Origin of the sequence: Streptomyces sp. NPDC086787, from assembly GCF_044745865.1 — a bacterium.
GTDB lineage: Bacteria > Actinomycetota > Actinomycetes > Streptomycetales > Streptomycetaceae > Streptomyces.
The window spans coordinates 335,578-393,248 of the sequence record NZ_JBIVBC010000005.1 but is presented as its reverse complement, the minus strand read 5'-3'; the positions used below and the strand labels follow the sequence as shown (position 1 = coordinate 393,248).

46 protein-coding genes, 1 tRNA gene and 1 pseudogene (1 of these 48 running past the window's edge) are annotated in these 57,671 nt (G+C 71.3%); 21 read left to right on the top strand and 27 right to left on the bottom strand.

Annotated elements, in window-relative coordinates; genetic code table 11:
• Together ACIPK3_RS16065 and ACIPK3_RS16060 are read right to left on the bottom strand one after the other, a co-directional pair.
• Window positions 1-308: the 5' portion of a hypothetical protein gene (locus ACIPK3_RS16065; protein WP_402570056.1), read on the bottom strand. It extends 334 nt beyond the left edge of the window; 308 of the gene's 642 nt are visible here — the first part of the coding sequence; its start codon is at window positions 306-308; its stop codon lies off the left edge, out of view.
• Window positions 309-667: 359 nt separating this feature from the next.
• On the bottom strand, window positions 668-2,887 hold the full coding sequence (locus ACIPK3_RS16060) for an N-6 DNA methylase (protein WP_402570055.1): 2,220 nt from the start codon (window positions 2,885-2,887) through the stop codon (window positions 668-670).
• A 212-nt stretch (window positions 2,888-3,099) separates the two neighbouring features.
• Here ACIPK3_RS16060 and ACIPK3_RS16055 point away from each other — a divergent pair, with 212 nt between their 5' ends.
• On the top strand, window positions 3,100-3,849 hold the full coding sequence (locus ACIPK3_RS16055; RefSeq protein ID WP_402570053.1) for a hypothetical protein: 750 nt from the start codon (window positions 3,100-3,102) through the stop codon (window positions 3,847-3,849).
• 73 nt (window positions 3,850-3,922) lie between these two features.
• Complete coding sequence (locus tag ACIPK3_RS16050; RefSeq protein WP_402570052.1) at window positions 3,923-4,858, top strand: aminoglycoside phosphotransferase family protein; 936 nt, start codon at window positions 3,923-3,925, stop codon at window positions 4,856-4,858.
• 24 nt (window positions 4,859-4,882) lie between these two features.
• Here the strand turns inward: ACIPK3_RS16050 and ACIPK3_RS16045 are convergent, their stop codons facing one another.
• The 4 genes from ACIPK3_RS16045 to ACIPK3_RS16030 all read right to left on the bottom strand — a co-directional run bounded on the left by ACIPK3_RS16045 (window position 4,883) and on the right by ACIPK3_RS16030 (window position 13,113).
• Complete coding sequence (locus ACIPK3_RS16045; protein WP_402570050.1) at window positions 4,883-5,632, bottom strand: HNH endonuclease family protein; 750 nt, start codon at window positions 5,630-5,632, stop codon at window positions 4,883-4,885.
• A 291-nt stretch (window positions 5,633-5,923) separates the two neighbouring features.
• On the bottom strand, window positions 5,924-9,457 hold the full coding sequence (mfd, locus tag ACIPK3_RS16040; protein WP_402570048.1) for a transcription-repair coupling factor: 3,534 nt from the start codon (window positions 9,455-9,457) through the stop codon (window positions 5,924-5,926).
• Between the two features lie 303 nt (window positions 9,458-9,760).
• Complete coding sequence (locus tag ACIPK3_RS16035; RefSeq protein ID WP_402570046.1) at window positions 9,761-12,328, bottom strand: ABC transporter permease; 2,568 nt, start codon at window positions 12,326-12,328, stop codon at window positions 9,761-9,763.
• Complete coding sequence (locus tag ACIPK3_RS16030) at window positions 12,325-13,113, bottom strand: ABC transporter ATP-binding protein (RefSeq protein WP_402570044.1); 789 nt, start codon at window positions 13,111-13,113, stop codon at window positions 12,325-12,327. Before ACIPK3_RS16030 ends, ACIPK3_RS16035 begins: the two co-directional genes overlap by 4 nt.
• Window positions 13,114-13,703: 590 nt before the next feature.
• On the opposite strand from ACIPK3_RS16030, the gene ACIPK3_RS16025 reads away from it, so the two are divergent.
• Window positions 13,704-14,174 carry a DUF485 domain-containing protein gene (locus ACIPK3_RS16025; RefSeq protein ID WP_402570042.1) on the top strand — a complete coding sequence of 157 codons (471 nt, stop codon included), beginning with the start codon at window positions 13,704-13,706 and terminating at the stop codon, window positions 14,172-14,174.
• Window positions 14,171-15,790, top strand: a complete 1,620-nt coding sequence (locus tag ACIPK3_RS16020; protein WP_402570041.1) for a cation acetate symporter — start codon at window positions 14,171-14,173, stop codon at window positions 15,788-15,790. Before ACIPK3_RS16025 ends, ACIPK3_RS16020 begins: the two co-directional genes overlap by 4 nt.
• 34 nt (window positions 15,791-15,824) lie before the next feature.
• Here the strand turns inward: ACIPK3_RS16020 and ACIPK3_RS16015 are convergent, their stop codons facing one another.
• The 3 genes from ACIPK3_RS16015 to ACIPK3_RS16005 all read right to left on the bottom strand — a co-directional run bounded on the left by ACIPK3_RS16015 (window position 15,825) and on the right by ACIPK3_RS16005 (window position 20,423).
• Window positions 15,825-16,712 (bottom strand): cellulose-binding protein, encoded by an 888-nt coding sequence (locus ACIPK3_RS16015; protein WP_402570040.1) that lies wholly within the window; start codon window positions 16,710-16,712, stop codon window positions 15,825-15,827.
• 151 nt (window positions 16,713-16,863) lie between these two features.
• Window positions 16,864-19,425: an SUKH-4 family immunity protein gene (locus tag ACIPK3_RS16010; protein ID WP_402570038.1), complete on the bottom strand. Its 2,562-nt coding sequence runs from the start codon at window positions 19,423-19,425 to the stop codon at window positions 16,864-16,866.
• An 8-nt stretch (window positions 19,426-19,433) separates the two neighbouring features.
• Complete coding sequence (locus tag ACIPK3_RS16005; protein WP_402570036.1) at window positions 19,434-20,423, bottom strand: SMI1/KNR4 family protein; 990 nt, start codon at window positions 20,421-20,423, stop codon at window positions 19,434-19,436.
• Window positions 20,424-20,721: 298 nt separating this feature from the next.
• On the opposite strand from ACIPK3_RS16005, the gene ACIPK3_RS16000 reads away from it, so the two are divergent.
• Both ACIPK3_RS16000 and ACIPK3_RS15995 read left to right on the top strand, forming a co-directional pair.
• Complete coding sequence (locus ACIPK3_RS16000) at window positions 20,722-21,252, top strand: YwqJ-related putative deaminase (protein WP_402570034.1); 531 nt, start codon at window positions 20,722-20,724, stop codon at window positions 21,250-21,252.
• 28 nt (window positions 21,253-21,280) lie between these two features.
• Window positions 21,281-21,814: an SUKH-3 domain-containing protein gene (locus tag ACIPK3_RS15995; protein WP_402570032.1), complete on the top strand. Its 534-nt coding sequence runs from the start codon at window positions 21,281-21,283 to the stop codon at window positions 21,812-21,814.
• A gap of 57 nt (window positions 21,815-21,871) precedes the next feature.
• Here the strand turns inward: ACIPK3_RS15995 and ACIPK3_RS15990 are convergent, their stop codons facing one another.
• Window positions 21,872-23,188: a sensor histidine kinase gene (locus tag ACIPK3_RS15990; protein ID WP_402570031.1), complete on the bottom strand. Its 1,317-nt coding sequence runs from the start codon at window positions 23,186-23,188 to the stop codon at window positions 21,872-21,874.
• Window positions 23,189-23,355: 167 nt separating this feature from the next.
• On the opposite strand from ACIPK3_RS15990, the pseudogene ACIPK3_RS15985 reads away from it, so the two are divergent.
• From ACIPK3_RS15985 to ACIPK3_RS15955, 7 genes and pseudogenes are all read left to right on the top strand, one after another.
• Window positions 23,356-24,062: pseudogene (locus tag ACIPK3_RS15985) on the top strand (hypothetical protein).
• A gap of 14 nt (window positions 24,063-24,076) precedes the next feature.
• Window positions 24,077-24,152: transfer RNA gene (locus ACIPK3_RS15980), tRNA-Gln, on the top strand.
• A 130-nt stretch (window positions 24,153-24,282) separates the two neighbouring features.
• The gene (gene glmU / locus ACIPK3_RS15975; RefSeq protein WP_402570029.1) at window positions 24,283-25,728 is read left to right on the top strand and encodes a bifunctional UDP-N-acetylglucosamine diphosphorylase/glucosamine-1-phosphate N-acetyltransferase GlmU; all 1,446 of its coding nucleotides are present in this window, start codon (window positions 24,283-24,285) and stop codon (window positions 25,726-25,728) included.
• A gap of 97 nt (window positions 25,729-25,825) precedes the next feature.
• A complete protein-coding gene (locus ACIPK3_RS15970; protein WP_402570027.1) occupies window positions 25,826-26,806 on the top strand; it encodes a ribose-phosphate diphosphokinase in 981 nt (326 codons plus the stop codon).
• Between the two features lie 189 nt (window positions 26,807-26,995).
• The gene (locus ACIPK3_RS15965; protein WP_402570025.1) at window positions 26,996-27,592 is read left to right on the top strand and encodes a 50S ribosomal protein L25/general stress protein Ctc; all 597 of its coding nucleotides are present in this window, start codon (window positions 26,996-26,998) and stop codon (window positions 27,590-27,592) included.
• A gap of 113 nt (window positions 27,593-27,705) precedes the next feature.
• Window positions 27,706-28,308: an aminoacyl-tRNA hydrolase gene (gene pth / locus ACIPK3_RS15960; RefSeq protein WP_402570023.1), complete on the top strand. Its 603-nt coding sequence runs from the start codon at window positions 27,706-27,708 to the stop codon at window positions 28,306-28,308.
• A 53-nt stretch (window positions 28,309-28,361) separates the two neighbouring features.
• The gene (locus ACIPK3_RS15955) at window positions 28,362-28,868 is read left to right on the top strand and encodes a hypothetical protein (protein ID WP_402570022.1); all 507 of its coding nucleotides are present in this window, start codon (window positions 28,362-28,364) and stop codon (window positions 28,866-28,868) included.
• Window positions 28,869-28,946: 78 nt separating this feature from the next.
• On the opposite strand, the gene ppc is transcribed toward ACIPK3_RS15955, so the two are convergent.
• Window positions 28,947-31,679 (bottom strand): phosphoenolpyruvate carboxylase, encoded by a 2,733-nt coding sequence (gene ppc, locus ACIPK3_RS15950; RefSeq protein ID WP_402570020.1) that lies wholly within the window; start codon window positions 31,677-31,679, stop codon window positions 28,947-28,949.
• A gap of 306 nt (window positions 31,680-31,985) precedes the next feature.
• Here ppc and ACIPK3_RS15945 point away from each other — a divergent pair, with 306 nt between their 5' ends.
• Both ACIPK3_RS15945 and ACIPK3_RS15940 read left to right on the top strand, forming a co-directional pair.
• On the top strand, window positions 31,986-32,987 hold the full coding sequence (locus tag ACIPK3_RS15945; protein ID WP_402570018.1) for an acyl-CoA desaturase: 1,002 nt from the start codon (window positions 31,986-31,988) through the stop codon (window positions 32,985-32,987).
• Entirely contained in the window at window positions 32,984-33,658 is a 675-nt protein-coding gene (locus ACIPK3_RS15940) for a TetR family transcriptional regulator (protein ID WP_402570016.1), read from the top strand. Before ACIPK3_RS15945 ends, ACIPK3_RS15940 begins: the two co-directional genes overlap by 4 nt.
• A gap of 31 nt (window positions 33,659-33,689) precedes the next feature.
• Here ACIPK3_RS15940 and ACIPK3_RS15935 read toward each other — a convergent pair whose 3' ends face one another.
• Both ACIPK3_RS15935 and ACIPK3_RS15930 read right to left on the bottom strand, forming a co-directional pair.
• Window positions 33,690-34,061 (bottom strand): VOC family protein, encoded by a 372-nt coding sequence (locus tag ACIPK3_RS15935; protein ID WP_402570014.1) that lies wholly within the window; start codon window positions 34,059-34,061, stop codon window positions 33,690-33,692.
• 3 nt (window positions 34,062-34,064) lie between these two features.
• The gene (locus tag ACIPK3_RS15930) at window positions 34,065-34,883 is read right to left on the bottom strand and encodes a trans-aconitate 2-methyltransferase (RefSeq protein WP_402570012.1); all 819 of its coding nucleotides are present in this window, start codon (window positions 34,881-34,883) and stop codon (window positions 34,065-34,067) included.
• Between the two features lie 104 nt (window positions 34,884-34,987).
• Here ACIPK3_RS15930 and tamR point away from each other — a divergent pair, with 104 nt between their 5' ends.
• A complete protein-coding gene (gene tamR, locus ACIPK3_RS15925; RefSeq protein WP_402570011.1) occupies window positions 34,988-35,485 on the top strand; it encodes a MarR family transcriptional regulator TamR in 498 nt (165 codons plus the stop codon).
• Here tamR and ACIPK3_RS15920 read toward each other — a convergent pair.
• Window positions 35,444-36,223: a LuxR C-terminal-related transcriptional regulator gene (locus ACIPK3_RS15920; protein WP_402570009.1), complete on the bottom strand. Its 780-nt coding sequence runs from the start codon at window positions 36,221-36,223 to the stop codon at window positions 35,444-35,446. The genes tamR and ACIPK3_RS15920 overlap by 42 nt on opposite strands.
• Before the next feature lie 127 nt (window positions 36,224-36,350).
• Here ACIPK3_RS15920 and ACIPK3_RS15915 point away from each other — a divergent pair, with 127 nt between their 5' ends.
• A complete protein-coding gene (locus ACIPK3_RS15915; protein ID WP_402570007.1) occupies window positions 36,351-36,806 on the top strand; it encodes a GNAT family N-acetyltransferase in 456 nt (151 codons plus the stop codon).
• Here ACIPK3_RS15915 and galK read toward each other — a convergent pair.
• The 3 genes from galK to galT are packed head-to-tail and all read right to left on the bottom strand — an operon-like array spanning window position 36,772 to window position 39,991.
• Window positions 36,772-37,965: a galactokinase gene (gene galK / locus ACIPK3_RS15910; protein ID WP_402570005.1), complete on the bottom strand. Its 1,194-nt coding sequence runs from the start codon at window positions 37,963-37,965 to the stop codon at window positions 36,772-36,774. The two genes, ACIPK3_RS15915 and galK, sit on opposite strands and share 35 nt — an antisense overlap.
• Entirely contained in the window at window positions 37,965-38,933 is a 969-nt protein-coding gene (galE, locus tag ACIPK3_RS15905; protein ID WP_402570003.1) for a UDP-glucose 4-epimerase GalE, read from the bottom strand. Before galE ends, galK begins: the two co-directional genes overlap by 1 nt.
• A complete protein-coding gene (galT, locus tag ACIPK3_RS15900) occupies window positions 38,930-39,991 on the bottom strand; it encodes a galactose-1-phosphate uridylyltransferase (protein WP_402570001.1) in 1,062 nt (353 codons plus the stop codon). The genes galE and galT overlap by 4 nt, the downstream gene beginning before the upstream one ends.
• Before the next feature lie 165 nt (window positions 39,992-40,156).
• Between galT and ACIPK3_RS15895 the strand changes: the two genes are divergently transcribed.
• A complete protein-coding gene (locus ACIPK3_RS15895; protein ID WP_402569999.1) occupies window positions 40,157-41,836 on the top strand; it encodes a sodium:solute symporter family protein in 1,680 nt (559 codons plus the stop codon).
• 21 nt (window positions 41,837-41,857) lie between these two features.
• Window positions 41,858-42,208: a hypothetical protein gene (locus ACIPK3_RS15890; RefSeq protein ID WP_402569997.1), complete on the top strand. Its 351-nt coding sequence runs from the start codon at window positions 41,858-41,860 to the stop codon at window positions 42,206-42,208.
• Here ACIPK3_RS15890 and ACIPK3_RS15885 read toward each other — a convergent pair.
• From ACIPK3_RS15885 to rsmI, 10 genes are all read right to left on the bottom strand, one after another.
• Window positions 42,205-42,903, bottom strand: coding sequence for a LuxR C-terminal-related transcriptional regulator (locus ACIPK3_RS15885; RefSeq protein WP_402569996.1), 699 nt, complete (start codon window positions 42,901-42,903; stop codon window positions 42,205-42,207). The two genes, ACIPK3_RS15890 and ACIPK3_RS15885, sit on opposite strands and share 4 nt — an antisense overlap.
• Before the next feature lie 202 nt (window positions 42,904-43,105).
• Window positions 43,106-44,959 (bottom strand): PQQ-binding-like beta-propeller repeat protein, encoded by a 1,854-nt coding sequence (locus ACIPK3_RS15880; RefSeq protein ID WP_402569994.1) that lies wholly within the window; start codon window positions 44,957-44,959, stop codon window positions 43,106-43,108.
• 70 nt (window positions 44,960-45,029) lie between these two features.
• Window positions 45,030-46,931: a PQQ-binding-like beta-propeller repeat protein gene (locus tag ACIPK3_RS15875; protein ID WP_402569992.1), complete on the bottom strand. Its 1,902-nt coding sequence runs from the start codon at window positions 46,929-46,931 to the stop codon at window positions 45,030-45,032.
• Between the two features lie 201 nt (window positions 46,932-47,132).
• Complete coding sequence (locus ACIPK3_RS15870; protein ID WP_402569991.1) at window positions 47,133-48,941, bottom strand: ABC-F family ATP-binding cassette domain-containing protein; 1,809 nt, start codon at window positions 48,939-48,941, stop codon at window positions 47,133-47,135.
• A 94-nt stretch (window positions 48,942-49,035) separates the two neighbouring features.
• The gene (locus ACIPK3_RS15865) at window positions 49,036-49,929 is read right to left on the bottom strand and encodes a 4-(cytidine 5'-diphospho)-2-C-methyl-D-erythritol kinase (protein WP_402569989.1); all 894 of its coding nucleotides are present in this window, start codon (window positions 49,927-49,929) and stop codon (window positions 49,036-49,038) included.
• Window positions 49,926-50,795, bottom strand: a complete 870-nt coding sequence (rsmA, locus tag ACIPK3_RS15860; protein ID WP_402569988.1) for a 16S rRNA (adenine(1518)-N(6)/adenine(1519)-N(6))-dimethyltransferase RsmA — start codon at window positions 50,793-50,795, stop codon at window positions 49,926-49,928. The genes ACIPK3_RS15865 and rsmA overlap by 4 nt, the downstream gene beginning before the upstream one ends.
• Window positions 50,796-50,874: 79 nt before the next feature.
• Window positions 50,875-52,140, bottom strand: a complete 1,266-nt coding sequence (locus ACIPK3_RS15855) for a ubiquitin-like domain-containing protein (protein ID WP_402569986.1) — start codon at window positions 52,138-52,140, stop codon at window positions 50,875-50,877.
• 87 nt (window positions 52,141-52,227) lie between these two features.
• Complete coding sequence (locus ACIPK3_RS15850) at window positions 52,228-53,106, bottom strand: TatD family hydrolase (RefSeq protein WP_402569984.1); 879 nt, start codon at window positions 53,104-53,106, stop codon at window positions 52,228-52,230.
• A 38-nt stretch (window positions 53,107-53,144) separates the two neighbouring features.
• Window positions 53,145-53,522 (bottom strand): hypothetical protein, encoded by a 378-nt coding sequence (locus ACIPK3_RS15845; protein ID WP_402569983.1) that lies wholly within the window; start codon window positions 53,520-53,522, stop codon window positions 53,145-53,147.
• 264 nt (window positions 53,523-53,786) lie between these two features.
• Window positions 53,787-54,632 (bottom strand): 16S rRNA (cytidine(1402)-2'-O)-methyltransferase, encoded by an 846-nt coding sequence (rsmI, locus tag ACIPK3_RS15840; RefSeq protein ID WP_402569981.1) that lies wholly within the window; start codon window positions 54,630-54,632, stop codon window positions 53,787-53,789.
• Between the two features lie 77 nt (window positions 54,633-54,709).
• On the opposite strand from rsmI, the gene ACIPK3_RS15835 reads away from it, so the two are divergent.
• Together ACIPK3_RS15835 and ACIPK3_RS15830 are read left to right on the top strand one after the other, a co-directional pair.
• Window positions 54,710-56,473: a dolichyl-phosphate-mannose--protein mannosyltransferase gene (locus tag ACIPK3_RS15835; protein WP_402569979.1), complete on the top strand. Its 1,764-nt coding sequence runs from the start codon at window positions 54,710-54,712 to the stop codon at window positions 56,471-56,473.
• A gap of 94 nt (window positions 56,474-56,567) precedes the next feature.
• On the top strand, window positions 56,568-57,671 hold a 1,104-nt coding region (locus ACIPK3_RS15830; protein ID WP_402569977.1), incomplete at its 3' end, for a serine/threonine-protein kinase.

Below are 57,671 nucleotides of genomic sequence, written 5' to 3'. Positions count from 1 at the left end.
TAGTACACCGTCGTCGCCACCAGCCCGCCGAGGAGCAGGGTGATGCCCAGGTAGCCGCCGGCGGTGTGCACTTCGTCGCCGGGTTCGCCCGCCAGCAGCACGATGCTGAGGACGTCGGCCGCCAGCACGGCCACGAGCAGGCCCCAGTCCAGCGATCTGCGGGTCACGATGGCCAGGCGCAGCAGCATCACCCAGGCGGTGAACCCGATGCAGAGCCACCCGATCGCCACGAAGAGCACGCGCAGGAGGACCAGCACCGCGGGATCCGGGGGCTGCTTCACCGGCTGTGCGTAGCCGTGGCCTTGCATGGCTGCTCCTGTTGCCTGAAGAGGGCGTACACGTCCCGCGTCGCCCCTCGCGTGGACGGACGCCGGACATTCGCTTGTCGCTTCGAGCATATGGCCCGGCACGGACAACAGGTCCGGGTTGAACGGACAAGGGGTCGGGGTTGTACCGAACCGTTGTACCGAACCGGACGTTCCGGACGGGCCGGTGGTGCGGGCCGGTGGTGCGGGCCGGAGATGCGGGCCGGAGATGCGGGCCGGAGATGCGGGCCGGAGATGCGGGCCGGAGATGCGGGCCGGAGATGCGGGCCGGAGATGCGGGCCGGTGGTGCGGGCCGGTGGTGCGGGCGGAGGTGCGGGCGGAGGTGCCGCCGCCCGTCAGGTCACTCCGGTGTCACCGTGCCGTCCGTCAGACCGTCGTACATCCCACGCACGAGCTGCTCCCCGAGCCGGCCCGCCTGCCTGAGTGTCCGTTCGAACTCGTCCAGGGCGAGGAAACGCGCACCGTAGCACCGCTGTTCGTGCAGGGCGAGCCGCGGCAGCTGAAGGCGGCGCACGTCGAGCCGGGTGGCGGTGGACGCGTAGCTGCTGGCCTGCCGGTTGTTGGCGGTGCCCCGCAGGAACCCGGCGACGAACCAGGGGTCGAGCGCCCGGGGATCCGGACGCAGCAGGACGAGGTTGCGCCCCAGGACGGCCCCCGCCGTAGCGTCGTCGATCACGCGCGCCACCGAGCCGCCGCCGAGCACCGGGACGACGATGTCACCCCGCTCGGTCAGTACGGCCTCCTCGTCGCTCTCGGGGAGCGATCCCGAGGGCGCGGTTCCGGCAAGTACGTCGTGGTCGGTGAGGACCGGCACGCGCGCGTGGCCGCCGTTTCCGCCGGTGCGCATCGTCAGGGCGCCCCCGCGCGCGAGTTCGCCCACGGTGGTGAGCGGCCAGCGCGCGGGCGACGCGGGGTCGGCGGGCGGCGGGGTGAGGGCGGCGGCCAGGCGCAGGGTCTCACCGAGCCGCTCGCGTACGGCCGTGAGCTGCTCCGCGCCGTCGGCCGTCGCGGGCGGCGGCAGATGGCGGGCCGGGGAGAGGTCGACGTCGTCGTCGAGGAGTTCGATCACGGGCACGGCACGGGCCAGCCCCGGCCGCTCGTCGAGCCCCTCCGCGCGCGCGAAGGCCTGCCAGGTGTCGAGGACGGCCCCCCGCACCGCCTGCCAGTCCGGCCCACCGCGTCCCTCACCGGCGAACCGCCCGGTGTCGACGAGCAGCACCTCGGGCTGCGCGGGCTGCGCAGCCGGGTTGCCGGGCCGGCGCAGCACCCACACGTGGAGAGGGATGTTGTACGGCGGAGCCGCGCCCACCGGCAGCGCGACGACGGCACGCAGCGCACCGCGGCGCAGCAGGTCGGCGCGGATACGGCGGCCGGAGCGGCGCGAGGCGGCGGCGGGCGGCATGAGCAGCACCGCGGTGCCACCGTCGGCCAGCCGGGCGAGCGCGTGCTGGACCCAGGCGAGTTCGGACTCGGTACGGGCCGGGAAGCCGTACTCCCAGCGCGGGTCGTAGGCGAGTTCGTCGTGTCCCCAGTTGCGTTCGTTGAACGGCGGATGGCACAGGACGGCGTCGGCGCGCAGCCCGGGGTGGGCGTCCGCGCGCAGGCTGTCGCCGACGGCGCCGCGCACGGTGGCGCGCGAGTGCAGCGCGAGCCGCAGCGCCGTGAGCGCGGCGAGGCCGGGGGCACTGTCCTGGACGTACAGCTCCTGGTCGGGGCGGCTGTCCACGGCACGGGGCAGGGCGCCGGTGCCGCAGGCCGGGTCGAGCACGGTGCGTGCGGGACCGGCCAGTTCGGCCATGAGCTGGGCCAGCTCGGCGGGGGTGAGGGTGTACTGGCGCGGGTTGGCGTCCAGATACCGCCCCAGCAGGAACTCGAAGGTCCCCCGCGCTCCTCGGTCGGCGGCCAGTTCGGCCACGCCGCGCAGGAGCGGGGTGGAGGGGAGGAGCTGGGGGCCGGACGGGGTGTGAACCGCGGGGGCGGTGTGCGCGGGTGGGGCGGGGTGAACGGGCGCGGCGGCGTGAGCGGCGGCCGGTGGGTTCACAGCGGAGGGAGGGTTCACGTCGGGCGGGGTGTTCACACCGGCCGCGGTGTTCACAGCGTCGGCGGAGTTCACCACGCCCGCGCCGCCCGCGACTCGCCGCCTGTGAACACGGCGGCTGCCGTTCACACCGAAGCGAAGCGCGATCACCTGATCCAGCGCGCCGGGCAGCATCGCGGCCAGTCGTTCGTCGGATCCGGACGCGGCTTCCAGCCAGTCGGTGGGGCGTTCATGGATGAGCAGCAGGGCGCAACCCGCGTGCACCAGGGCGGTGACCGGTCCTTCCGGATGGCCGGTCAGCTGCTGCCAGACCCGCTCGCGCAGCGGCACCTCGGCGAGCTTGCCCTGCTTGCGCAACCAGGCCTCGACCTCGGCCAGGGCGAAGGACGGGCTGGTCTCGGTGCCGCCCACGGGCCTGGGGAAGTCGGCATGCCGACGGCGCCAGTTGCTGACGGCGGCGCGGCCGACGCCGGCGAGCCGTGCGATACCGGCGGCGGTCACTTCTGTCGCGTTGTCCTGCACGCGCCCGCTCCCCTCGTCCCGTGTGTGACGGCAACCATACCGACATATCCATGATCCACCCATTCACGCCCGTGTATCCGAGCCTTCACATTCATCGTGTTGACTCGGTTCACAGCCTCTGGTCTTATTGACTCAGCGAACCAAGGCCCGCCAAGGGTCACCGGGGCCCTTGAGGCCCTTCGCGGTCCACTTCTCTTCACCAAGGAACTGCCATGCGTCGCACCGCACTTGCCGCTCTCTGTCTCGCCGCCGCGGCCACCGCGGGGCTCTCCGGCTGCCTGCCGGGAGCGGACAAGGCCGAGAGCAAGCCGAAGGGCCCGTTCGCCGGGCAGACCGGCGGTGAGATCGCCGACCGGGCGATCAAGGTCTCCACCGGGGCCTCCTCGCTCCGGCTGAAGGGCGATGTCTCCGACGACGAGAGCAGCGGCACCATCCGGCTCGATCTGGCCCTGAACAAGAAGGGCGAGTGCGCGGGCACGATGAGCATGAACGGGCAGGGCAAGGCCGAACTGATCAAGATCGGCAGCACTGTGTACCTGAAGTTCGACGAGACGTTCCTGCGCGCCCAGAGCAAGGGCGAGCCCAAGTCCGACACCGACGCGGCGGTGGACATGCTGGCCGGCAAGTGGACCAAGATGGGCGTCAAGGGCGAGGACGCGAAGGACTTCACGGCCTTCTGCGACCTGAACTCGCTGCTCGACGACGCCACGGACGGCCACTCGAACGCCACCCGCGGGAAGACCACCACGCTCGACGGGGTGCCGGCGATCGCCCTGCACGAGAAGGACGGCAAGGAGAACTACACGCTCCTGGTCGCCACCCAGGGCAAGCCGTATCTGCTGAAGATCGACGGCGGGCCCGCCAAGGACCCGGTGCACCTGTCGTTCAGCGACTTCAACCGGCCGGTCCCCGCGAAGAAGCCCGCCGGGAAGATCATCGACCTGGACGCACTGGGCGGCTGAGCCCGAGCGCTCCGGCCGGCTGGGACCGGCAGGACGGGTCGGCCCGCGGAGTGCCGGCCCGTAGAGTGCCTGGATGATCGCGGTACCGGAGGAGTTCGCGCGTTGCACCGTCGAGCGTGAAGGCGAGCGCGGAGCGGCCTGGCTCGCCGAACTGCCGGGCCTCGTCGCCGGTCTGATGGAGCACTGGGGATGTGTGCCGGACGGCGACATCACGCACGGGGGTGTCGGGCTGATCGTCCCGGTGCGACGGCGGGCCGGGGACAGCGCCGTGCTCAAGGTGTCGTTTCCGCATCCCGGCAACGTCCATGAGCCGGACGCCTTCGCCACCTGGCACGGGCGCGGCGCCGTCCTGCTGTACGAGCGTGCTGACGACCGGTTCGCGATGCTGCTCGAACAGGTACGGACGTCGACACTGGCCGAGGTCGAGGACACCGACGAGGTGATGAGGGTCGCCGGGCGGATCAGCCGCACACTCGCCGTGCCCGCGCCGCACGGCCTGCCCCGGCTGCGGGATCAGGCCGACGGCTGGGCGGAGCGGCTTCGCGAGGACGCCGGAGAGCTGCCGCACGGACTGTCGCGGTACGTACTTGACGCCACCGTGGCGACCATCGACGAACTGGGCCGGGTCCAGCCCGACACCCTCGTCCACGGCGATCTGCACGCCCGCAACATCCTGCGCGCCGACCGCGAGCCATGGCTGGCCGTGGACCCCAAGGGGTACGCGGGTGACCCCGCCTACGACGCCGGCACGCTCCTCAAGGCCCGCGCTCCGGCACTCCTCGAAGCGGACGATCTGGGCAAGGCCGTCGACCGCGCCCTGGACGTGTTCGCCGAGGCCGCGGAACTCGATCGCGAACGGGTCCGGCGCTGGGCGCAGTTCCATGCCGTCCACGCCGCGTTCTGGGGCCGCCGCCACGGATTCCGGGTGGCCCGCAGCGGGGCACGGCTGGACTGGCTCACCGCTTTCGCGGACCGCTTGGCGGAGTTGCTCACGCCCCGCGCTGTCTGACCGGCCGACGGCAGGCAGTCCGCCCTATGCGGCGCACTGCTTCAGCATCGTCTGCTTGTCCGCCGCCGTCACCGGCAGCTCGTACTTCAGCGAGACCTGCGCCCACCGCACGCTGTACGAGCAGCGGATGCTCCTGTTCGGCGGCAGCCACGTCGCGGGACCCGAGTCGCTCTTCGAGCCGTTGGTCGGTCCGTCCACCGGGATCAGGTTGAGCGGGTCGTTGGCGATGTCCTCCCGCTTGCCCTTCGTCCACCGGGAGGCGCCCATCTGCCAGTCGTACGACAGCGGCATGACGTGGTCTATCTGGACCGTCGTCGCACGGGACTTCGTCCACTCGATCGTCTTCCCGGTGTACGGGTCGCGCAGCGTCATGGAGGTGACGACGCAGTTCGAGCCCGCCCGGAAACGGACCTGCTCACCGTCACGTTTCAGGAGGTCGTTGCGCGAGTCGCACCCGTTGTGGGCGAAGGGGACGTCTCCCGGGGCCGAGTCCATCCAGGCGTAGCCGAACTCGTCGCGGGCGTAACCCGTCTTGGGGCCACGTCCCTTCGTCGGGACGCGACCGATCAGCGTCCGCGCCTCGGCCAGGTCCGCGGCCGAGGTGATCGCCGCCAGCCCCGGCCGGGTGCCGTCCGGGTTGTCCAGTGGGTTCGCCACGCGCCCCTGACCGGCGGTTGCGGCGGCGGAACCCGAGGGGGCGTCATCCGCCGGAAGGGCTCCGCTCTTGCAGCCGGTCAGGATCATTCCGGTACCGAGCACCACGGCGGAGGCCATGACGGCACCTCGACTACGACTGCTGCGCATCACGCGCCCCCCTGCCTCCCCCGCGCCGCCCTGGCGCGAACACACTGCTTCAGAGTCCACGGTAGCCGCCGCGGGGAACCGGCCGACAGGGCCCCAAGGGGCGCTGGGCGCACCGATGGTGGCGTGCGGGGTTGTTCAACCGGGCCAATGGTCAGCCGACGCCGGCCATCGCCCCGCCCCCGCCTCCCACCTCCGTCACAACCCAGACGTCATGACCCAGACGTCACGACCCAGACGTCACGAGCGCAGCAACGAACCGCGTCACGACCCCAGCACCGAAGCCAGGAACTCCCCCACCCAGCCCAGCAACTCCCGCCCGATCAGCGGCTTGCCGCCCACCTTCGCGGTCTTCGGGCGGGGGACCAGCACCTGGTGCACGGACGGCTTGATGACCGTCCCCGGGTACAGCCGCTTCAGGCGCAGCTCCTGCGACTCGCGCAACTCCACCGGGGCGAACCGGATGTTGTTGCCCTGGAGCACGATCTCGCCCACGCCGCACGCGCGCGCGAGCATGCGCAGGCCCGCCACCAGCAGGAGGTTCTCCACCGGCTCGGGCAGCTTGCCGTAGCGGTCGACGAGTTCCTCCCGTACCGCCTTGATGTCCTCCTCGGAGTTGGCGGAGGCGATCGAGCGGTATGCCTGGAGGCGCAGCCGCTCGCCGGGCGCGTAGTCGTGCGGGACGTGCGCGTCGACGGGCAGCTCGATCTTGACCTCGAGGGGCGGCTCCTCCTCGATCTCACCGGTCTCCAGCTGCCGCCGGTAGTCCGCGACCGCCTCGCCGACCATGCGCATGTACAGGTCGAAGCCGACGCCCGCGATGTGCCCGGACTGCTCGCCACCGAGCAGGTTTCCGGCGCCGCGGATCTCCAGGTCCTTCATCGCCACGTACATGCCCGCGCCCATCTCGGTGTGCTGGGCGATGGTGGCGAGCCGCTCGTGGGCGGTCTCGGTCAGCGGCTTCTCCGGCGGGTACAGGAAGTAGGCGTAGCCGCGCTCCCGGCCCCGGCCCACACGGCCGCGGAGCTGGTGCAGCTGGGACAGACCGAAGGTGTCGCCGCGCTCCACGATCAGCGTGTTGGCGTTGGAGATGTCGATGCCGGACTCCACGATCGTGGTCGACACCAGGACGTCGAACTTCTTCTCCCAGAAGTCCACGACCACCTGCTCCAGCGAGGACTCCGACATCTGGCCGTGGGCGGTGGCGATGCGTGCCTCGGGGACGATGTCGCGCAGCCGGGCGGCCGCGCGGTCGATGGACTCGACCCGGTTGTGGATGTAGAAGACCTGGCCCTCGCGCAGCAGTTCGCGGCGGATGGCCGCGCCGATCTGCTTCTCCTCGTAGGGCCCGACGAAGGTCAGCACCGGGTGGCGCTCCTCCGGCGGGGTGGTGATCGTGGACATCTCACGGATGCCGGTGACCGCCATCTCCAGCGTTCTGGGGATCGGGGTGGCGGACATGGTCAGCACGTCGACGTTTGCGCGGAGCTGCTTCAGCTGCTCCTTGTGCTCGACGCCGAAGCGCTGCTCCTCGTCCACGATGACCAGGCCGAGGTCCTTGAACTTGGTCTCCGAGGAGAACAGCCGGTGGGTGCCGATGACCACGTCGACCGCGCCCTCCCTGAGACCCTCCAGGACCGCCTTGGCCTCGGTGTCGGTCTGGAACCGGGACAGGGCGCGCACATTGACCGGGAACTGCGCGTACCGCTCGCTGAACGTCCCGAAGTGCTGCTGCACCAGCAGCGTGGTCGGTACGAGGACCGCGACCTGCTTGCCGTCCTGTACGGCCTTGAAGGCGGCGCGCACCGCGATCTCGGTCTTGCCGTACCCGACGTCGCCGCAGATCAGGCGGTCCATCGGGACCGACTTCTCCATGTCCTCCTTGACCTCGGCGATGGTGGTCAGCTGGTCGGGGGTCTCGGCGTACGGGAAGGCGTCCTCCAGCTCCCGCTGCCAGGGGGTGTCCGCGCCGAAGGTGTGGCCGGGGGCCGCCATGCGCGCGCTGTACAACTTGATCAGGTCGGCGGCGATCTCCTTGACGGCCTTCTTGGCGCGCGCCTTGGTCTTCGTCCAGTCGGCGCCGCCGAGGCGGTGCAGGGTGGGTGCCTCGCCGCCGACGTACTTGGTGATCTGCTCCAGCTGGTCGGTGGGGATGTAGAGGCGGTCGCCGGGCTGGCCGCGTTTGGCGGGGGCGTATTCCACGACGAGGTACTCGCGGGTGGCGCCCTGGACGGTGCGCTGCACCATCTCGATGTAGCGGCCGACGCCGTGCTGCTCGTGGACGATGTAGTCGCCCGGCTCCAGCGTGAGCGGGTCGATGGTCTTGCGGCGCCTGGCGGGCATACGGGCGCCGTCGCGGCCGGCCGCCTTCTGGCCGGACAGGTCGGTCTCGGTGAGGACGGCGATCTTCAGCGCCGGGTCGACGAAGCCGTGGTCGATCGAGCCGCAGGAGACATGGACGACCGAGGGGCCGAGTTCGCCGAGGTCGGCGTCGAGGCGGGCGGGGATGCCCTCGCCGCCGAGTACCTCCGCCGTACGGGCCGCGGGGCCGTGACCCTCGGTGACGAAGACGGTGCGCCAGCCGTCTGCGAGCCAGCCCTTGGTGTCGGCGAGGGCCCGCGCGGTGTCTCCCCGGTAGGTCTCGGGCGCGTGCATGCCGAGCTTGAGGGTGTCCACCTCGAGTTCGAGGTCGGCCGAGAACGGCGACACCGACCACCACATCATGTCCAGCTCGCGCGCGCGCTCGCGCACCTCGGCGATGGACCGCAGGGAGGCCGCGCCGACGTCGATGGGGGCCTCGCCGCCGCCCGCGGTGGCGGCCCAGGACGCCTGGAGGAACTCCTGCGAGGTGGCGACGAGGTCGGCGGCACGCGTGCGTACCCGCTCCGGGTCGCACACGACGGCCATGGCGCCCTTGGGCAGCACGTCCAGGAGCAGCTCCATGTCGTCCACCAGGACCGGGGCCAGCGACTCCATCCCCTCGACGGCGATGCCCTCGGCGATCCTGCCGAGCAGCTCGCCCAGCTCGGGGTGCTGTTCGGCGAGGGCCCGCGCGCGGGCGCGGACGTCGTCGGTCAGCAGGAGTTCGCGGCAGGGCGGCGCCCACAGGCCGTGCTCGGCAACCTCGAGGGAGCGCTGGTCGGCGACCTTGAAGTAGCGGATCTCCTCGACGTCGTCGCCCCAGAACTCGACGCGCAGGGGGTGTTCCTCGGTGGGCGGGAACACGTCGAGGATGCCGCCGCGTACGGCGAACTCGCCGCGCTTCTCGACCAGCTCGACACGGGAGTAGGCGGCGGCCGCGAGGGCCTCGACGACGGCGTTGAGGTCGGCGGTCCGGCCGGTTCTCAGGGCCACGGGCTCCAACTCGCCCAGGCCCTTGACCTGCGGCTGGAGCACGGATCGCACCGGCGCGACGACGACGGAGACCGGGCCGGTCTCCGGGTCGTCGGGCCTCGGGTGGGCGAGGCGGCGCAGTACCGCGAGACGGCGGCCGACGGTGTCGCTGCGGGGGCTGAGCCGCTCGTGCGGGAGGGTCTCCCAGGAGGGGTACTCCACGACGCCCTCGGCGGGCAGCAGCGAGCGCAGGGCGGCGGCCAGGTCCTCGGCCTCGCGACCGGTGGCCGTCACGGCGAGCACCGGGTGGCCGGCCTCGCGTGCCAGGGCAGCGACGGCGAAGGGGCGGGCCGCCGAGGGGCCGACCAGGTCGACGTGCATACGGTTGCCGTCCTTCGCCGCGGTGATCGCTTCCGCGAGGGCGGCGTCCTTGACTACGGCGTCGAGCAGACCGTGCAGGCTCATGAAGGAGGCTTCCGTCCGGGTGTGGGCAACACGAGTGACCCGACGCTTGTGACGACGGGGGGCTGTCCAGCGTACGACGCCGCGCTCGCCGGTGCGGGAGGCTGTGGACAACCCCGCTTCCCGGGTGTCCGTCCCGGTCGCCGGAGGGCAGACCGGCGCAAGAAACCCGGTGGGAAAGCCTGGTGAAAAGCCTGGTGAAAGGGCCGGTGGAAAAGCCCGGTGCCGGGGAGTCCCCAAGGACTCCCCGGCACCGGCCTTCCCCCGCAACCCCCGTATGCGGAGGTGGTCACTCGACCGGGTCGGTCAGTCGGTCGCGATCGCGTTCAGTACGTTCATCCGGCCCGCCCGGAACGCCGGGACCAGTGCCGCGAACAGGCCCACGAAGGCCGAGCCGATGAACACACCGGTGATGGTCGGCCACGGGATCTCCAGGACGTTCAGGCCTTCCAGGGCGAGGAGTTTCTGGGCGGTCGCGCCCCAGCCCATGCCCAGTCCGAGGCCCAGCAGGGCACCGAACAGGGCGATGACCACCGACTCCAGGCGGATCATGCGGCGCAGCTGACGGCGGGAGAGGCCGATGGCCCGCATCAGGCCGATCTCCCTGGTCCGCTCGACCACCGACAGGGCCAGCGTGTTCACCACACCGAGGACCGCGACGATGATCGCCAGGGCGAGCAGGCCGTAGACCAGGTTGAGGAGCTGGCCGATCTGGTCCTTCAACTCCTGCTTGTAGTCGGTCTGGTTCCTGACCTGGTACTGCGGGTACTTCTTGAGCGACTTCTTCAGGGCCGCGTACGCCTGCTGCGCCTGGCCGTCCCTGGCCTTGGCGAACATGATCTCGTTCGGCGGGATCCTGTCCTTGGGGACGTACTTCTGCATGGTCGCGATGCTCATGTAGCGCGCGCCCTTGTCGATCGCCGAGTCGTCGTCGGTGACGGCGGCGATCCTCAGCTTCGCGGTGCGTCCGCCGGTGAAGGCGACGGTGAGGGTGTCGCCGACGTGGACGCGGTGCTTCTTGGCGTACTCGCTGCCGACCGACATGGCGTCCGTGCCGTAGGCGTTCCTCAGGGTGCCCTCGGTGGTGGTGCGGCGCAGGTCGTCGGCGTACGACGCGTCGGCGGCCGTGACTCCCGAGTCGTCGGTCTTCCCGTCGGGCGAGGTCAGAACGGCGTTGATGTCCTTGTACCGGGTGACGTGAACCAGACCCGGCGACTTCTCCATGGCCCGCTCCGCCTGGGGGACGATCCGCTGCTTGCCCTGGACGATGAAGTCCGCGCCGACCGACTTGTCCAGCTCGCTCGTCGCGGAGGCGACCATGGACGAGCCGACCACGGACAGGCAGGCGACCAGCGCCAGGCCGATCATCAGGGCGGCGCCGGTGGCACCGGTGCGCCTCGGGTTGCGCAGGGCGTTGCGCTCGGCCATCCGGCCGACCGGGCCGAAGGCCCGCAGCAGCACCACGCTGAGCACCCGGACCAGCCCTCCCGCCAGCAGCGGGCCGATGACGACGAACCCGATCATGGAGAGCACGATGCCCGCGCCGAGGACGAGCGAGCCCTCGCTCGCCTTGTCCGCCGAGGCGGCGGCGAACAGGGCGGCGATTCCGGCGCCGGAGAGAACCAGCCCGATCAGGGCGCGCAGCCGCCCGGCCCGGCCGTCGGCCGGGGTGCCGGCGTCGCGCAGGGCGGCCATCGGAGAGACCTTGCCGGCGCGGCGGGCCGGAAGATAGGCGGCGAGGACCGTGACGATCACACCGAGGACGAGGCCCGCGACCGGGGTGGTCGCCTTGATGGTCAGATCCCGGGTGGACAGTTCCATGCCCATCGTGCTCATGATCTTCATCAGGCCCACCGCGATGCCGACTCCGGCACCGACACCGAGGATCGAGCCGATGAAGCCGAGCAGCAGCGCCTCGACCAGCACCGACCGGTTGACCTGCTTGCGGGACGAGCCGATGGCCCGCATCAGGCCGATCTCCCGGGTGCGCTGGGCGACCAGCATGGAGAAGGTGTTGACGATCAGGAAGATGCCCACCAGGAACGCGATCCCGGCGAAGCCGAGCATGACGTACTTGATGATGTCCATGAACTGGCCGATGCTCTGACGGTTCTCGTCGGCACTCTCCTTGGCCGTCTGGAGCTTCAGCTTCCCGGCCCCCAGGGTGCCGGCGACGTTCTGCTTGAGGCGCGTGTGGGACACACCGGCGTCGGCGCTGACGAGGAGCTGGGTGAACCGCCCGGTGGTGCCGAGCAGTTCGCGCTGCGCGGTGGCGGTGTCGAAGTAGACGACGGCGGCACCGGGGTTGGTCACCTTGAACGAGGCGATGCCGACGATGCGGGCCTTGAGATCACCCGTCTGAGCGATGGTACGCAGGCTGTCACCGATTTTAAGGTGGTGTTTGTCGGCGGTGTCCGCGTCGACCATCATCTCGGTCGGCCCGCGCGGGGCATGGCCGGAAGTGATCTCCATGGTACGCAGTTCGTTCTGATTCCAGTTGCCGGCGATGGTGGGCGCGCCGGTGCTGGAACCCATGTTCTCGTTGTCGTTGTTCACGACGGTCACGTTCATCGACATGACCGCGCCCTCCGCCGACTTGACGCCGTCGACGGTCCGCACCTTCGCGAGGGTGGCCTCCGGCAGGGACAGCGGTACGCCGCTCTGCGGGGTCTTGTCGTTGCTCGCGCCCTTCGGCGAAACGGTCACATCGGCGGCGGACACCGAGAACAGCTTGTCGAACGTCGTGTTCATGGTGTCGGTGAACACCAGCGTGCCGCACACGAACGCCACCGACAGAAGCACCGCTATCGCGGAGAGCGCCATGCGCCCCTTGTGCGCGAAGAAGTTGCGAAAGGAGGTCTTCAGCACGGTCACGACGTACGCCCCCGGGCGTCGAAGTCCTTCATGCGGTCCAGGACCTGGTCGGCCGTGGGCTCGTACATCTCGTCGACGATCCTGCCGTCGGCCAGGTACAGCACCCGGTCCGCGTAGCTGGCCGCCACCGGGTCGTGGGTGACCATCACGATGGTCTGGCCCAGCTCCTCCACGGAGCGGCGCAGGAAGCCCAGGACCTCGGCGCCGGCGCGCGAGTCGAGGTTTCCGGTCGGCTCGTCACCGAAGATGATCTCCGGGCGGGCCGCCAGGGCCCGGGCCACGGCGACGCGCTGCTGCTGGCCACCGGAGAGCTGGGTCGGCCGGTGCTTGAGCCTGCCGGCCAGGCCGACGGTCTCCACGACCCGGTCCAGCCAGGCCCGGTCGGGCTTGCGGCCGGCGATGTCCATCGGCAGCGTGATGTTCTCTATCGCGTTCAGCGTCGGCAGCAGGTTGAACGCCTGGAAGATGAACCCGATCCGGTCACGGCGCAGCTGCGTGAGCTTCTTGTCCTTGAGGCCGGTGATCTCGGTGTCGTCCAGATGGATCTGGCCGCTCGTCACCGTGTCGAGTCCGGCGAGGCAGTGCATCAGGGTGGACTTGCCGGACCCCGAGGGGCCCATGATCGCGGTGAACTGGCCGCGGGCGATGTCCACGTCGACGTGGTCGAGGGCAACGACCCGGGTCTCCCCCGAGCCGTACGCCTTCACGACCTGCCGCGCCCGCGCGGCAACGGCCGTAGGCCCTCCAGTACCCCCGTGCCTGGGAATGGTCACAGCCGATGTCACGGTATGTCTCCTCAGTCGTCCAGTTGCCTGGCAGTGATGCGCCTCGGCGATGCCGCCGTGGCGGTACGCCGATGAGTCTCGTCGGTGGCGGGGGTGCCGCGCGCTGGTGCGGGGCCCCGTCTTGCGGTGGGGCTACCCCCACCCCCGCCCGGTCCGCCGAGTGCCCCCCAGCGGCGTAAAGCCAGGTTAAGGACGACCCGGGGTCCGTCTCATCCTCCAGCGGGACGAGCCGTCCCCTGGTCGTAGTACGGACAGACCCCTAGGGGGAGTCCACCGACGGGTGGAGCCCTGCCCGAAGCCGAGTCCACCCGGCGGCGCACCCAGCGTCCACCCTCACGTCGCGTCAGGGTCAAGCGCGCGGCCCGGAGACGCGGCCCGGAGACGCGGTCCACGTCGGTCCGGCGCGAGCCCCGTCGAGGTCTCGACAGGGCCCCCACATGCGTGTTCGTTTCGCGCAGCAACTGGATACCGACCGGCCAGTTCGGTGAAGGGGGGTCCCTTCGCGGGCACCGGCTAGTAGCGTGCGAGCCCCCGCCCCCCACCTCCCTGCGGTCCGCCGCCTCGGACCCGAACCATGCAAGGAGCACGGGATGTCATACGACCCGTACGCCCCGCAGCCCCCGTACCGCCGGCCCCCCTCACCGCCCGCACCCCCCACCGCCTTCCCCGCACCGCCCACCGCCTTCACGGACTTCACCCGCCCCTGGCAGCCGGCACCTCCCGAGCCGTCCCGCTCCCCGTCCCGCCCCGAGCCCCTCGGCCACCAGGGCGACCTGCGGATCCTGCGCAGCGCCTACCGCTGGCAGCGGCGCACCGCCACCCTCACCGCCCTCGGCTACTTCACCCTGTTCCTGGTCCTGTCGGCCTTCGCCCCGGACGTCATGACCAGCACCGTCGCCGACGGCCTGCCCGCCGGACTGCTGCTCGCGCTGCTCCAGCTGCCGGTCACCTGGCTGGCGATCGCGCTGTACGAGCACACCGCCCGCCGCCATGTCGACCCGATCGCGGACCGCATACGCGGGCTGGCGGAGCTGGACGCCAGGCGGGGGGCGACACGATGAGCGTCTTCACCGGCTTCAGCGGCTCGGCGCAGTCGATGTCCCTGGTCGCCTTCACCGCCGTGGCCACCATCACCCTCCTGCTGTGTGTGATGACGGGACCCGACCGGGACGACCTCGACGAGTTCTACACCGGCTACGGCTCCCTGTCCCCCATGCGCAACGGCCTGGCGATCGCCGGCGACTACATCTCGGCGGCGAGCGTGCTCGGTACCGGCGGCGTGATCGCCCTGTGCGGATACGACGGTGTCGTGCTCGCCCTGAGCACCGCGCTGTCCCTGATGCTGCTGATGTTCCTGCTGGCCGAACCCCTGCGCAACGCGGGCCGGTTCACCATGGGCGATGTGCTCGCCCGCCGTATGCCCGGCCGCGGTGTCCGGATCACCGCCTGCGTGGTCACCATCGCCGCGCTGCTGCCCCTGATGCTGGTGCAGCTCGCCGGCGCCGGACAGCTGATGGCGTTCATCCTCGGCTTCTCCAACGAGGCCCTGAAGACCGGCTGCGTGGTCGGCCTGGGCGCGCTGATGATCAGCTATGCGGCGATCGGCGGCATGAAGGGCACCGCCCTCATCCAGATCCTCAAGATCATCATGCTGCTCGGCTCGGGCGCCCTGATCGCCGTACTGATCCTGCACCGCTTCGACTGGGACCCCGGCGCCCTCTTCACCACGGCGGCCCGGCACAGCGGCGCCGGACCGGCCTTCCTGCACTCGGGGCTCCAGTTCGCGGGCGGACCCAGTCCCCGCCTGGACATGATCACGTCCGAGCTGACCATCGTGCTGGGCGGCGCCTGCCTGCCGCACGTCACCATGCGCACCTACACCGCCGCCAGCGCCCGCGAGGTGCGCCGTTCGATGTCCTGGGCGGTGTCGGGCGTCGCCCTGTTCGTGCTGGTCGTCACCGTCATCGGCTTCGGCGCGACGGCCCTGATCGGCCGGGCCGCGATCGCCACGGCCGACCCGCAGGGCAACACCGCCTATCTGCTGGGCGCACGGGCCGCGTTCGGGACGGACGTCTCAACGGCGGAGACCCTGCTGTTCACCACCGTCACCGCGGCGATCTTCCTGACCCTGCTGGCCTCCGTCGCCGGAATGATCCTGGCCTGCGCCAACACACTGGCCCACGACGTGTTCGCGGCCCGCGCCCGGCACATGACGCCGCGCCGGGAGATGACCGTCGCCCGGCTGTCGGCCCTGGGCATCGGCGCTCCCGCGATCCTGCTCGCCACCCTCGTCCAGCACCGCAGTCTCCAGCCACTGATCACCCTCTCCTTCTGCCTGGGCGCCTCCGCCCTCGCCCCCGCCCTCGTCTACAGCCTCTTCTGGCGCCGCTACACCCGGACCGGCCTGATCTGCACGCTGCTCGGCGGCACACTCGCCGTGCTGCTCCTGATGCCGGGCACCAACCTGGTCTCCGGCTCGCCCGTCGCGGCCTTCCCCGACGCCGACTTCAACTGGTTCCCGTTCACGACCACGGGCATGGTCACCATCCCGGCCGGGTTCCTCTTCGGCTGGCTGGGCACGCTGGCCTCCGGGCGCGGCAGGGCGATGGAACAGCGCCGACAGTACGAGGCGGTGGAGGGGTGGATCCTGGCGGGAGCCGTGCGCCGGGGGGACTGAGGGGTCCGGCGGTCGGGGCCCGGGGGGCCGGCGGTCAGTCCGGCACGGCCTGCCCCGTCAGCGACAACAGGCTGTCGCGCATGTGATCCATGTGCGCCCGCACGTCGTCCCACCGCTCGCCGTGCTCGCGCAGCACCCGCTCCGTCTCCCGGGCGACGCGCTCCGCCCGCAGCCGCGCGTCGGCGACGGTCTCGGCGGCACGCGCGCGTGCCTCCTCCTGGCACCGCCGTGCCGCCGCGTCGGTCTCCTCGAAGTCCCGCCGCGCCTGGGCCAGCACGGCCTCGGCCCGGGCCTCCAGTTCGGCATGACGCGCGTCCAGCGCGGCACTGCGCTCCATGGCCTCCCGCTCGGCGTCGGCCCAGCGCCCGGCCTGTTCCTCGGCCTGCCCGGTCAGCATCCCGGCGGTCCGCCCGCGCGCCTCCCGCAGCACGGCGAGCGTCTCGCCGCGCCGCTCCTTCACCTCGCGGCGGGCACCGACACGCAGTTCCTCCGCCTCGGTGCGCGCAGCGTGAAGCCGCTCCCGGGCGTCCTCCTCGGCCTGCGCGCGCAGTCCGTCCGCCTGCTCCCGCGCCGCCCTCAGCACATCGAGGGCGTGCTCCTCGGCCTGCGCCACCCGCTCCCGCGCCGCGCACAGCGCGGACTCCCGCAACTCCGCGGCCTCTTCCCGTACGAGCTCGAATACCTGCGGGGCACGCCCCCCGAGACTCTCGTACGTCTGCGGAGCCAGCCCGGCGACCGTCTCGCGCAGCCGCTCCGCCTCCGCCGCCATGTCCCTGGCGAGCACGGTGAGGCGCGCGGCCCGCTCCCACGCCGCGTCGCGCTCCAGGGACAGTGCCGACGTGTACGCGTCGGTCTGCCCGGGGCGGTAGCCGCGCCCCCGGACCGTCTCGAAGCCGTGCGGCGACACCGATGCGCTGCTCACCCGGGAACCCCTCTCCACCGGACACGAACGAAACACGCGTCACTGAACACGTGATCTCGTACATATCCTCGGGGATCAGGCGTAAGTGTCCATATGCGACACTCCGCCGGGCCCGGCGGCGCGGCAAGGGCCGGACCCCGGCGGAAACGGACTACAGCAGGCCGTCCCACATCTGCTCGAGCAGCACCGACCACCAGCTCTCCGGCGAGGCCAGCGCCGCCGGATCCAGCGAGGCGAGCTGCGACTGGAAGTCGACCGTCCAGCGGCCCGCCTGCTCCTGGTTCAGTCCGAACCGCAGCCGCCACATCCGGCCCAGCAGTGCCAGACAGCGCACGAACTCCGGCAGCCCGGTGTTGACGAACTGCGGCGGTACGGGAGCACCGCCCGGCCCCGCCTCCACGGGCACCGCGACGATGTTCGCCGTGCCGTACTGCACACAGATCGCCTTGCCGAAGTCGCTGCCCATCACCAGATACGAGCCCGCGTCCGGAGCCGGCTGCACACCGCGCTCCTGCGCCAGCTCCGCCAGCGTCGGCACCGGACGGCCCGGCTGCGCCTGCGCCCAGAAGAACGGGCCCATGTCCAGCGGCAGTCCGGCCACCACCAGCGTGTGCGCCACGACCGGCGGCACACCCTGCCGCGACACCGCCGCCTGCTCGAACCGGAACACGCCCGGCCCGAACGCGCCGACCAGCTCCTGCGCCACCCCCTCCGGCGGGACCGGCGGCGCGGGCGGCACCTGCGACACCGGCACCCGTACCGGCGCGGGCCGCGCGGGACCGTCCGCCACCTGGTGCAACTCGCCCTGGTGCGCCAGCAACTGACCCATGCCCTGCTGCCGGCTCGCGTGATCAGTGCCGTACGGCGCGATGCTCGTGATCCGCGCCTGCGGCCACTGCTCCCGGATCATCCGCGCGCAGTAGGCACCGGGCAGCGCACACGACTCCAGCTCCGTGTGGAGCTCAAGCACCTGGTCCGGCGGCACGTTCATGGCACGCAGCTCATGGAAGATCTGCCACTCCGGGTGCGGCGTGCCGGGCGCCGAACGCCGGATCAGCTGCTGCTCGGAGCCGTCCTGGGCGCGGTAGCGCAGCACGGCCTGGTATCCCGGGCCGACCGTCGGCTGCCCCGGCGGCGGATAGCCGTACGCCGGCGGCTGCTGACCGGGCACCGGGGCGCCCGGCGGCGGCATCGCGCCCGGAGGCACACCGGGAGCGCCCGGCATCGCGTGGGCACCGGGAACCGGCGACGGCGGGGGTACGCCAGGACCGGCCACCGGGGGTGCGGCGAGCACGGTCTCCGCGTGGTGTACGGCATTCGCGCCACCCGGGACACCGGGAGCGCCGGGAGCGCCGGGAGCGCCGGGAGCATTCGGGACGCCCGCAACCGGACCCGGACCCGCCGGCCCGTGGGCCGTTTCCGCAGCGACCGCCGACATGTGCTGCGTCGGCACATACCCGCCGGGCGCACCCGGAGCACCGGGGGCACCCGTGGCGCCCGGACCACCCGGCGGAGGCGGCGGAGGCAAGGTCCCCGGCCGCCCGGCGGGCGCACCCGGCACCCCCGGCGGCGGAGGCGGCGCGCCCGGGCCGCCACGCGTCCGGCGCGGCGGGGCCGCCTTGCTGGTCGCGGCGTCCGCGATGTCGCTCGCGTTGGGCGCGAGCGACCGCCCGGCGGGCGGAGCACCCTGAGCGCCGGGCGCACCCGGTGCGCCGGGCCCCTGCTGATGGCCGTACGAGGGTGCGCCCGGCGCGGGAAGCGGCGGAGGCACCTGTCCCTGCGGAGCGCTCGGCGCGGGCGGCGGAGGCGTGGACCCGTGCGGAGCGCTCGGCGCCCCCGGCACGGGAGGCGGAGGCGGAGGAGCGGCCTGCCCCTGCGCGAACGGCGGCGTTCCCGGCGGCGGAGGCGGTGCGGGCGCATGGCCCCGCGGCGCGCCGTTCCGACCGTCGAACGCCTGAGCGATCGCCGTGGGGGGCAGCTGACTGCCGCCCGCCATCAGCGACGTCTCGGCGTCCGGCGGCGTGGCCGCGTCACCGGCAGCGCCCAGCGGCGGCGAGAAAACCGTCAGAGGCAGCTCCACGGATCCGTCGTCACCGGCATGCGCGTTGGTGTCCGTACCCGCCCAGGGAGTGTCCCCGGCGGCCGGCCAGGACGCCCCGACGCGCTCGGCGCCCGACGGCCGGGCCGGCTCGGCCGCCTCGGCCGTCCCACCTGCCTCGGCCGCCTGGTCGGCGGGCTGCCCCGCCCCGGACACAGGCTCAGGCACAGACGCCGGCGCGGACACCGGCACGCCCGCCTGCGTCTCGGGCAGTTCGCCACCCGACGGACGCCGGTCCTCGATCCCCAGCCGGTCCGCCGCCTCCTGCAACCACTCCGGCGGAGTCAGCAGGAACGACGTCTGGTTCAGATCCACCCGCGCCGCGGGAGCCGGGACCGCGTCCTCGACCTCGTCCTCATGGCCGTACTCCTCCGCATACCGGCGGATCACCTCACCCACCGGCAGCGCGGGCCACAGCGTCGCCTCACCGGAGTCCCGCGCGATCACGAGCCGCTGCGCGCCCCCGTCCGAACGCGGACCCTCCGCACGGTCCTCGCCCCACACCACGAACCCGAGGTCGAACTCCCGCACCCGCACCTCACGGTGCTGATACGCCGGAACATCCCCGTTGATCCACTCTTCCGCGCGCTCCTGCGCCTGTGCGAACGTCACCATCGCGAAGCTCACTCCCCCTCGGAAGAGACCGGAACGGCATGCACGAAACCACCGTCCACCATCAGGTTCGCCACCGTCTCCAACTCCGGCGGACTGCCCGCCAGCCGCGCGAAGAACACGTCGAAGTCGTCACCGCACGGCAGCAGCAGCCGCTCCACCCGCTCCGCCGCGGCCCACGAGGGATCCGCGTCCCGCGCGTCGTCGTACGCGCAGAACCACACCGAACCGGTCCGCTCGCCCTTCACCTTCACCGCGAGCAACCCGCCCTGCACAAAGGCCACCCCGAGGTAGTCCTTCGTCAGATGGTCACGCAGACACTTGTTCACATACACCAGGTCGTTGACCGCGGCCTCGTCCCGCACCGTGAAGAACGGCTGGTCCACCAGCAGACCCAGCTCCGCGTCCAGCGCGGTGCCCACCGGCGCACAACCGCCCGCCGCCTTGAGGAACGAACGGTACGCACCCGGCAGCCGGTACCCCAGGTCCTCCTCGACCCCCTGCACCTGCTGCTCCGTCACCGCCGCACCCGACTTGGGCAGCCCGACATGCGCCGGCCGCGTCTCCTGCAACGGACGCGTCCCCCGCTTGTCCTGGTCCACCCCCGACGTCGCCACCCCGCCGTGATGCCGCAACAGCGCCTTCACCTCGACCGGGATCAGCTCCAGCCGCCGGGAACCCAGCACGTGATGCCACGTCCAGCCGTGCGGCGTCGCCACGTCCGGCACCGTGTCCCACAACTCGTGCCCGGTCGCCGCCAGCGCCGCGTTCGCCGACACGTAGTCCGTCAGCCGCAACTCGTCGACACCGAAACCCTCCGGCGGCTCGGCGATCTCCGCGGCCGCGCGCGCGTACGGCGAGAAGTCCGGATATCCGTGCTCGTCGACCCGTACCCCCCTGGGGTGGCGTGCCGCCCGGACCGGATCCGGGAAATGCACGACCTGCCCGGCATAGGCCGCGTTCGGCGGCGCGGCTTGCTGCCCGAGCCGACCTGTCGTCATGGCGGTTGCCCCCTGCGGCACTCTGTACGAACCGAAACCGCGCCGTCTCCGGCACACGACGGTCCGTATCCGACTGTCTCTGCAACGTCTACGACGCATTGACCGCGCGCATCGCGGTGCCGACAGCCTATGCGGTACACGGACACCGGTCACCGGGCGGCCACTTCGGTGACCGGCCGTCACCCCACCGTGACGAACCGCCCTCACCCTGGCGTGTCGCGCCGCCCCAGCTTCCGCACCGGCCACGGCATTTGGCACTCTGTGTCCTTCGGGATCCTTGGGGGAAGGCCCGGGAGGGATGGCACACATGAACGCGACACAAACGGGACCGCACCCGCACACCGGCCCCGCGGGCGACCCTCGCATCGGCTGGAGCCACGACGAGACACCGCCCGCCCCCGCGCTCCAGCACCGCCGCGACGGCATCCTGCCCACCGTCGCCGCCGCCCTCTCCGTCCGCGGCACCACCCTCACCGCCACCGCCGCCCGCGCCGACCAGCCCCCGCCCCTGCACCCCCTCGTCCAGGACTACCTCGACACCCTCGGCAGCGCCCAGCGCGACCGCTTCACCGGCCGCTGCGCCGAGGCCATCCTCATCTCCCGGCACATCAGCACCGCCGACACGGCCCGCAGCAAACGCGCCGCCCGCAAACCCATGACCAACGGCGAAGCACGCAAAGCCCTCAAGCAGGCCAAACTCACCACCCGACGCATACGCGAGGACGGCGACCCCCTCCACGGCAGCTTCGCCGCCCCCTGCCGCGCCTGCGCCGCCCTCAGCGCCCACTTCGGCATCCGCATCGTCGAACCCGCCGCCGACCACGCCTGACCCGCCGAACGAGACGAACCAAGGGCCGATGCACACCGACCGCACCTCACCCGCCGAACCCTCGACCCCGCACGGGCAGGGGGGACCCACCTCGCGCTTCCCCGCACCCGTCGACGCCGCCCTGCGCACCGCGGGCTGGCAACCCGGACGCTGGGACATAAAGCAGGCCGAGTACTGGGCCGACATCCTGCGCGCACACACCTCACCCGCCGGACACCGGCACACCGTATTCCCCGCCGCCGTCGAAGCCTGGGCCGAATTCGGCGGTCTGCACATCGCCCCCGCGGGACCCGGCCGCCAGATCGCCCCCGCCACCCTCCACCTCGACCCGCTGTACGGCCTCCATCACACCCGCACCCTCAACGACCTCGCCCGTGCCCTCGGCACCGAGGTCAGCCCCATCGGCGAGGAGACCGACACCCACTCCCTCCTCGCCATCGACGCCGAAGGCCGCCTCTACGCCCTCGACCACACCGGCGACTGGTACCTCGGCCCCGACATCGACCACGCCCTCGCCACACTCGTCACCGGCATCGAACCCGTCCGCCTCACCGCAGGCTGACCCCGGACGACGGACCCCGGGCAGAACAACCACGGGCCGCTGCTGGGCCACGGGCCGCTACACCGCAGGAATCACCGCCGACACCCGGAAACCGCCCGCGTCCGTCGGCCCCGACACGAACACCCCGCCCAGCGCCACGACCCGCTCCCGCATCCCGACCAGACCATTGCCACCCGACGGCAACCCGGCCGCCGACGCGGACCCCGGCTCCGGCGGCGGCCCGTTCTCCACCTGCATCGCGATCTCCGACGCCCGGTGCGCCAGCCGCACACGTGTCTTCGCGCCCGCCGCGTGCTTGTGCACGTTCGTCAGCGCCTCCTGAACGACCCGGTACGCCGTCTGCTCGACCTCGCGCGCATACGACCGCGCGTCCCCCTCCACCGACAGCTCCACCACCATCCCCGTCGCCGCCGACTGCCCGATCAGCTCGTCCAGCTCCGACAGGACCGGCCCCTCCACCGCCGGATCCGCCGCACTCTCGTCCACCACCCGCGAAGCCGCCACCGCGACCGCCATCGCCGACGACACCGACGCCTCACGCCCCCGAGCCGGCCCCTCCGTCGACCGCAGCACTCCCAGCATCTCCCGCAACTCCGTCAACGCCTGCCGGCCCATGTCCCCGACCAGCGCCGCGTTCCGCACCGCCTTCTCCGGATCCTTCCGCGCCACCGCCTGCAACGCCGCCGCGTGCACCACCATCAGACTCACCCGGTGCGCCACCACGTCGTGCATCTCACGGGCGATCCGCGTCCGCTCCTCACCCCGCGCCCACTCCGCCCGCTCCTCCGCGCGCTCCGCGAGCAGCTGAAGCTCCCGCTCCAGACTGTCCGCCCGCTCCCGCAGGCTCTCCATCAGCCGACGCCGGGCACCCACGTACAACCCCAGCAACAACGGCGGCGCGGTCAGCCCCAGCGACGTCGTGACCGCCGCGAACGGCACGAACCAGTCACCGAGCGTCAGATCCCCCCGCGCCACGTCCTGCCGCGCCCGCACGAACGTCACGATCATCGTGCCCAGCAGGGACATCCCCGCCAGCGCCACGATGACCCGCCGCGGCAGCTCCGCCGCGGCCAGCGTGTACAGGCCCACGACACCCAGCAGAAAACCCATCTCCGCCGGAGTGATCGCGATCGCCACCAGCACGACGGCTATCGGCCACCGGCGCCGCAGCAACAGCACCGACCCCGCCAGCACACCGAAAACGACCCCCGCCGCCACCGGGATCCCCGCGTCCCTCGCGAACGGCACGCCCTCCGCCCCGCACTCCAGCGCGGACGCCAGCGCGAGGGTCCCGTCGAGCGCCGCGCTGCGCCACCTCGCCCACCACCACGGCCCGGTCCGGGCCGTGGTGCGCTCTTCCCCCGTCGTGGTCATGCCTCCAGCCTACGGGCGCCCCCGGGCGCTTTTCCGGTGAGTTTCGCCTACTGGCCTACACCACACCCCGTAATCGAATAACAGCGAAACCCCCCGTTATCCCTCGAACTGCTGAACCACACTCGTTCGACACCGGAACCTCACATTCCGGTCGGACGGTTACGCGCATGGCACATGCACCTGGCAGGTACGCCGACTTCGAGGGGTTGCGGGAGCGGGCCCGCGAGCTACGACTGCAGGGCTGGACCTACGACCGAATCGAGACGGAACTGGGCTGCTCCCGAAGCTCGGTCACACTATGAGTCAGCGATCTCCCGCGCCCCGAGCCCCGGTACACACCCGAGGAGCAACGGGCGCTCATGAACGCGGGGCTCGCGAGGCGCCGCGCGGCGGAGCACGAGGAACGCAGGAGGACCAGGACCGCGGCCATCCACGAGATCGGCGGGATGACGGACCGCGACCTGTTCATGACGGGCGTCGCGCTGTACTGGGCCGAGGGCTCCAAGAGCAAGCCGTAGACCGTCGGGAGCGAGCCGTCTTCGTGAACAGCGACCCGGGAGTGATCCAGACCTACCTCGCGCGGCTCGGCCTCCTGGATGTGGACCGCGAGCGGCTGCGCTTCCGCGTGCTCATTCACGAATCCGCGGACATCGAAGCCCCGCACCGGTACTGGGCGGAGATCGCCGACGTCGACGCCTCGGTCTTCGCCAAACCGACGTTGAAGAAGCACAACCCGAAGACCGTGCGCAAGAACACCGGCGACGACTACCACGGCTGCCTCGTCATCGCCGTGTCCCGCAGCGCCCACCTGTACAACCGGATCGAGGGCTGGTGGAAGGGAATCGTGGCCCAGGCGCAGGCACGTCTCCGGTAAGGTCTGGAGCGCTGTCCCCCGTGGTGTAACTGGCAGCACACTGGTTTTTGGTACCAGCAGGACAAGGTTCGAATCCTTGCGGGGGAGCCACAGCTCTCAAGGCCTGGGTTCGGGTCCTGACCCAACAAGGTCGGGACCCGTTCTCATGTCCCCCAGGAAGCGCCCCGGTATCCTTCGGGTGTCCACCCCCACACCCAGTCCAAAGCCGAAGGGCAACCCCGTGAGCGCCATTCGCCCGGCAGCCGTCGTAGTTCTCGCAGCGGGTGAGGGCACCCGTATGAAGTCGGCCACACCGAAGGTCCTGCATGAGATCTGCGGCCGTTCTCTGGTGGGCCATGTGCTCGCCGCCGCGCGTGAGTTGAAGCCCGAGCAGCTTGTCGTCGTCGTGGGTCACGCCCGCGAGAAGGTGAGCGAGCACCTGGGCAGCGTGGACCCGAACGCGCGGACGGCCGTGCAGGAGACGCAGAACGGCACCGGGCACGCGGTACGCATGGGCCTGGAGGAGCTCGGCGGGAACGTCGAGGGGACCGTGGTCGTCGTGTGCGGTGACACCCCGCTGCTGCGCGGCCGGACGCTCCAGGCGCTCGCCGAGACCCACCGGGCGGACGGCAACGCCGTCACCGTCCTGACCGCCGAGGTGCCGGACGCGACGGGCTACGGCCGTATCGTGCGCGACGACTCCGGCGCGGTGACCGCGATCGTCGAGCACAAGGACGCCTCCGAGACCCAGCGGGCGATCCGGGAGATCAACTCGGGTGTGTTCGCGTTCGACGGGCGGCTGCTGGCCGACGCGCTGGGCAAGGTGCGTACAGACAACAGCCAGGGCGAGGAGTATCTGACCGACGTGCTCGGGATCCTGCGTGAGGCGGGGCACCGGGTCGGGGCGTCCGTGGCCGGCGATCACCGTGAGATCGCGGGGATCAACAACCGTGTGCAGCTCGCCGAGGCGCGCCGGACCCTGAACGAGCGGCTGTTGGAGAGCGCGATGCTCGCGGGCGTGACGGTCGTGGATCCGGCGTCGACGTGGATCGACGTGACGGTGACGTTCGAGCAGGACGCGCTGGTGCACCCGGGTACGCAGTTGCTCGGTGCGACGCATCTGGCGGAGGGTGCGGAGGTCGGGCCGAACTGCCGGCTCACGGACACACAGGTGGGCGCGGGGGCGCGGGTGGTCAACACGGTGGCCGACCGGGCCCAGGTGGGGCCGGAGGCGTCGGTGGGTCCGTTCGCGTATCTGCGGCCGGGTACGCGCCTGGGGCGGAAGTCCAAGGTGGGTACGTATGTGGAGACGAAGAACGCGTCGCTCGGCGAGGGGACGAAGGTCCCGCATCTGTCGTACGTGGGTGACGCGACGATCGGTGAGTTCTCGAACATCGGTGCAGCGAGTGTGTTCGTGAACTACGACGGGCAGGACAAGCACCACACCACGGTGGGGTCGCACTGCCGCACCGGTTCGGACAATATGTTTGTGGCTCCGGTCACGATCGGGGACGGCGCCTACACCGCCGCGGGGTCCGTGATCACGAAGGATGTGCCGCCCGGTTCGCTGGCCGTGGCCCGTGGCCAGCAGCGGAATATCGAGGGTTGGGTGGCCCGGAAGCGTCCGGGAAGTGCCGCGGCGAAGGCGGCCGAGGCGGCCTCCGGGCAGGGCGGCGGCGAGGGCTGACCGGAAACGTGTGCGTCAAAGTCGGCGTACCGTGATAGGTGCGGATCGCCCCACCCGCTCGCCCCACCAGCTGAGATACCTCTGAGGAGACTGTGCTGTGACCGGGATCAAGACGACCGGCGAGAAGAAGATGATGTTCTTCTCCGGCCGCGCCCACCCCGAGCTTGCCGAGGAGGTCGCCCAGCAGTTGGGTGTCGGGGTTGTCCCGACCAAGGCCTTCGACTTCGCCAATGGCGAGATCTATGTGCGGTACCAGGAGTCGGCACGTGGTGCGGACTGTTTCCTGATCCAGAGCCACACGGCTCCGATCAACAAGTGGATCATGGAGCAGCTGATCATGATCGACGCGCTGAAGCGCGCGTCGGCTCGTTCGATCACGGTGATCGTGCCGTTCTACGGCTATGCCCGCCAGGACAAGAAGCACCGCGGCCGTGAGCCGATCTCGGCGCGGCTGATCGCGGATCTGATGAAGACCGCGGGTGCCGACCGGATCCTGACGGTGGATCTGCACACCGACCAGATCCAGGGTTTCTTCGACGGTCCGGTGGATCATCTGTTCGCGCTTCCGCTGCTCGCGGACTACGTGGGCCGCAAGGTGGACCGGGAGAAGCTGACCGTGGTGTCGCCGGACGCCGGCCGGGTGCGGGTGGCGGACCGCTGGTGCGACCGGCTGGGCGCGCCGCTGGCGATCGTGCACAAGCGGCGCGACAAGGACGTGGCGAACCAGGTGACCGTCCACGAGGTCGTGGGCGAGGTCCGGGGCCGGGTGTGTGTGCTGGTGGACGACATGATCGACACCGGTGGCACGATCTGTGCGGCGGCGGACGCGCTGTTCGCGCACGGTGCGGAGGACGTCATCGTGACGGCCACGCACGGTGTGCTGTCCGGTCCGGCGGCGGACCGGCTGAAGAACTCGCGGGTGAGTGAGTTCGTGTTCACGGACACGCTGCCGACGCCGGGTGAGCTGAACCGTGACCTGGACAAGATCACGGTGCTGTCGATCGCGCCGACGATCGCGAGTGCGGTGCGTGAGGTGTTCGAGGACGGTTCGGTGACGAGCCTGTTCGACGAGCAGTGAGCGTCGTACGCCTCTGAGCTTGATCGATTTCTGTGCGGCCTCCCCTGCCGAGTAGACTGCTCCAGTTGCTCGGCGAGGGAGGCCGTTCCCGTTTCTCGGGGTATGGCTGTCCGTTATCGACGCGCTCTTCGTAGCAGGCCGTTCGTGGCCGGGTGACCACGTCCGTTCCTAGTTCTACGAGGAGTGATCATGTCCGAGGTGAAGATTTCCGCCGAGACGCGCAGCGAGTTCGGCAAGGGTGCGGCCCGTCGTATCCGTCGTGCCAGCAAGGTGCCCGTCGTTCTCTACGGTCACGGCACCGACCCGCTGCACCTGACCCTTCCGGGCCACGAACTGCTGCTCGCGCTGCGTACGCCGAACGTCCTGATCTCCCTGGACATCGACGGCAAGTCCAACGAGCTGGCGATCCCGAAGTCCGTGCAGCGTGACCCGATCAAGGGCTTCCTGGAGCACGTCGACCTGCTGCTGGTCAAGCGTGGCGAGAAGGTCACGGTCGAGATCCCGGTGCACGCCGAGGGTGAGCTGGCCGCGGGTGGCAACCTGCTGGAGCACGTCCTGAACGCGCTGCCGGTCGAGGCCGAGGCCACGCACATCCCCGAGGCGCTGACCGTGTCCGTCGAGGGTCTGGAGGCCGGTGCCTCGATCCACGCGAAGGACATCGCCCTGCCGTCCGGCGTGACGCTGGCCGTCGACGAGGACGCGGTGGTCCTCCAGGTGCTGGCCGCGCAGGCCGAGGAGGCCCCGGCGGGCGAGGCCGAGGGTGAGGAAGAGGCCGCCGAGGCCTGATCCTCGCTGTTCGTGTGTGTCAGCCGCTGTACCCCGGCAGGGGGCAGCGGCTGACGCGTGTGTCAGGGAGACATCCGGGAGACTTCCGGAGACTTCGGGGAGACTGAGGAGACATGGACGTGACCACCCCTGCCAATGCCCCGTGGCTGGTCGTAGGACTGGGCAACCCGGGTCCCGACTACGCCATGAACCGGCACAACGTCGGTTTCATGGTGGCCGATCTGCTGGCCGAGCGGATCGGGGGGAAGTTCAAGCGTGCCGGTAAGGCGCAGGCCCAGGTGGTGGAGGGGCGGATCGGTCCGCCGGGTCCGGCGAACCGGCGGGTGATCCTGGCGAAACCGATGTCGTACATGAACCTGTCGGGCGGCCCGGTGAACGCGCTGCGGGACTTCTACAAGGTGCCGCTGGCGAACATCGTGGCGGTCCATGACGAGCTGGACATCGATCACGGGACGCTGCGGCTGAAGCTGGGCGGCGGGGACAACGGGCACAACGGTCTGAAGTCGATGACGAAGGCGATGGGGGCGGACTACCACCGGGTGCGGTTCGGGATCGGCCGGCCTCCGGGGCGTATGCAGGTCGCGGACTTCGTGCTGAAGGACTTCTCGTCGGCGGAGCGCAAGGAGCTGGGCTACTTCGTGGACCGGGCGGCGGACGCGGTGGAGTGTCTGGTGATCGAGGGGCTGGAGCGGGCGCAAAGCTCGTACAACTCCTGACTTGTCCGTCCGGGGTGCCGGAGGAGAGTTGACCGGACGCACAGGCATGGCCAATGATCCCGGCCATGCCCGCCACTGCTGTCTCCCCGCGTCAGGTCTCCGCCGCCGCGTTGCGGTTCGGGCGGCTCGCGGCGATGGGTACGGTCGCCGTGCTGATCCTGGTCGCGGGGGTGTTCGACTCCTGGGGGACCGCGCAGTACGTGATGCTGGCCAAGGGCCGTGAGCGGGGCACGGTCATGGTGACCCGATGTGCGGGAGACACCTGCTCGGGACCGTTCCGGCCGGTGTCGCCGGGGGCGAGGGCGCGTGCGCGGGTGGTCATCGACGACTCGGTGGCGGTGCGCAAGGGCCGCACCTACGACGTGATCCTGAAGTCGGACTCCGGCGAGGCGGTGCGGTCGGGTCCGGCCGGGGTGCTGTTCGCGTGGGTGCCGTTGGGCGGTGCGCTGCTGCTGGCGTCGGTGGTGGTGGCGGGCGGGCTCCGGTTGGTGCGGGCGGCGTGGCTGCTGGGCGGGTCCGGGGCCGTACTGCTGACGTCGGCGTTCCTGGCCCTGCAGTGAGACCGTTGCCGGCCCTGCGCTGAGACATGGGTGTGCCCCCGGGTTCGTACGAGCCCGGGGGCACTGTCGTACCGGTGGTCAGCCGGTGTTGCGCAGGCCCGCGGCGACTCCGTTGACGGTGAGGAGAAGGGCGCGGGAGAGCAGCGGGTCGGGTTCCTGGTCTGCAGCGGCGGCGTCGCGCTGGCGCTTGAGGAGGGCGACCTGGAGGTAGGAGATGGGGTCGAGGTAGGCGTCGCGGATGGCGAAGGTCTGCTGGAGGGCGGGGGTGGCTTCGAGCAGTTCGCGTTCGCCGGTGATCCGGAGGACCTCGGTGACGGTGAGCTCGTGTTCGGCCCTGATGCGGTCGAAGACGTGCTTGAGGTCGTCGGGGACGAGGGTGTCGACGTAGTGCTGGGCGATCCGCAGGTCGGTCTTGGCGAGGGTCATCTCGACGTTGGACACGAAGTTGCGGAAGAAGTGCCACTGCTGGTGCATCTCGTCGAGCACGCCGTCGAGACCGGCCTCGCGCAGCGCCCGGAGCCCGGAGCCGACGCCGTACCAGCCGGGGACGATCTGGCGGGACTGGGTCCAGCCGAACACCCAGGGGATGGCGCGCAGTCCGTCGAGTCCGGCGCCGGAGTCGGGGCGGCGGGAGGGCCGGGATCCGAGGTGGAGGTCGGCGAGCTGGTCGACGGGGGTGGCGGCGAAGAAGTAGGCGGGCAGGTCGGGGTCCTCGACCAGCCGGCGGTAGGCGTCGTGGGCGGAGTCGCTCACCAGGTCCATGGCGGCGTCCCAGCGGGCGAGGGCCTCGCCGGACTGGCGGGGGGCGGTGTGCAGGGCGGAGGCCTGGAGGGTGGCGGCGACCGTCAGTTCCAGGTTCTCTCGGGCGAGGGACGGGATGAGGTACTTGTCGGAGATGACCTCGCCCTGTTCGGTCACCTTGATCTCGCCCTCCAGGGTGCCCCAGGGCTGGGCGAGGATGGCGTCGTGGGAGGGGCCGCCGCCTCGGCCGACGGTGCCGCCGCGGCCGTGGAAGAGGCGCAGGCGGACGCCGTAGCGGTGGGCGACGTCGCGGAGCCGGCGCTGGGCGCGGTGGATCTCCCACTGGCTGGTGGTGATGCCGCCGAACTTGGAGGAGTCGGAGTAGCCGAGCATGACCTCCTGGACGTCGCCGCGGAGTGCGACGAGGCGCCGGTAGGAGGGGTCGGAGAGCATGTCCTCCAGGATGGTGTCGGCGGCCTTGAGCTCGTCGGTGGTTTCCAGGAGGGGCACGATGCCGATCCTGGCCCAGCCGGCGTGCAGGTCGACGAGGCCTGCCTCGCGGGCGAGGACGGCGGCGGCGAAGACGTCGTCGGCGCCCTGGCACATGGAGATGATGTAGGACTCGATGACCTCGGGTCCGAAGACCTCGAGCGCCCGCTTGACGGTGAGGAACACGCCGAGGGTCTTCTCGCCGGCCGCGTCGACGGGCGCCGGGGTCGGGGCGAGGGGACGGCGGGAGCGGAGTTCCCTGGCGAGGAGCTTGGTGCGGTACTCGCGGGGCATGTCGGCGTAGCGCCAGGACTCCTCACCGAGGCGGTCGAAGAGCTGCCCGAGGGCGTGGTGGTGGGCGTCCGCGTGTTCGCGTACGTCCATGGTGGCGAGCTGGAGGCCGAAGGCGGCGAGGGTGCGGATGGTGCGGGCGAGCCGGCCGTCGGCGAAGAGGCCGCCGCGGTGGGCGCGCAGGGAGGTCTGGATGACGCGCAGGTCGGCGATGAGTTCGCTGGTGCCGAGGTAGTCGCGGCCGGGCTGGTGGGGGGTGTCGGTGGCCAGGCGCTGCTTGGTGTTGGCGAGCTTCTCGCGGATGCAGGTGGCCTTGAGCCTGTAGGGCTCCTCGGCGTTCAGCCGCTTGTAGCGGGGACTGATCTCGGGCAGGTGTTCGAGGTCGGTGCGGAGGGAGTCGAGGAGTTCCTCGGTGGCGCCGGTGTAGCGGATGGACTGGGAGAGCAGGGCGCGCAGCTCGTCCACCGTCTCCATGGCGTCGTTGATGCCGTGTTCGTGCTGGAGGATGAGGACGTCCCAGGTCACGGCAGGGGTGACGTTGGGGTTGCCGTCGCGGTCGCCGCCGATCCAGGTGCCGAAGGTGAGGGGGCGGGTGTCGTCGGGGAGCTTGACGCCGACGCGCTCCAGTTCGGCGGTGAGGTCCTCCAGGACGTCGCCGACGGCGTTCGCGTGGAGCTCGTCGAGGTAGTAGATGGCGTTGCGGGCCTCGTCGGCGGGCTCGGGGCGTACGACGCGCAGCTCGTCGGTCTGCCAGACGAGGTCGATGTTCTCGGCCAGGCGGGTGTCGTGGCGGCGCCGGTCGGCCTCGATGACGGGGGTCTCCAGGAGCGCGGCGATGCGCCGGAGCTTGCCGAGGACGGAGCGGCGGGCGGCCTCGGTGGGGTGTGCGGTGAAGACCGGGCGGACGTTGAGGTTGCGGACGGTCTGCCGCAGGTGTTCGGGGTCGGCGTCCTTGAGGCGGTCGGCGGTGCGGGCGAGGAGGCTGCCCTCGGCGGCGCGGCGGGCGCGCAGTTCGCGACCGCGGTGCACCTGCTCGGTGACGTTGGCGAGGTGGAAGTAGGTGGAGAAGGCGCGGACCAGCTTGGCGGCGGTCTCCAGTTCGGTGCCGCGCAGCAGTTCGGCGGCGGCTTTCGAGTCCTCGCGGGTGAGACGGCGGACCTTCTCCACGAGTTCGAGCAGTTCGGGGCCCTCCTGGCGGACGAGGCTCTCACCGAGGAGGTCACCCAGTCGCCGGATGTCGGCGCGCAGTTCGCTGCTGGTCGTGGTGGTCTGGTCGTCGGCACTGCTCACAGGTGCGGCTCCTTGCAGTGTTGAAGCTCGTCTGGGAGGGAACCCGGGAGCCCGCGGCGCGACGGGTGCCGCTTACGGGCCGGGCATCCGGGAAGGAAACACAGAGCGGACCGCGCTGTCCGACCGGTCCAAGGATAGGTGTCCATGCGGACGCGCTGGCCACGGGCTCTTGCCGCCGGGCGGCGCACTGCCATACTTACGACGCCGTAGGTTACGGAACCGTAGAGAGTCCCACAGGAATCCGTCCGGTCCCGTTCGGTCTCTGCGGCTTTTTCCTTCGCACCCTCGACCCCACAGGGGACGCCCATGACCACGAGTTCCGATGTGATCGACGACGCCCCGAACGGCCCATCGGCTCACTCCGCCACGCTCGGCGGGGAGCGGAAGGGCTCGATCGAGCAGATCACGCTGCTGATGTTCATCGTCGTGCCGTTCCTCGCCCTGCTGGCGGCGGTGCCGCTGGCCTGGGGCCGGGGCGTGAGCTGGCTGGACCTCGGCCTGATGGTGTTCTTCTACTACCTGGGCTGCCACGGCGTCACGATCGGTTTCCACCGCTATTTCACGCACGGTTCGTTCAAGGCGAAGCGGCCGCTGCGGATCGCGCTGGCGGTCATGGGGTCGCTGGCGGTCGAGGGGCCCCTGGTGCGCTGGGTGGCCGACCATCGCAAGCACCACAAGTTCTCCGACGCGGAGGGCGACCCGCACTCCCCGTGGCGGTTCGGCGAGACCGTTCCGGCGCTGGTCAAGGGCCTGTGGTGGGCGCACATCGGCTGGATGTTCGACGAGGAGCGGACGCCGCAGGAGAAGTACGCGCCGGATCTGGTCGGCGACCCGGCGATAAGGGCGATCTCCCGCCAGTTCATCTGGTGGACGCTGGTGTCGCTGCTGCTGCCGCCGCTGATCGGCGGTCTGGTCACGATGTCCTGGTGGGGCGCGTTCACCGCGTTCTTCTGGGGTTCACTCGTACGGGTGGCGCTGCTGCACCATGTGACGTGGTCGATCAACTCGATCTGCCATGCGGTGGGCAAGCGTCCGTTCAAGTCGCGCGACCGTTCGGGGAACGTGTGGTGGCTGGCGATCCTGTCGTGCGGCGAGTCCTGGCACAACCTGCACCACGCCGACCCGACCTCGGCGCGGCACGGGGTGGAGCGGGGCCAGCTGGACTCGTCGGCGCGGATCATCCGCTGGTTTGAGAAGCTCGGCTGGGCGTACGACGTGCGCTGGCCGTCACGCTCACGTATCGATTCGCGCCGTAACACCGGTGAAGACGGTTCCGGGAGAGGGGCGCGTGCCGCGAAGGCGGCATGATTGACGCCGTGGCGACCGACTCCAGCATCCCCAGCACCGAGAAGCCGCGGCGTGCGCGCCGTACCCGAATGACCGGGGCGGAGCGGCGTCAGCAATTGCTGGAGATCGGTCGCACCCTGTTCGCGGCGAAGGGGTTCGAGGGCACGTCGGTGGAGGAGATCGCGGCGAAGGCCGGGGTGTCCAAGCCGGTGGTGTACGAGCACTTCGGCGGCAAGGAAGGGCTGTACGCGGTGGTGGTGGACCGCGAGATGAGGCGGCTGCTGGATCTGGTGACCGGCTCTCTCACCGCAGGGCATCCCCGCGAACTGCTCGAACAGGCGGCGTTCGCGCTGCTCGACTACATCGAGGAGAGCACGGACGGATTCCGCATCCTGGTCCGCGACTCCCCCATCCCGCAGTCGACGGGTTCCTTCGCCTCGCTGATCTCGGACATCGCCAGGCAGGTGGAGGACATCCTGGGCCGCGAGTTCAAGAGCCGCGGTTTCGACCCGAAGCTGGCCCCGCTGTACGCGCAGGCCCTGGTGGGCATGGTCGCGCTGACCGGCCAGTGGTGGCTCGACGTGCGCCGCCCGAAGAAGGCGGAGGTCGCCGCCCATCTGGTGAACCTGGCGTGGCACGGCCTGGACGGTCTGGAGCCGAAGCCGCGGCTGATAGGGCACCGCAAGAGCTGACGTGCGGTCCGGGCGGACACGGTGGACGCCCTCAGGCGCCGGCGGCCTCCGGCTCCAGGAACTCCAACCGGTTTCCCACCGGGTCCTGCGAGTAGAAGCGCCGGTGCCCCGGGAGGTTGTCGTCCCAGGTGACCGGCGCTCCGCATGCGGCCATCCGGGCCGCGTACGCCTCGATGCCGGTCACCCGCAGCCCGGGATGGGCCTTCTTCGCGGGCCGGAAGTCGTTCTCGACGCCGATGTGCAGTTGCACGGCCCCGGCCCGGAACCAGCAGCCTCCGCGCGCGGCCAGTACCGGCGGCTTGGGTGTCTCCGTCATGCCCAGGACGTCGATGTAGTAGGCGCGCAGCAGATCCTCCGTGCCGGGCGGGGCGGCGAGCTGGACGTGGTCGACGGCGGCGAGCACGGCTCAGGCCTCCTTGGTGGCGACGGCGAAGACGCGGCGGAAGGGGAACACGGTGCCGTGGGCGGTGGGCGGGTAGGCCCGGCGCAGCTCCGCGCGGTACTCGGTGAGGAAGTCGTCGGCGTCCTCGCCCAGCTCGGTGAGGACGGGCCGCAGGCCGGTGCCCTTCACCCAGTCGAGGACCGGGTCCTCGCCCACCAGCAGATGCAGGTAGGTGGTCTCCCAGACGTCTGCGGTGCGGCCGAGGGCGGTGAGGCGCTCCAGGTAGGCCGCGGGAGCGAGGATGGCGTCGGCGTGGCGCAGGGTGTCGCCGAGGCGGTCCTTCCAGCGCGCGGAGTGGGCGATCTCCCGCATGAGGCGGTGGCTGGGCGAGTCGAAGTTGCCGGGCACCTGGAAGGCGAGGGTGCCGCCGGGGGCGAGGGCGCCGGTCCAGTCGGCGAAACGGTCGGCGTGGCCGGGCACCCACTGGAGGGTGGCGTTGCTGATGATCAGGTCGTACGGCTCTTCCGGCGTCCAGGTCCGTGCGTCGGCGTCGGCGAAGTCGAGGCGGCCTCCGCCGGGGGTGGGGCCCGCGTGGTCGGTGTGTGCCTTGTCGAGCATCTCGGGCGAGTTGTCGTAGCCGGTGATGTGCGCGGTGGGCCAGCGTCGGGCGAGCAGGGTGGTGACGTTGCCGGGGCCGCAGCCGAGGTCGGCGATGCGCGGGCGGGTGGTGTCCTGCGGGTCCGGGACGCGGTTGAGGAGGTCGATGAAGGGGCGGGCGCGGTGACCGGCGTGGCGGAGGTACTGGGCGGGGTCCCAGGAGGGCGTGATCATGGGCTTGGTCATGCGTCCCACTGTCCCTCCACATATCTCTCGATGTCAAGAGACTCGATATCGAGAGACTCGACGCCAAGAGACTTCACATCGACAGAACCACTACACTGATCGTCATGGAGGACGAGGTCGATCGGCTGGTCGCTGCGTGGCGCCGGGAGCGCCCGGACCTCGACGTGGAACCGCTCGAAGTGCTCAGCCGGGTGAGCAGGCTGGCCCGGCACCTGGACCGGGCGCGTCGGCTGGCCTTCGCCGAGCATCAGCTGGAGCCCTGGGAGTTCGACGTGCTGACCGCGCTCAGGCGGGCGGGAACGCCGTATCAGCTCTCACCGGGGCAGCTGCTGACGCAGACCCTGGTCACTTCCGGCACGATGACCAACCGCATCGACCGTCTGGCCAAGAAGGGCCTGGTGGAGCGGCTGCCCGACCCCAGCGACCGGCGCGGGGTGCTGGTGCGCCTGAGCGACGAGGGCCGTGACCGCGCCGACCAGGCCCTGGCGGGCCTGCTGGAGCAGGAGCGCGCGATCCTGGCGGAACTCTCCCGCGCCCAGCGCGCCGAACTGGCCGCCCTGCTACGCGGGCTGACCGCCCCGTTCGACAACATCCCCGGTTAGGCTCCCGGCCAGGTCGGCCGGTCCGACGCCCGCCCGCCGCGCGAGCGCCACCGCGGCGAGGGTGGAGTGGACGCCCAGTTTGCCGAGGACGTTCTGCATATGGGTGCGGACGGTGTGCGGGGACAGGAACAGGCGCTCTGCCACGGCTTTGCGGCCGAGGCCCGCCACCATGCAGCGCAGCACCTCCCGCTCCCTCGGGGTGAGCGACTCCACCAGCCGCTCGCTCTCCGTGCGGTGCTTGCGGGCCGCCGTCAGTTCGCGCAGCACCCCGGTGAGCAGGGCGGGCGGAAGGTGGGTCTCGTCGCGCAGCACGCCCCGGATGACGTTCAGCAGCCGCGACAGCGAGCAGTCCTTGGCGACCCAGCCGGAGGCACCGGCCTGGAGGGCCAGCGCGGCGCGGCGCGGATCGTCCTTCCCGGCCAGCACGACGGTCCGTACGCCGGGCTGTGCCGAACGGACGCCCACGACCAGCGAGATGCCGTCGACGAGCCCCTCCTCGTTGCCCTCCTGCACCGACACGGCCGGGCGTGCGCCGGGGACCCGGCCGCCCAGATCGGCGTCGACGAGCAGGACGTCGAAACGGCGGCCCTCGGCCGCCGCCCGCTCCAGGCAGCGCAGTGCGGCCGGACCGCTGCCGGCGGCGGACACCTCGACGTCGGGCTCGGCCGCGAGGGCCGCGGCGAGCGACTCGGCGAAAATACGGTGATCGTCTACGACCAGAACACGAATGCGAACCATGAAACCCCCTTCCCCAAGCTCCGAACGGAGCAGGGGAGACCCGGCCCCCCGCCGGTACTGTCCATCAGAGTACGGACGGGGGCCGTAAGCGGAAGCCAATTCGCAGAACTGGCCGTCCGGCGCGTTTATGGTGTGGCGCATGTTTCGTATTGAGACGGAAGTCGACAAGGCGAGGCGTGAAGTTCTCCGTTCACGGCTGCTCGACGCCAACACGACGGCGTCTCCCGTCCTCGCCGCGCTGCGCGGCACTCCGGGCGAACGCGATCAACCGCTGCATGTGTGGGCGCTGGACGAGGCCGGCCGGCTGGCGGGCGGACTGGTCGGCCACACCTGGGCGACCTGGCTGCACGTGACCTATCTGTGGGTGGACACGCCCCACCGCGGCTCGGGCCTCGGCTCCCGGCTGCTCGCCGAGGCGGAGCGGCTGGCCCGCGAGGAGCGGGACTGCCGGACGGCCCGCCTGGAGACCTGGGACTTCCAGGCGCCGGACTTCTACCGGAAACAGGGGTACGACGTGGTGTGCGTGATCCCCGACTACCCGCCGGGGGTCACGGAGTACACCCTGACCAAGCGGATCGGCTGACCCTGCGGGCCCCCGCCGAGGGCGCCGCCTCGAAGACCCGTGGCGGCGTGAGGTTCGCCGTCGCGAAGGCTTCCTCGACCGCCTTGGTGATCGTGGCGGTGTCGGCGGTGCGGACGAGGACGATCGCCGATCCGCCGAAGCCGCCGCCGGTCATACGGGCGCCGAGCGCGCCGGCCGCCAGGGCGGTGTCGACGACCAGGTCGAGTTCGGGGCAGGAGACTCGGAAGTCGTCGCGCAGCGAGGCGTGCCCCTCGGTCAGAACCGGGCCGATCGCCGCCGCGCAGCCCGACTCCAGGAGCGCGGCCACCCGTTCGACGCGCCCGTTCTCCGTGACCACGTGACGCACCAGGCGCCGCACTTCCTCGTCGTCGCCGAGGCGGGCCAGTGCCACGTCCAGTCCCGCGCGGGGCACGTCACGGAGGGCTTCCACACCGAGCAGCGCGGCGCCCTTCTCGCAGCCGGCCCGGCGTCTGCCGTACTCGCCGTCGCTGTGGGCGTGTTCGACGCGGGTGTCGACCACCAGCAGGCGCATGCCCTCGGCGGCGAGGTCGAACGGGATCTGCTTCCGGGCGAGGTCGCGGGTGTCGAGGAAGAGGGCGTGGCCCTCCGTGCAGCAGGCCGACGCGGTCTGGTCCATGATGCCGGTGGGTGCACCGACGTAGACGTTCTCGGCGTGCCGGCAGAGCAGGGCCAGTTGCCGGCGCGGGAGGCGGAGGTCGTGCAGGTCGTCGAGGGCGAGCGCGGTCACGACCTCCAGGGCGGCCGAGGAGGACAGGCCGGCGCCGGGCGGGACGGTGGAGGACAGGTGGATGTCGGCGCCGGTGACCGGGTGGCCGGCCTCGCGCAGCGCCCAGACGACCCCGGCCGGGTAGGCCGTCCAGTCCTTGTCGGTGCCGGGTGCGAGCCGGTCCAGGGGCAGCTCGACGACGCCGCCCGCCGCGCCGCCCCCGATGTCCGCCGAGTGCAGGCGCAGCAGTCCGTCGGTGCGCCGGGCGACCGCCGCAAGGGTGGCCTGCGGCAGTGCGAACGGCATGACGAAGCCGTCGTTGTAGTCGGTGTGTTCGCCGATGAGGTTGACCCGGCCCGGCGCCGACCAGACTCCGTCCGGTGCGCTGCCGTACAGCTTCGCGAACTCCTCGGCGACCCGCTGTGCCCGCACTAGTTCTCCTTCGCGATGTGCTGTGCGAACTCCCAGGCGTCGGCGACGATTCCGGCGAGGTCGGCGCGGGACGGCTGCCAGCCGAGGCGCTCGCGGGCGGTGTCGGCGGCCGCGACGAGGACGGCGGGGTCGCCGCCGCGGCGCGGGGCGACCACCTCGGGGATGGGGTGGCCGGTGACCCGGCGGACGGTGTCGATGACCTCGCGGACGGAGAAGCCGTTGCCGTTGCCGAGGTTGCAGATCAGGTGCTCGCCGGGCCGGGCGGCCTTCAGGGCGAGCAGATGGGCCTCGGCGAGGTCGGCGACGTGGATGTAGTCGCGGACACAGGTGCCGTCCGGGGTCGGGTAGTCGTCGCCGTAGACGGAGATCGCGTCGCGGCGGCCCTGGGCGACCTGGAGGACGAGGGGGATGAGGTGGGACTCGGGGTCGTGCCGCTCGCCGTGGACGCCGTAGGCGCCGGCCACGTTGAAGTAGCGCAGCGAGACCGCGCCGAGGCCGTGCGCGGCCGCCTCGCCGGTGATCATGTGGTCGACGGCGAGCTTGGAGGCGCCGTAGGGGTTGGTGGGCCGGGTGGGGGCGCTCTCCATGATCGGGACCTGCTCCGGCTCGCCGTAGGTGGCGGCGGTGGAGGAGAAGACCAGCCTGTGGACGCCCGCCTCGCGCATCGCGCCGAGCAGGGCCATGGTGCCGCCGACGTTGTTCGCCCAGTACTTCTCGGGGTTCACCACGGACTCGCCGACCTGGGAGAAGGCGGCGAAGTGCAGGACTCCGTCGTAGGAGGAGTCGAGCCACTTGGCGGCGTCCCGGATGTCGCCCTCGACGAAGTCGGCGCCGGCGGGCACGCCCTCCCGGAATCCGGTCGACAGGTTGTCGAGGACGGTGACCTCGTGGCCGGCCTCCAGCAGATGCCGGGCGACGACGCCGCCGACATAGCCCGCGCCACCGGTGACCAGATACTTGCCGCTCATGAACTCGCTACCTCTCGCAGTCGCTCGGCCGCGCGTTCCGGCGGCACGTCGTTGATGAACACGCTCATGCCGGACTCGGAACCCGCGAGAAACTTGAGCTTGCCGGAAGTACGGCGGACGGTGAAGAGCTCCAGGTGCAGCGCGAAGTCGTCGCGCTGCACCCCGTCGAGCTCAGCCTCCCGCGTCCCGAACGGCGCCTGGTGCCAGGCGGCGATGTAGGGCGTGGGGGGCTCTCCGTCGCCGAAGATCCGGTCGAAGCGCCTCAAGAGTTCCAGATAAACCTTGGGGAATTCTGAGCGTGCCGCCTCGTCGAGTGCGAGCAGGTCGGGGACGCGGCGCTTCGGGTACAGGTGCACCTCGTAGGGCCAGTGCGCGGCGTACGGCACGAAGGCCGCCCAGTGTTCACCCTCAAGGACGACCCGCTCACCGGCGAGTTCCCCGGCGAGTACGGCGTCGAAGAGGTTTCCGCCGCCGCTGTCCCGGTGGGCGGCGAGGGAGCGCAGGGTCAGCGCGGTGCGGGGGGTGACGAAGGGGTAGGCGTAGATCTGGCCGTGCGGGTGGCCGAGCGTCACGCCGATCTCCTCGCCGCGGTTCTCGAAACAGAACACCTGCCGGGTGGCGGGGAGACGGGACAGCTCCGCGGTGCGGTCGGTCCAGGCGTCGAGGACCAGGCGTGCCTGTGCCGGTGTCAGGTCGGCGAAGGATGCGTTGTGGTCGGGGGTGTAGCAGACGACCTCGCAGCGGCCGGAGTCGCCGGCCAGGGAGGGGAAGCGGTTCTCGAAGACGACGACGTCGTAGGAGGAGTCGGGGATCTCGGTGAGCCGTTCGCCCTTGGAGGGGCAGAGCGGGCACTGGTCGGCGGGCGGGTGGTAGGTGCGGCCCTGCCGGTGCGAGGCGACGGCGACCGAGTCGCCGAGCAGGGGGTCGCGGCGGATCTCGGAGGTGGTCACGGTGGGTTCGAGGGGTCGCCGGTCCACCGTCGTGCGCGCGGTGTCACCCCGCAGGTCGTAGTAGATCAGCTCACGGCCGTCGGCCAGTCGAGTCGAGGTCTTCTTCAAAACTCCGGACTCCCTATTCGAGCTGCCCGAGCCAACCCGAGCCATCCGAGCCACTACGCGACCACCCAACCTTCGCACAGAAACGAACACACCAAAACACAACTCACCATCGCAGTCAACATCGCAATCAAACGAGGCGGATGAGCGGACGTGTTCAATGGCGAGGTGCAAATCCCCACATATACCGCGACCGGGCTGCGGCTCCCCACCAACGGGCTCGACTACACGATCCTCGGGATCTACTTCGCCGTCGTCCTGGGCATCGGCTTCGCGGCCCGCCGCTCGGTGCGGACCAGCCTGGACTTCTTCCTCTCCGGGCGGTCCCTGCCCGCCTGGATCACCGGTCTCGCGTTCATCTCGGCCAACCTCGCGGCCACCGAGATCCTGGGCATGGCGGCCAACAGCGCGCAGTACGGCGCCTACACCGTCCACTGGTACTGGATCGGCGCCATCCCCGCCATGGTCTTCCTCGGCCTGGTGATGATGCCCTTCTACTACGGCAGCAAGGTCCGCTCGGTCCCCGAGTTCCTGCTGCTGCGCTTCGACCGCTGGGCCCATCTGCTGAGTTCGGTCCTGTTCGCCTTCTCCGCGATCCTCATCGCCGGTGTGAACCTGTACGCCCTCGCGATCGTCGTGCAGGCGCTGCTGGGCTGGCCGCAGTGGGTGGCGATCGTGGTCGCCGGGTTCTTCGTGCTCGCCTACATCACCCTCGGCGGGCTGTCCTCCGCCATCTACAACGAGGTGCTCCAGTTCTTCGTGATCCTGGCCGCCCTCATCCCCCTCACCGTGCTCGCCCTGAAGAAGGTCGGAGGCTGGGGAAAGCTCACCGACACGCTCACCGCCCAGCACGGCCACGACTTCGTCACCGCGTGGGGCGGCACCGGCATCGGCAGCCCCAACCCGCTCGGTGCGAACTGGCTGACCATCGTCCTCGGCCTGGGCTTCGTGCTGTCCTTCGGCTACTGGACGACCAACTTCGCCGAGGTGCAGCGCGCCCTGTCCGCGAAGAACCTCTCCGCCGCCCAGCGCACCCCGCTGATCGCCGCGTTCCCGAAGATCTTCATCGTCTTCCTGGTGATGATCCCCGGTCTGGTCGCCGCGGCCCTCGTCCCGAAGATCGGCACCGGCGGCTCGTCGCTCCAGTACAACGACGCCATTCCCTACCTGATGGAGCAGCTGCTGCCCAACGGCGTGCTCGGCATCGCGGTGACCGGTCTGCTCGCCGCGTTCATGGCGGGCATGGCGGCCAACGTGTCGTCCTTCAACACGGTGTTCACCAACGACATCTGGGGCCGCTATGTGGTGCGGGGCCGCGAGGACGCGTACTACGTCCGCTTCGGACGGCTGATCACCGCGCTCGGTGTGCTGGCCTCCGTCGGCACGGCGTTCCTCGCGTCCTCGTTCTCGAACATCATGTCCTACCTCCAGACGCTGTTCTCGTTCTTCAACGTGCCGCTGTTCGTCGTCTTCATCATCGGGATGTTCTGGAAGCGCGCGTCCGCGAAGTCCGGGTTCTGGGGGCTGCTCGCGGGCACGGTGACGGCGATGGTCAACTACTTCGTCATCTACAAGAAGGGTGTCATCGGCATCCCCACCGACCAGGGCGCCAACTTCGTCTCCGCGATCGCGGGCTTCGTGGCCGGCGGGGTGGTCATGGTCGCCGTCTCCCTGTTCACCGCCCCGAAGCCGGCCGACGAGCTGGCCGGCCTGGTCTACGGCACCACGTCCCCCGGCATGGCAGAGCCGCCCGCCGCGGGCGACGACGCCTGGTACCGCAGGCCCGCCCTGCTGGGCTGGAGCGCGGTGGTGCTGGCCGCCGCCTGCTACATCCCGTTCTCGTTCTGACCGCGGGAGGATGGAGAAACCATGTCCGACCACCATGACCGCCCCGGCTACTCGGAGAAGGACGTCCAGCGGGAGGTCTCCGACCTGGAGCAGCGGTCCGCGACCGCCGCCCGCATCTTCGACCTGCGCCGGATCATCGGCGGGCTGTTCGTCGTCTACGGCGTCATCGTCACGATCGCCGGGCTGACCGACTCGGACGAGGAGATCGCCAAGGCCCAGGGCATCAACATCAACCTGTGGACCGGCATCGGCATGCTGCTGCTCGGCCTGTTCTTCCTGGCCTGGCTGAAGCTGCGGCCCACCCCGCCACCACCGCCGCCCGCCGAACCCGGGCACGAGGCCGAGGGCCAGGGCGAGCAGCGTCCCTACTAGAGCCTGTCGTCCGCGCGTGATGCCGTGGGGGTCGGGCCGGCCCTGTCGAGCAGGCCGGTCCGGGCCGCCAGGGCCGCCGCCTCCAGGCGGGAGCCGACGCCCAGTTTCATCAGCACGCGCTGCACATGGGTGCGGGCGGTGCTCGGGGCGATGCCCATGCCGGCCGCGATCAGCCGGGTGTCCTCCCCGTCGGCGACCCGGACCAGGACCTCGACCTCCCGCGGGGTCAGCATCTGCAACAGTCGCTGGCCCTCGTCGTCGGGCTGGGCGGCGGGGTTGAGGAGTTCCCCGAAGGCACCCTGAAGGAGCTGCGGGGCGACGGCCGCCTCACCCGCCCTGGCCTTCATGATCGCCCGCTCGACGCCTTCGATCCGCTCGTCGTGCCGTACATACCCCGAGGCGCCGGCCGCGAAGGCGGCCGCGATACCGCGCGGTGACGGCACCGGGCCCAGCACGAGCACCGCGATGTGCGGACGCTCACGCTTGATCCGCAGCACCGGGTCGAAGGCCCCCGGCTCGGCCGGTGCCGCCGTGCCCAGCAGGCACACCTCCGGCGCGCGAGTGATCACCAGCTCCGCCGCCCCCGCGGCCGGAGCCGCCGCGGCGAGCACCCGGTGCCCGCGCAGTTTCAACGCCGACGCCAACGCCTCCGCGAGCAGACGGTGGTCGTCCACCACCATGAGCCGCACTCCCATAGAGCAACCCCCAGTACCCCCCAATGGATGCCCCACTATGGATGCCCACTGGTACTCGTGGACAGAGGGCCCCCCGGCACCCCTGTCCTTCATGCCCCGGAAGCTACACGCTTGTTCGAGCTCGTGCCGCGCTTACCGACGAGATGTGCCCCTGATCGGTTGAATCTCGGGATTTCCCGCCGTTCGGGACCGGGGGGAGGTATCAGCCGCCCGCCCGGAACATGACCGCCAGGTAGTCCGTGCCGGACGACTCCATCTTGTGGGCGTAGATCTGGGACATGTAGAGGCGTCCCTTCGAGTACAGGATCTCCGCGTACTCCGGCTGCATGCTGATCTCCACCGAGTGCGCCTCGTCGGTGGCCGGGTTCTCCAGCAGCACGGTCTCCTTGAAGGAGGCACCGCCGAGGCTGACGATCCGGGCGCCCTTGTCGTACGACGCACGCTTGTACGCGATCAGGTTCCCGCCGTCCGTGCGCAGCGGGGAGATCGTATAGCCGTCACCGGCGTCGCCGCGCTGACCGGTCTGCTTGCCGGTGGCGAGGTCGAAGACCACGACCTCGTTGGTCCGGCTGTACTCGCCGGTGCCTTCGTGTTCCTCGGTGGGCACGTACAGCCGGTCGCCGCCGACCGCGATCTCCTTGCAGTTCTCGACACGGGTGATGCCGTCGCACTGGCCGCCGTACTCGTCGGCGGGGGCCGAGATCCTGGTGCGCAGCCTGCCGGTCCTGTTGTCGATGGAGAAGTAGTCCGAGATGCCGCTGCCGTCGTCGGCGCTGTCACCGACCTCGGCCGCCACCACGAGCGGCTCCGTGGACACGACGCTGGCGTACTCGATGCCCGGGGCCATCTTGTACTCGGAGACGACCTTGCCGGACTTCGGGTCGATGGTCTGGATGTGCAACTGCCTGTTGCCGTACGTACCGCACTTGCGCACCGCGACCAGCTTCTCGCCGCCGCCGTACCCGGCGTCGTAGCAGGTGTCGCCCGGCTTCGGCTGCCAGAGCACCTTGCCGGAGGGGATGTCGAAGGCGGCACCACCGGAGCTGCTGCCGACCGCGACGGTCTGCTGGGCGACCGTCAGGTTCTCGAACGAGATCGGATAGTCACCGGACTTGGCCGTCTGCGTCCACAGCTTCTTGCCCGCGTCGAGGTCGATCGCCGCCACCTGGCTGCATCCCTCGGTGGACTTCTTCGTGGGCATCTTCGGCCGGAAGGCGATCGCCGTCCGGTGGTCCGAGGTGACATGGCCGGTGGTGGCGCACACCGGGCCGGGTAGCTTGATCGTCCACAGCTTGCCGCCCTTCTCGGGGTCGTAGCCGTTGATCTCGGCGATGCCGCTCTTGGCGTACACCTTGTCGGTGAGCCAGGAGCCGGGGGTTCCGACCGTGTCGACGGTCCTGGGCATCGGGACCTGGAAGGCCATCTCGGCGCCGGGGTCGGAGGGCACCTTCTCGGTGCCGCCCGAGGTCATGCCACCGCTGCTGCCGCCGCTGCCCTTGTCGTCCGGGCCGCCGGTGGGGCCGGCGGAGGTCAGGTCGTCGTGCCGGTGCCGGTCCTCACCGCCCGACTTCGCGTACCAGATGCCGCCGCCGATGATCAGGGCGACCGCGACGACGGCCGAGACGACGATGACGAGCCTGCTGTTCGCCTTCCGCCCGCCGGGCTGCGACGGGATCGGCACGGTGGGCCCGCCCGGGTAGCCGTAACCGGGCTGCTGGCCGTAGGCGTTCGGCTGGGTGTACGGGTTCGGCTGCTGACCGGGGTAGCCGTAGCCCTGGGGCGGCTGGGGGGCGCCCTGCGGGGCCCCCGGGTAGCCGTAGCCGGACGGCGGCGGCGGCGTCTGCGGATAGCCGTACGCCGGTTGCGGGGGCGTCGGCGGCCCCTGGGGCGGACCGAAGCCGCCCTGCTGCGGGGGCGGGCCGGGCGGGGCCTGCGGCGGATAGCCGTACCCCGGCTGCGGAGGCGTCGGCGGGCCCTGGGGCGGCTGGTCCTGGGGCGGGCCGAAGCCGCCCTGCTGCGGGGGCTGGCCGGGCGGCGGAGGGGGCGGCTGGGTCACGGCTGGGCACCTCTGAAGGACGGGACGAACAACGGGGACAGTGGAGGAAGCGGAGGCGGGGCGACCGGGATCACTTGCCGAAGGCAAGCATCAGCTTCTCCTTCTTGTCGTCCTTGCCGTTCAGCCGGGTTGCGGAGATGTAGAGCCGTCCGCCGACCCAGTCCACGGCACCGTCGTAGAAGTCGCCCTCGGCCTCCGCGGCGCCCTTCGGGTTCTGGAGCAGCTTCGTCGTCGGGTGCGTCGCACCCGCGGTCGGGATCGACACGACCTGGCCGGCCGCGTCGTACGACGGCTGGACATACGCGATCAGCTTGCCGCCCTCGACCCGGATCGGCGCCATCTCCTCGTCGGCCGGGGACTTCACCCGCCACTTCGCCTTGCCGTTGGCGAGGCTGATCGCGACGATCTCGTTGGCGCCGCTGGAGGAATCGGTCGGCAGGTAGAGGGTGTCCGCGTCGGTGGCCACGCCCTGGCAGCCCTGGAGGTCGCGGGCGAGGAAGCTCCAGTCGCACTGCGGGGCGAAGTCCTCGTCGAAGCCGACCTCCGAGCGGAACTTGCCGGCGGAGGTGAAGGTGGAGATGTTCCAGGCCTTCTTGTCATCGTTGGTCATGTAGACCACGAGCGGGTCGACGGAGTAGGTGCGGGCGACCGTCCAGCCCTTCTTCACCGGCTGCGTCCACCGGACCCTGCCGGTCGCCGGGTCGAGTTCCTGGATCTCGTCGTGCTCGTTGCCGCCCAGGGCGTCACAACTGGCCACGGATATCAGACGGTTGGTGCCGCCGGCGAAGCCGTTCGGGAAGCATTTGCCGTACTTCTTCTTGTCGTACAGCTTCTTGCCGCCGGCCAGGTCGTACGCCGTGCCGGACTGCGAGCGGCCCACCATCAGCGTCCTGCCGGCGATGGTCAGCTGGACCGAGGTCGTGCTGTCGAACAGCGCGCCGTCGGCGACCGTGCCGCTCCAGCCCTTCACCCCGGTGTCGAGGTCGAGTTGCTGAAGCCGGTTGCACTCGGCGCGGTCGCTGGTGCCGCTCATGTACGCCACGACGACCTTGTTGTCGGCCGACTTCTGCGGGGTGACCGCGCAGATCTTCTCCGGGAAGGTGACCGGGGCCCAGGCGGGGGTGCCGTCGGCGACGCGGTAGGCGAAGACCTGCTTGTACGCCGCCTTCACCGCCGTGCTGTCGGTGATCCACATGCCGGGCGCGTCGGCGCCGGAACCGGGCGCGTCCGGGGCAGTCTTGGACCAGAGCACCTTGGCGTCGCCGGGCCCGCGGCCCTCGTTGAGGTTCTCCGTGTCCGAGCCGTCGTCGTCCGCCGGAGCGGCCGAACCGGTGGGCTCGGCGTGGTCGCTCTCCTCGGCGACCGGCTTCTTCTTGCCGTCGCCGTCACCGGTGGCCACATAGACGCCCACGCCGACGACCAGCAGTGCCGCCACGACGGCCGCGGTGATCATCGCGGGCTTGCCCTTGAAGCGGTTCCCGGAGCCACCGGGCGGCGGGGTCCCGGGCGCGCCGGGGTACTGCGGCTGGGGCGGGTAGCCGTAGCCGTATCCGGGCTGCGGCCCGTACGGGCCGGGCTGAGACGGCTGTCCGTAGGGGCCTGGCTGCTGCTGCGGCTGTCCGTAGGGGCCCGGCTGCTGCGGCGCCTGCCCGGGGGCCGGCGGCTGCGGCGGCTGACCGTAGGGGCCCGACTGCTGCGGCACCTGCCCGTGGGGGGCCGGCGGCTGCGGCGGCTGACCGTAGGGGCCCGACTGCTCCGGCACCTGCCCGTGGGGGGCCGGCTGCTGCGGCGCCTGCCCGGGGGCCGGCGGCTGCGGCGGCTGACCGTAGGGGCCGGGGGCTCCGGGGGGAGCGGGCTGCTGCGGCGGCCCGTAACCCGGCTGCGGCGGGCCGTAACCCGGCTGCGGCGGTTGCGGTGGCTGCGGTACTCCGAAACCACCCTGCTGCGGCGGCTGGTCGGGCGGCTGGGACATCAGCGGTATTCCCCCTCGTGCACTGATTTTCCGCCACGCCGTAAGGCTGGCGACGGACCTTTCTATCACCCGGCGCAGACAGCACACGGGGCCGATCCCGCCCCTGTTCCCAAGGGAGAACCGGCCCGTGATGCCGTTGTTATGAGCCTTCACGCCCTCTTCACGCGGCGCACCCGCGCCCGGTGCGATATGCCCGAAAGATCAGGCGTCCTCGGCCAGTTCCAGCCAGCGCAGCTCCAGCTCCTCCCGCTCACCGGCCAAGTCACGCAGTTGGGAATCCAGTTCGGCGACTTTCGCGAAGTCCGTCGCGTTGTCGGCGATCTGCGCGTGCAGCTTGGTCTCCTTCTCGGAGACACGGTCCAACTGGCGCTCGATCTTCTGGAGTTCCTTCTTCGCGGCACGCTGGTCGGCGGCGCTCTTCTCCTGGACGGCGGGCCGGGGCGCGGCGGCCGCGGCCGTGGCGGTGACCGCCTCCTCCATGCGCAGACGCCGCTCCAGGTACTCGTCGATACCGCGCGGCAGCATCCGCAGGGCCCCGTCGCCGAGGAGGGCGAAGACCCGGTCCGTGGTGCGTTCGACGAAGAACCGGTCGTGGGAGATGACGATCATCGAGCCGGGCCAGCCGTCGAGCACGTCCTCCAGCTGGGTCAGGGTCTCGATGTCGAGGTCGTTGGTGGGCTCGTCCAGGAAGAGGACGTTGGGCTCGTCCATCAGCAGCCGCAGCAGCTGGAGCCGCCGCCGCTCACCGCCGGACAGGTCGCCGACCGGCGTCCACTGCTTCTCCTTGCCGAAGCCGAACGTCTCGCACAGCTGCCCCGCGGTCATCTCACGGCCCTTGCCGAGGTCGACGCGCTCACGCACCTGCTGAACGGCCTCCAGAACCCGCAGGGCGGGGTTCAGTTCGGCGACCTCCTGGGAGAGGTAGGCGAGCTTGACGGTCTTGCCCACGGCGATCCGGCCGGCGGCCGGCTGTGCCTCGCCCTCGGTGCGTGCCGAGTCGGCCATGGCGCGCAGCAGCGAGGTCTTGCCGGCGCCGTTGACGCCGACCAGGCCGATGCGGTCGCCGGGTCCGAGCTGCCAGGTGACGTGCTGGAGCAGCGTCTTCGGGCCGGCCTGCACGGTGACGTCCGTGAGGTCGAAGACGGTCTTGCCGAGCCGGGAGGAGGCGAACTTCATCAGCTCGCTGGTGTCGCGCGGCGGCGGCACGTCCCTGATCAGTTCGTTGGCGGCCTCGACGCGGAAGCGGGGCTTGGAGGTGCGGGCGGGCGCGCCGCGCCGCAGCCAGGCCAGCTCCTTGCGCACGAGGTTCTGCCGCTTGGTCTCCTCGGTGGCGGCGATGCGCTCGCGCTCGGCGCGCGCGAAGACGTAGTCGGAGTAGCCGCCCTCGTACTCGTGGACGTCGCCGCGCTGCACGTCCCACATGCGGGTGCACACCTGGTCGAGGAACCAGCGGTCGTGGGTCACGCACACCAGGGCGGAGCGCCGGTCCCGCAGGTGGCGGGCGAGCCAGGCGATGCCCTCGACGTCGAGATGGTTGGTGGGCTCGTCGAGAACGATCAGGTCCTGTTCGTCGATGAGCAGCTTGGCGAGCGCGATCCGGCGCCGTTCGCCGCCGGACAGCGGTCCGATGACGGTGTCCAGGCCCTTGGGGAAGCCGGGCAGGTCGAGGCCGCCGAACAGTCCGGTCAGTACGTCCCTGACCTTGGCGTTGCCCGCCCACTCGTGGTCGGCCATGTCGCCGATGACCTCGTGCCTGACGGTGGCGGCCGGGTCGAGGGAGTCGTGCTGGGTGAGCACGCCGAGCCGGAGCCCGCCGGAGTGCGTGACCCGTCCGGTGTCGGCCTCCTCCAGTTTGGCGAGCATCCGGATGAGGGTGGTCTTGCCGTCGCCGTTGCGGCCCACCACACCGATCCGGTCGCCCTCGGACACGCCGAGCGAGACACCGTCCAGCAGGGCACGGGTGCCGTACACCTTGCTGACGTTCTCGACATTGACCAGATTGACGGCCATTTCACTCCTGCCCGGGGGGATGGATCGGCCCCCAGGGTAGTCGGCGCCCAGCAGTCGCTTTTCCGTCACTCGGTCCCGGCGGGCACAGGCCCGCTCAGACCACCGTCGCCCCCGCGGCCGGGCCGCAGGCGGTCCGTACCGTGCGACATGTGCCCGATGCGCTCAGGGTTTCCGCGATCTTCCGCGCCGACTCGGCGTCCCCTGCGAGGAAGGCGGTCGTCGGGCCGGAGCCCGACACCAGCGCGGCGAGCGCGCCCGCCCCGCGTCCGGCCGCGAGGGTGTCGGCCAGTTCGGGGAACAGGGAGAGGGACGCGGGCTGGAGGTCGTTGGAGACGGCCGACGCCAGCGCGTCCGGGTCTCCCTTGGCGAGCGCGTCCAGCAGTTCCCGGGAGGCCACCGGCTCGGGCACGGTGCGGCCCTCGGCCAGCCGGTCGAACTCGCGGAACACGGCCGGGGTCGACAGTCCCCGCTCGGCCATCGCGAACACCCAGTGGAACGTCCCGCCGACCTCCAGGCCGGTGAGCCGCTCGCCCCGTCCGGTGCCGAGCGCCGCGCCGCCGACCAGGGCGAACGGCACGTCGCTGCCCAGTTCCGCGCAGATGGCGAGGAGCTCGGCCCGGCTGGCGCCGGTGCGCCACAGCGCGTCGCACGCGAGCAGCGCGCCCGCGCCGTCCGCGCTGCCGCCCGCCATGCCTCCGGCCACCGGGATGTCCTTGGCGATGTGGATGTGCACGGCGGGGTCGATGCCGCGCCGCTCGGCGAGCGCGAGCGCGGCGCGCGCCGCGAGGTTGGTGCGGTCCAGGGGGACCTGTCCGGCGTCCGGTCCCTCGCAGGTGACGCGGAGTTCGTCCGCCGGGGTCACGGTGACCTCGTCGTACAGCCCGACGGCGAGGAACACGTTGGCCAGGTCGTGGAAGCCGTCGGGCCGGGCGGCCCCCACGGCGAGCTGGACGTTGACCTTCGCCGGTACCCGTACGGTGACGCTCACTCGGCCGGCTCCCTGTGTTCGGCGATCCGCGCGAACTCCTCGACCGTGAGCGACTCCCCGCGGGCCTGCGGTGAGACACCGGCGGCGGTGAGGGCCGCCTCGGCGGCCGCCGGGGACCCGGCCCATCCGGCGAGCGCCGCCCGCAGCGTCTTGCGGCGCTGGGCGAAGGCCGCGTCGACCACGGCGAAGACCTCCCGCCGGGAGGCCGTCGTGCTGATCGGCTCGGTCCGCCGGACGAGGGAGACCAGGCCGCTGTCCACGTTCGGCGCGGGCCAGAAGACGTTGCGGCCGATCGCACCGGCCCGCTTGACCTCGGCGTACCAGTTGGCCTTGACGGAGGGCACGCCGTACACCTTCGAACCGGGCGGGGCGGCGAGCCGGTCGGCGACCTCCGCCTGCACCATCACCAGCGTCCGCTCGATGCTGGGGAAGGTTTCGAGCATGTGCAGCAGTACCGGTACGGCCACGTTGTAGGGCAGGTTCGCGACCAGTGCCGTGGGGGGCGGGCCGGGCAGCTCGGTGACGTGCATGGCGTCCGAGTGGACCAGTGCGAACCGGTCCGCGCGCTCCGGCATGCGTGCCGCGATCGTCGCGGGCAGCGCGGCGGCGAGTACGTCGTCGATCTCGACGGCGACGACCCGGTCGGCGGTCTCCAGGAGGGCGAGGGTCAGGGAGCCGAGCCCCGGGCCGACCTCGACGGCCACGTCCTCGGGACGGACCTCGGCGGTACGGACGATTCGGCGCACCGTGTTCGCGTCGATCACGAAGTTCTGACCGCGCTGCTTGGTGGGACGCACGCCCAGCGCCGCCGCGAGTTCACGGATGTCGGTGGCGCCGAGGAGGGCGTCTGGGGTGGGGCTGCTCACGGGACAAGGGTACGGGCCGGTGAGCGGCCCCCCGCCCCGCCCCGGCCCCCGGACGCGTGAACCGCGCCGAACCGGCCGCTCAGTCCTGAAGCCGTGACCCGCAGTGCGGCCAGGGACTGGTCCCGCGCCGCAGGTACAGCTTCTTCGCCCGGTACGTCTGCTCCTCCTCGGACGCGTCCTGCGGGCGTCCGCTGCCGCCGAGGTTGCGCCAGGTGTGCCTGTCGAACTGGTAGAGGCCGCCGTACGTGCCCGAGGAGTCCACCGCGTCCGGCTCCCCGCCGGACTCGCATCTCGCGAGGGCGTGCCAGTTCAGGTGGTCGGCGCCCCGCACGGACGGCGGATGCGGTCTGGTGCCCACCCGCACCAGTTGGGTGCGCGGCTCCCGCACCACCTCGGTCCGCTCCGGGCGGGGCCGCTGCCGGACCCCGTTGACGCTTCGTACGAGGTAGGTGATCCGGCGCAGTCCCGGACGTCCGGCGCGCTCGACCACTTCGGTGCCGCGCGGCAGCGAGGGGTCGGGCGTGTGGGTGACGTCGTACGGGATCGTCTCCTCGCGGATCTCCTTGCTTCCGGTGATCCGCAGCACGGTCACCGTCTGCCCGTCCCGGGGGAAGCCGTCGGGCGGCACGGAGGTGGCGTCCTCGCCGCGCAGGGTGATCCCTGCCTCCTCGACGGCCTCGCGGACGGTCGCCGCGTTGGTGCGGATGGTGCGGGCCCGGCCGTCGGCGACGACGGTGACGGCGCGTTCGGTGCGCATGTCGAAGGTGAGCCCGGTCCGGCCGATGCTCCGGGAGCGGGAGACCGACAGATAGGCGCCCTCGGCCCGTACCCCGAGCTGCTGGAGCGCCCCCTCCACGGTGTGCGCGGTGGTCCACACCTGACGCTGCTGGCCGTCGACCGTGAGCCGCACCGGGCGGCCGTAGTGCACGGTGACCGCGTCACCGCTGGCCAGCGCGGTGCCGGGGGCGGGCACCACCACGTCGTGCGGTGCCGTGCGCACGCCCTCCGCGGCGAGCAGCTCGGACACGTCGTCGGCGAAGGTGTGCAGGGTGCGCGGACTGCCGTCGACGGTCAGCTCGATCGCCTTGTCCTCGGCGACGAACGCGGTGGTGCCGCCGGCGAGGAAGGCCACGACGAGCGCCTGCGGCAGCAGCCGGCGTACGGCGGACTCGGGGCGCCGGGCGGTGCGCGCCCCGCGCCGGTGGGCGGCCCGCCCGGCGCGGGGCGGCTCCGCCGGCTGTTCGTAGGCGGGCCGGTAGGTGTCCTCGCGCACTCCGTAGGGCAGTGTCTCCGCGGTGTGCACGGAGGCGCCGGGTCCGTAGGTGTCGTACTGCGGCTTGCTCACGGCCCCAGAACCTAACCGAGCGGACGTCACTCTCCAAAGCGGCGCAACTACGGACTGTTGCCCAACGAACGTATGAATTATTTACAGTCAGTAACCGAAGGCGCGGGCCGTGTTCGCCCCCAGGGCCGCGGCCAGCGTGTCCTCGTCGACACCGCGCACGGCGGCCATGGCACGCACCGTGACCGGGACCAGATACGGCGCGTTGGGCCGGCCCCGGTACGGCGCCGGGGTCAGGAAGGGCGCGTCCGTCTCCACGAGCACCAGTTCCAGCGGGGCGACGGCGAGGGCGTCACGCAGGCTCTGGGCGTTCTTGAAGGTGACGTTCCCGGCGAATGACATGAAGTAGCCCTCGCGCGCGCACTCCTCGGCCATCCCGGCGTCCCCCGAGTAGCAGTGGAAGACGGTGCGGTCCGGCGCGCCCTCCTCCTTGAGCACGCGCAGCACGTCGGCGTGGGCGTCACGGTCGTGGATGACCAGCGCCTTGCCGTGCCGCTTGGCGATCTCGATGTGGGCGCGGAAGGACCGCTCCTGCGCCGCCATGCCCTCGGGTCCGGTGCGGAAGTGGTCGAGTCCCGTCTCGCCGACGCCCTTCACCTGGGGCAGCCCGGCCAGCCGGTCGATCTCGGCGAGCGCCTCGTCCAGCGCCGCGTCACCGCCCGGGGTGCGGGCGCCCTGCCGGGACCAGCCGTCGGGGTCGCCGTGGACGATGCGGGGCGCCTCGTTGGGGTGCAGGGCGACGGTGGCGTGGACGCTGTCGTACGACGCGGCGGTCTCGGCCGCCCATCGGGAGCCCTTGATGTCGCAGCCGACCTGGACGACCGTCGTCACTCCCACCGACGCGGCCCTGGCGAGGGCCTCCTCGACCGTGCCGGACTGCATGTCGAGGTGGGTGTGGGAGTCGGCGACGGGCACCCGGAGGGGCTCCGGGAGCGGCGGTGCCGCGTTCTTGTCGGCGTTCGAAGGCATGCCCCGATCCTACGAAAGCCCCGTCGCACCGAAGCGGGTCAGCCCGCCTTGCGATGGAAGGGGTGCAGGAGGTCGGACAGATGCCAGTGGTGGTGCCTCGGTCCGGCGGCGGGCACGGGGGCGTCCGCCGGGGGCGTCGGCGCCCCGTGCCCGTGGTGGTGCCCCTGGGAGGCGGACCGCACCGACGAGACCTGTCCCGGCCGCATGATCCGCACGACGTGGCCGTCGCAGTTCTGGCAGGCGGGACGGCTCAGCGGGGACGGCACGACACGGCCGTCCGCCAGGTACGTGACGAACTCGTGGCCGTCCGCGCCGGTGTGGTGCTCTATCTCGTACGACTGCTCCCAGCCGTGCCCGCACCGCATGCAGGCGAAGGAGTAGGACTCGTGAACGGTCTGCCGTGCGATCTCGCCCATGCCGGCTCCTCGTGTCCGCTGGAACGTGGAACTGAAAAGGGGACGGAATGTTCCCTTCGACCAGTGGATGCCCACACCGGCACGACTGCCCAGGGGTCCTGTCGAGTGTTGGAGCCGATTTGGGCTCCGCTTGCCGATCGACCCGGACACGGGGTCTGGCCTTTGCTTTACGCGAAGCTTCTTTTGCCACCGTATGGGGCGCGCGCTCATGGGAGGGGCGCCGCGCTCAGACGCGGAGTTTCCGCAGCTCAGAGCGCAGAAACCTCATCCGGCGTGCTTCGCCGCGACCACCGCGTCGAACACCTCCCGCTTGGGCACCCCCGCCTCCGCGGCCACCGCGGCGATCGCCTCCTTGCGCCGCTCCCCCGCCTCCTCGCGCACCTGCACCCGGCGCACCAGTTCCGCGGCGTCGAGCTCACCGGGCCCGGGCTCGGGGGCGCCCTCCACGACGACGGTGATCTCGCCGCGCACGCCCTCGGCCGCCCAGGCGGCGAGCTCCGCGAGCGGTCCGCGCCGTACCTCCTCGTACGTCTTGGTCAGCTCCCGGCAGACGGCGGCGCGCCGGTCCGCGCCGAACACCTCGGCCATCGCGGCCAGGGTGTCGTCCAGCCGGTGCGGGGCCTCGAAGTAGACGAGGGTGCGCCGCTCCCCGGCGGCGTCCCGCAGCCGGGACAGCCGTTCGCCGCCCTTGCGCGGCAGGAACCCCTCGAAGCAGAACCGGTCGACGGGCAGCCCGGACAGCGCGAGGGCGGTCAGCACGGCGGACGGTCCGGGTACGGCGGTGACCCGGATGTCCTTCTCGACGGCCGCCGCGACCAGCCGGTAGCCGGGGTCGGAGACCGAGGGCATCCCGGCGTCCGTGACGAGGAGCACCCGCGCCCCGCCCAGCAGTTCCTCGACCAGCTCGGGGGTCCGGGCGGACTCGTTGCCCTCGAAGTACGACACCACGCGCCCCTTCGGGGTGACGCCCAGCGCCTGCGTCAGCCGGCGCAGCCGGCGGGTGTCCTCGGCCGCCACGACGTCGGCTGCGGCGAGTTCCGTCGCGAGCCTGGGCGGCGCGTCCGCGATGTCGCCGATGGGGGTGCCCGCCAAAACAAGGGTTCCAGTCACGGTCCCATCCTCCCAGGGCGCGCGGAGGTACCGACCATGCACGGGACTCGCACAGAAGGGTTCCCTACGATGGCGCGGTGACCAGTACCGCGTCCTCCACGTCCGACACCCGGCAGGGGCAGGCCCCGCACGACCAGTCGCAGACGGCGTGGCAGCAGCGGCTGCGCCGGTTCGGTTACGCGCCCGGGCCCCGAAGCGACGGCGACGGCAGGGGTGTCGTCGACCGCCTGGTGCCGCCGTACGCCGAGCCCAGCCCCCGGCTGTGGCTGGTGCTGGGGGTGCCCCGGCCCCTGGCGGAACGGCTCACCCGTTGGTCCGGCTGGCTCGGGCCGCTGCTGGTGACGCTGATGGCGGGCCTGATGCGGTTCTGGAACCTGGGCAGCCCGAAGGCGGTGATATTCGACGAGACGTATTACGCCAAGGACGCCTGGGCGCTCGTCCACCGCGGCTTCGAGGTCAACTGGGACAAGAACGCCAACGATCTGATCCTGCAACACGCCGGGCACGTGGGCGTCCCGGCGGACCCGGCGTATGTCGTGCACCCTCCGGTCGGCAAGTACGTCATCGGGCTCGGCGAGCTGATGTTCGGGTTCAACCCGTTCGGCTGGCGGTTCATGACGGCGCTGCTCGGCACGCTGAGCGTGCTCATGCTGTGCCGGATCGGGCGCCGTATCTTCCGGTCGACGTTCCTCGGCTGCCTGGCCGGCGCGCTACTGGCGGTGGACGGGCTGCACTTCGTGATGAGCCGCACCTCGCTGCTCGACGGCGTGCTGATGTTCTTCGTGCTCGCGGCCTTCGGCTGCCTGGTCGTCGACCGGGACAGAGCACGCGAACGGCTCGCCGCCGCGTTGCCGGTGGACGCGGAGGGCCGGGTGCGCCCCGACGCCCAGGTGGCAGGCAGCCTCCGGCTCGGGTGGCGGCCGTGGCGGTGGGCGGCGGGCGTGATGCTCGGCCTGGCCATCGGCACGAAGTGGAACGGCCTCTACATCCTCGCGGCGTTCTGTGTGATGGCGCTGCTGTGGGATGTCGGCGCACGCCGGGTGGCCGGTGCCCGGCTGCCGTACCTGGCGGTGCTGAAGTACGACACGGGTCTGGCGTTCCTGGCCACGGTCCCGGTGGCGATCGTCGTGTACCTGGTCTCCTGGACGGGCTGGATCCTCTCCCCGGCCAACGGCAAGGGCGGCTACTACCGCAACTGGGCGGCCACCGACGGCAAGGGCGGCTTCTGGTCCCATGTCTCGCCGGACTGGCTGCGGAGCCTGTGGCACTACGAGCACGAGGTGTACAAGTTCCACGTCCATCTGTCGGACCCGCACACCTACCAGTCGAACCCGTGGAGCTGGATCGTCCTGGGCCGCCCGGTCTCGTACTTCTACGAGTCCCCCTCCCCCGGCGCCGACGGCTGTCCGGCGGACGCGGGCCAGAAGTGCGCCCGTGAGGTCCTCGCCCTCGGCACGCCGCTGCTGTGGTGGGCGGCCTGCTTCGCGATCCTCTACGTCCTGTGGCGCTGGGCCTTCCGCCGTGACTGGCGCGCGGGCGCCATCGCCTGCGGCGTCGCGGCCGGTTACCTGCCCTGGTTCCTCTACCAGGAGCGGACGATCTTCCTGTTCTACGCGGTCGTCTTCGTCCCGTTCCTCTGCCTGGCCCTGGCGATGCTGCTCGGCGCGATCATCGGCCCACCCGGCTCCAGCGACACCCGCCGGGTCGTCGGCGCGGCGGGCGCGGGCGTACTGGTGCTGCTGATCGCGTGGAACTTCATCTACTTCTGGCCGCTTTACACGGGCCAGGCGATCCCCATCGACAACTGGCGGTCCCGGATGTGGCTGGACACCTGGGTCTAGCCGGGCGAACCGGTGGATTTCGATGAGGTCACGGGTCTGTGCCGGGCCCCGGAGCCGCTGGCTCCACCGAGGCCCGGCACTGTAGAGATGGACCATGAACAGCGACGGGGGAGCCCGCCCCACGGCAGAGGACCCGACCAGTTACCTCCTGCAGCCACCGATACCGCCGGCCGGACGGGAGCCGGGTGCCGGGCGGCTGATCGTCGGCCGCTACCGGCTGCTGGCCAAGCTCGGCCACGGTGGGATGGGCACGGTGTGGCGGGCCAGGGACGAGATGATGGAGCGCGAGGTCGCGGTGAAGGAGCCGCGCGTCCCCGACTACCTCCCCGATCGCGAACGGGCCAACGCCCATGAGCGGATGCGCCGCGAGGCGCGCGCGGCGGCCCGGCTCGACCACCCGGCGGTGGTGAACGTCCACGACGTGGCCGTGGTCGAGGGCTGCCCGTGGATCGTGATGGAGCTGGTGCACGGACGCACGCTCGGCGACGCCATCAAGGAGGGTCCGCTCGACGTGCCCGAGGTGGCCCGGATCGGCCTGCAGGTGCTGGGCGCGCTGGAGGCGGCGCACGCGGCGGGAGTGCTGCACCGCGATGTGAAACCGGACAACGTGCTGCTCGGCCGGTACGACCGGGTCGTCCTCACGGACTTCGGCATCGCGCAGATCGAGGGCGAGACGAACCTGACGAGCACGGGCGGCTTCGTCGGCTCGCCCGAGTACATACCCCCGGAGCGGTTGCTGGGGCACCGTCCCGGCCCGGCGAGCGACCTGTGGTCCCTGGGCGTGGTGCTGTACACGGCCACGGAGGGCGTCTCCCCGTTCCGCCGCAGCAACATCCCGGCGACCCTGCACTCCGTCCTCAACACCGTCCCCCTGGCCGCCACGCCGACGGGGCCCATGGCCGAGGTCATCGCGGAGCTGCTCCACAAGGATCCGGCGGAGCGCCCGGACGCGGCCCGGGTCAGGGCTCTCCTGGAAGAGGCGGCGAAGCCCCCGGCTCAACCCCAGGCTCTCGCGCCCGCCCCGGCGGGCAAGCACTCCAGAGCTTCCACCAGGGCCGCCAAGGCTGCGGCCAAGGCCGAGGCAAAGGACGCCAAGGCCGCTGCGAGGGTTGAGGCGAAGGACACCAAGGCCGCCGCCAAGGCCGAGGCGAAGGACACCAGAGCCGCCACCAAGGACGCCGAGGCCGCCGACAAGGTC

What these genes read in the sequence shown, in the direction of transcription:
- ACIPK3_RS15990 (WP_402570031.1), bottom strand. Translation starts at nt 23,188, where the DNA reads ATGACCACGACGGGGGAAGAGCGCACCACGGCCCGGACCGGGCCGTGG.
- ACIPK3_RS15940 (WP_402570016.1), top strand. Translation starts at nt 32,984, where the DNA reads ATGATTGACGCCGTGGCGACCGACTCCAGCATCCCCAGCACCGAGAAG.
- ACIPK3_RS16000 (WP_402570034.1), top strand. Translation starts at nt 20,722, where the DNA reads ATGGCACACATGAACGCGACACAAACGGGACCGCACCCGCACACCGGC.
- mfd (WP_402570048.1), bottom strand. Translation starts at nt 9,457, where the DNA reads ATGAGCCTGCACGGTCTGCTCGACGCCGTAGTCAAGGACGCCGCCCTC.
- tamR (WP_402570011.1), top strand. Translation starts at nt 34,988, where the DNA reads ATGGAGGACGAGGTCGATCGGCTGGTCGCTGCGTGGCGCCGGGAGCGC.
- ACIPK3_RS16005 (WP_402570036.1), bottom strand. Translation starts at nt 20,423, where the DNA reads ATGACGACAGGTCGGCTCGGGCAGCAAGCCGCGCCGCCGAACGCGGCC.
- ACIPK3_RS15945 (WP_402570018.1), top strand. Translation starts at nt 31,986, where the DNA reads ATGACCACGAGTTCCGATGTGATCGACGACGCCCCGAACGGCCCATCG.
- pth (WP_402570023.1), top strand. Translation starts at nt 27,706, where the DNA reads ATGGACGTGACCACCCCTGCCAATGCCCCGTGGCTGGTCGTAGGACTG.
- ACIPK3_RS15875 (WP_402569992.1), bottom strand. Translation starts at nt 46,931, where the DNA reads ATGTCCCAGCCGCCCGACCAGCCGCCGCAGCAGGGTGGTTTCGGAGTA.
- ACIPK3_RS15955 (WP_402570022.1), top strand. Translation starts at nt 28,362, where the DNA reads ATGATCCCGGCCATGCCCGCCACTGCTGTCTCCCCGCGTCAGGTCTCC.
- ACIPK3_RS15930 (WP_402570012.1), bottom strand. Translation starts at nt 34,883, where the DNA reads ATGACCAAGCCCATGATCACGCCCTCCTGGGACCCCGCCCAGTACCTC.
- ACIPK3_RS15995 (WP_402570032.1), top strand. Translation starts at nt 21,281, where the DNA reads ATGCACACCGACCGCACCTCACCCGCCGAACCCTCGACCCCGCACGGG.
- ACIPK3_RS16050 (WP_402570052.1), top strand. Translation starts at nt 3,923, where the DNA reads ATGATCGCGGTACCGGAGGAGTTCGCGCGTTGCACCGTCGAGCGTGAA.
- ACIPK3_RS16045 (WP_402570050.1), bottom strand. Translation starts at nt 5,632, where the DNA reads ATGGCCTCCGCCGTGGTGCTCGGTACCGGAATGATCCTGACCGGCTGC.
- ACIPK3_RS15920 (WP_402570009.1), bottom strand. Translation starts at nt 36,223, where the DNA reads ATGGTTCGCATTCGTGTTCTGGTCGTAGACGATCACCGTATTTTCGCC.
- ACIPK3_RS16010 (WP_402570038.1), bottom strand. Translation starts at nt 19,425, where the DNA reads ATGGTGACGTTCGCACAGGCGCAGGAGCGCGCGGAAGAGTGGATCAAC.
- ACIPK3_RS15890 (WP_402569997.1), top strand. Translation starts at nt 41,858, where the DNA reads ATGTCCGACCACCATGACCGCCCCGGCTACTCGGAGAAGGACGTCCAG.
- ACIPK3_RS15850 (WP_402569984.1), bottom strand. Translation starts at nt 53,106, where the DNA reads ATGCCTTCGAACGCCGACAAGAACGCGGCACCGCCGCTCCCGGAGCCC.
- ACIPK3_RS15885 (WP_402569996.1), bottom strand. Translation starts at nt 42,903, where the DNA reads ATGGGAGTGCGGCTCATGGTGGTGGACGACCACCGTCTGCTCGCGGAG.
- ACIPK3_RS16025 (WP_402570042.1), top strand. Translation starts at nt 13,704, where the DNA reads ATGTCATACGACCCGTACGCCCCGCAGCCCCCGTACCGCCGGCCCCCC.
- ACIPK3_RS16055 (WP_402570053.1), top strand. Translation starts at nt 3,100, where the DNA reads ATGCGTCGCACCGCACTTGCCGCTCTCTGTCTCGCCGCCGCGGCCACC.
- galE (WP_402570003.1), bottom strand. Translation starts at nt 38,933, where the DNA reads ATGAGCGGCAAGTATCTGGTCACCGGTGGCGCGGGCTATGTCGGCGGC.
- ACIPK3_RS15870 (WP_402569991.1), bottom strand. Translation starts at nt 48,941, where the DNA reads ATGGCCGTCAATCTGGTCAATGTCGAGAACGTCAGCAAGGTGTACGGC.
- ACIPK3_RS15915 (WP_402570007.1), top strand. Translation starts at nt 36,351, where the DNA reads ATGGTGTGGCGCATGTTTCGTATTGAGACGGAAGTCGACAAGGCGAGG.
- ACIPK3_RS15965 (WP_402570025.1), top strand. Translation starts at nt 26,996, where the DNA reads ATGTCCGAGGTGAAGATTTCCGCCGAGACGCGCAGCGAGTTCGGCAAG.
- ACIPK3_RS16020 (WP_402570041.1), top strand. Translation starts at nt 14,171, where the DNA reads ATGAGCGTCTTCACCGGCTTCAGCGGCTCGGCGCAGTCGATGTCCCTG.
- ACIPK3_RS15845 (WP_402569983.1), bottom strand. Translation starts at nt 53,522, where the DNA reads ATGGGCGAGATCGCACGGCAGACCGTTCACGAGTCCTACTCCTTCGCC.